60 protein-coding genes and 1 tRNA gene are annotated in these 55,914 nt (G+C 61.8%); 58 read left to right on the forward strand and 3 right to left on the reverse strand.

All coding sequences use genetic code 11. The annotated features are described in order from the left end of the window. Positions 1-1,152, forward strand: a 1,152-nt coding sequence (gene tuf, locus AC0KW6_RS04460) for an elongation factor Tu (RefSeq protein WP_474034226.1), incomplete at its 5' end; no start/stop codon positions are given. A 139-nt stretch (positions 1,153-1,291) separates the two neighbouring features. Here the strand turns inward: tuf (AC0KW6_RS04460) and AC0KW6_RS04465 are convergent. Next, positions 1,292-2,002 (reverse strand): lysophospholipid acyltransferase family protein, encoded by a 711-nt coding sequence (locus AC0KW6_RS04465; protein ID WP_474034227.1) that lies wholly within the window; start codon positions 2,000-2,002, stop codon positions 1,292-1,294. Positions 2,003-2,180: 178 nt separating this feature from the next. Here AC0KW6_RS04465 and AC0KW6_RS04470 point away from each other — a divergent pair. Further along, positions 2,181-2,256, forward strand: a tRNA-Trp gene (locus AC0KW6_RS04470). A 73-nt stretch (positions 2,257-2,329) separates the two neighbouring features. Here AC0KW6_RS04470 and AC0KW6_RS04475 read toward each other — a convergent pair. Further along, a complete protein-coding gene (locus tag AC0KW6_RS04475; RefSeq protein ID WP_474034229.1) occupies positions 2,330-4,453 on the reverse strand; it encodes an O-linked N-acetylglucosamine transferase, SPINDLY family protein in 2,124 nt (707 codons plus the stop codon). Positions 4,454-4,656: 203 nt separating this feature from the next. On the opposite strand from AC0KW6_RS04475, the gene secE reads away from it, so the two are divergent. The 10 genes from secE (at position 4,657) to AC0KW6_RS04525 (ending at position 18,971) form a co-directional block, all read left to right on the forward strand. After that, positions 4,657-4,854: a preprotein translocase subunit SecE gene (gene secE / locus AC0KW6_RS04480; protein ID WP_323783943.1), complete on the forward strand. Its 198-nt coding sequence runs from the start codon at positions 4,657-4,659 to the stop codon at positions 4,852-4,854. A 217-nt stretch (positions 4,855-5,071) separates the two neighbouring features. Continuing rightward, positions 5,072-5,605, forward strand: coding sequence for a transcription termination/antitermination protein NusG (nusG, locus tag AC0KW6_RS04485; RefSeq protein WP_474034230.1), 534 nt, complete (start codon positions 5,072-5,074; stop codon positions 5,603-5,605). A 128-nt stretch (positions 5,606-5,733) separates the two neighbouring features. Beyond that, complete coding sequence (rplK, locus tag AC0KW6_RS04490) at positions 5,734-6,159, forward strand: 50S ribosomal protein L11 (protein ID WP_323783893.1); 426 nt, start codon at positions 5,734-5,736, stop codon at positions 6,157-6,159. A gap of 1 nt (position 6,160) precedes the next feature. Further along, on the forward strand, positions 6,161-6,859 hold the full coding sequence (gene rplA, locus AC0KW6_RS04495; RefSeq protein WP_323783891.1) for a 50S ribosomal protein L1: 699 nt from the start codon (positions 6,161-6,163) through the stop codon (positions 6,857-6,859). A gap of 154 nt (positions 6,860-7,013) precedes the next feature. Further along, the gene (locus AC0KW6_RS04500; protein WP_474034232.1) at positions 7,014-8,075 is read left to right on the forward strand and encodes a Hint domain-containing protein; all 1,062 of its coding nucleotides are present in this window, start codon (positions 7,014-7,016) and stop codon (positions 8,073-8,075) included. A gap of 295 nt (positions 8,076-8,370) precedes the next feature. Next, on the forward strand, positions 8,371-8,889 hold the full coding sequence (rplJ, locus tag AC0KW6_RS04505; protein WP_024088523.1) for a 50S ribosomal protein L10: 519 nt from the start codon (positions 8,371-8,373) through the stop codon (positions 8,887-8,889). A gap of 80 nt (positions 8,890-8,969) precedes the next feature. Continuing rightward, positions 8,970-9,344 carry a 50S ribosomal protein L7/L12 gene (gene rplL, locus AC0KW6_RS04510; protein WP_259967561.1) on the forward strand — a complete coding sequence of 125 codons (375 nt, stop codon included), beginning with the start codon at positions 8,970-8,972 and terminating at the stop codon, positions 9,342-9,344. Positions 9,345-9,592: 248 nt separating this feature from the next. Next, complete coding sequence (rpoB, locus tag AC0KW6_RS04515) at positions 9,593-13,726, forward strand: DNA-directed RNA polymerase subunit beta (RefSeq protein ID WP_474034233.1); 4,134 nt, start codon at positions 9,593-9,595, stop codon at positions 13,724-13,726. A 51-nt stretch (positions 13,727-13,777) separates the two neighbouring features. Beyond that, positions 13,778-18,022 (forward strand): DNA-directed RNA polymerase subunit beta', encoded by a 4,245-nt coding sequence (gene rpoC, locus AC0KW6_RS04520; protein WP_474034234.1) that lies wholly within the window; start codon positions 13,778-13,780, stop codon positions 18,020-18,022. A gap of 133 nt (positions 18,023-18,155) precedes the next feature. Next, positions 18,156-18,971, forward strand: coding sequence for a glycosyltransferase (locus AC0KW6_RS04525; RefSeq protein WP_474034235.1), 816 nt, complete (start codon positions 18,156-18,158; stop codon positions 18,969-18,971). 23 nt (positions 18,972-18,994) lie between these two features. On the opposite strand, the gene AC0KW6_RS04530 is transcribed toward AC0KW6_RS04525, so the two are convergent. Next, positions 18,995-19,801, reverse strand: coding sequence for a putative rhamnosyl transferase (locus AC0KW6_RS04530; RefSeq protein ID WP_474034236.1), 807 nt, complete (start codon positions 19,799-19,801; stop codon positions 18,995-18,997). Positions 19,802-20,213: 412 nt separating this feature from the next. Between AC0KW6_RS04530 and rpsL the strand changes: the two genes are divergently transcribed. The 46 genes from rpsL (at position 20,214) to AC0KW6_RS04760 (ending at position 55,727) form a co-directional block, all read left to right on the forward strand. Further along, positions 20,214-20,585, forward strand: a complete 372-nt coding sequence (gene rpsL / locus AC0KW6_RS04535) for a 30S ribosomal protein S12 (RefSeq protein ID WP_005621086.1) — start codon at positions 20,214-20,216, stop codon at positions 20,583-20,585. Between the two features lie 15 nt (positions 20,586-20,600). Then, complete coding sequence (gene rpsG / locus AC0KW6_RS04540; RefSeq protein ID WP_024088529.1) at positions 20,601-21,071, forward strand: 30S ribosomal protein S7; 471 nt, start codon at positions 20,601-20,603, stop codon at positions 21,069-21,071. A gap of 18 nt (positions 21,072-21,089) precedes the next feature. Then, positions 21,090-23,207, forward strand: coding sequence for an elongation factor G (gene fusA / locus AC0KW6_RS04545; protein ID WP_474034238.1), 2,118 nt, complete (start codon positions 21,090-21,092; stop codon positions 23,205-23,207). Between the two features lie 64 nt (positions 23,208-23,271). After that, positions 23,272-24,447, forward strand: coding sequence for an elongation factor Tu (gene tuf, locus AC0KW6_RS04550; protein ID WP_323776164.1), 1,176 nt, complete (start codon positions 23,272-23,274; stop codon positions 24,445-24,447). A 387-nt stretch (positions 24,448-24,834) separates the two neighbouring features. Further along, positions 24,835-25,308, forward strand: a complete 474-nt coding sequence (locus tag AC0KW6_RS04555; RefSeq protein WP_474034239.1) for a GNAT family N-acetyltransferase — start codon at positions 24,835-24,837, stop codon at positions 25,306-25,308. A gap of 389 nt (positions 25,309-25,697) precedes the next feature. Then, entirely contained in the window at positions 25,698-26,012 is a 315-nt protein-coding gene (gene rpsJ, locus AC0KW6_RS04560) for a 30S ribosomal protein S10 (protein WP_019298501.1), read from the forward strand. Positions 26,013-26,030: 18 nt separating this feature from the next. After that, positions 26,031-26,735 carry a 50S ribosomal protein L3 gene (gene rplC, locus AC0KW6_RS04565; protein ID WP_024088531.1) on the forward strand — a complete coding sequence of 235 codons (705 nt, stop codon included), beginning with the start codon at positions 26,031-26,033 and terminating at the stop codon, positions 26,733-26,735. Beyond that, on the forward strand, positions 26,732-27,349 hold the full coding sequence (gene rplD, locus AC0KW6_RS04570) for a 50S ribosomal protein L4 (protein WP_323783584.1): 618 nt from the start codon (positions 26,732-26,734) through the stop codon (positions 27,347-27,349). Before rplC ends, rplD begins: the two co-directional genes overlap by 4 nt. Continuing rightward, positions 27,346-27,642 (forward strand): 50S ribosomal protein L23, encoded by a 297-nt coding sequence (locus AC0KW6_RS04575; RefSeq protein WP_024088533.1) that lies wholly within the window; start codon positions 27,346-27,348, stop codon positions 27,640-27,642. The genes rplD and AC0KW6_RS04575 overlap by 4 nt, the downstream gene beginning before the upstream one ends. Before the next feature lie 435 nt (positions 27,643-28,077). After that, positions 28,078-28,923 (forward strand): macro domain-containing protein, encoded by an 846-nt coding sequence (locus AC0KW6_RS04580; protein WP_474034241.1) that lies wholly within the window; start codon positions 28,078-28,080, stop codon positions 28,921-28,923. After that, complete coding sequence (locus tag AC0KW6_RS04585) at positions 28,916-29,473, forward strand: TIR domain-containing protein (RefSeq protein WP_474034242.1); 558 nt, start codon at positions 28,916-28,918, stop codon at positions 29,471-29,473. Before AC0KW6_RS04580 ends, AC0KW6_RS04585 begins: the two co-directional genes overlap by 8 nt. A gap of 276 nt (positions 29,474-29,749) precedes the next feature. Next, positions 29,750-30,592 carry a 50S ribosomal protein L2 gene (gene rplB / locus AC0KW6_RS04590; RefSeq protein WP_323783580.1) on the forward strand — a complete coding sequence of 281 codons (843 nt, stop codon included), beginning with the start codon at positions 29,750-29,752 and terminating at the stop codon, positions 30,590-30,592. Positions 30,593-30,595: 3 nt separating this feature from the next. Further along, complete coding sequence (gene rpsS / locus AC0KW6_RS04595; protein ID WP_024088539.1) at positions 30,596-30,874, forward strand: 30S ribosomal protein S19; 279 nt, start codon at positions 30,596-30,598, stop codon at positions 30,872-30,874. Between the two features lie 3 nt (positions 30,875-30,877). After that, positions 30,878-31,258: a 50S ribosomal protein L22 gene (gene rplV, locus AC0KW6_RS04600; protein WP_024088540.1), complete on the forward strand. Its 381-nt coding sequence runs from the start codon at positions 30,878-30,880 to the stop codon at positions 31,256-31,258. After that, entirely contained in the window at positions 31,258-31,968 is a 711-nt protein-coding gene (gene rpsC / locus AC0KW6_RS04605; protein WP_323775808.1) for a 30S ribosomal protein S3, read from the forward strand. Before rplV ends, rpsC begins: the two co-directional genes overlap by 1 nt. A gap of 12 nt (positions 31,969-31,980) precedes the next feature. Next, positions 31,981-32,394 carry a 50S ribosomal protein L16 gene (gene rplP / locus AC0KW6_RS04610; protein WP_024088541.1) on the forward strand — a complete coding sequence of 138 codons (414 nt, stop codon included), beginning with the start codon at positions 31,981-31,983 and terminating at the stop codon, positions 32,392-32,394. A gap of 190 nt (positions 32,395-32,584) precedes the next feature. Continuing rightward, positions 32,585-33,205, forward strand: a complete 621-nt coding sequence (locus AC0KW6_RS04615) for a TIGR02466 family protein (RefSeq protein ID WP_474034363.1) — start codon at positions 32,585-32,587, stop codon at positions 33,203-33,205. 130 nt (positions 33,206-33,335) lie between these two features. After that, a complete protein-coding gene (locus AC0KW6_RS04620) occupies positions 33,336-34,376 on the forward strand; it encodes a succinylglutamate desuccinylase/aspartoacylase family protein (RefSeq protein WP_474034243.1) in 1,041 nt (346 codons plus the stop codon). Positions 34,377-34,596: 220 nt separating this feature from the next. Further along, the gene (gene rpmC, locus AC0KW6_RS04625) at positions 34,597-34,797 is read left to right on the forward strand and encodes a 50S ribosomal protein L29 (RefSeq protein WP_024088545.1); all 201 of its coding nucleotides are present in this window, start codon (positions 34,597-34,599) and stop codon (positions 34,795-34,797) included. An 11-nt stretch (positions 34,798-34,808) separates the two neighbouring features. After that, entirely contained in the window at positions 34,809-35,039 is a 231-nt protein-coding gene (gene rpsQ / locus AC0KW6_RS04630) for a 30S ribosomal protein S17 (protein WP_024088546.1), read from the forward strand. A 101-nt stretch (positions 35,040-35,140) separates the two neighbouring features. Next, a complete protein-coding gene (rplN, locus tag AC0KW6_RS04635) occupies positions 35,141-35,509 on the forward strand; it encodes a 50S ribosomal protein L14 (RefSeq protein ID WP_005621870.1) in 369 nt (122 codons plus the stop codon). Positions 35,510-35,511: 2 nt separating this feature from the next. Continuing rightward, positions 35,512-35,817, forward strand: a complete 306-nt coding sequence (gene rplX / locus AC0KW6_RS04640; protein ID WP_024088547.1) for a 50S ribosomal protein L24 — start codon at positions 35,512-35,514, stop codon at positions 35,815-35,817. Next, entirely contained in the window at positions 35,817-36,380 is a 564-nt protein-coding gene (gene rplE, locus AC0KW6_RS04645; RefSeq protein WP_323775806.1) for a 50S ribosomal protein L5, read from the forward strand. Before rplX ends, rplE begins: the two co-directional genes overlap by 1 nt. A 20-nt stretch (positions 36,381-36,400) precedes the next feature. Beyond that, positions 36,401-36,706 carry a 30S ribosomal protein S14 gene (gene rpsN / locus AC0KW6_RS04650; protein WP_024088549.1) on the forward strand — a complete coding sequence of 102 codons (306 nt, stop codon included), beginning with the start codon at positions 36,401-36,403 and terminating at the stop codon, positions 36,704-36,706. A gap of 13 nt (positions 36,707-36,719) precedes the next feature. Continuing rightward, the gene (gene rpsH, locus AC0KW6_RS04655) at positions 36,720-37,112 is read left to right on the forward strand and encodes a 30S ribosomal protein S8 (RefSeq protein ID WP_024088550.1); all 393 of its coding nucleotides are present in this window, start codon (positions 36,720-36,722) and stop codon (positions 37,110-37,112) included. Positions 37,113-37,125: 13 nt separating this feature from the next. After that, on the forward strand, positions 37,126-37,659 hold the full coding sequence (rplF, locus tag AC0KW6_RS04660; RefSeq protein WP_323775805.1) for a 50S ribosomal protein L6: 534 nt from the start codon (positions 37,126-37,128) through the stop codon (positions 37,657-37,659). Positions 37,660-37,670: 11 nt separating this feature from the next. Beyond that, positions 37,671-38,030, forward strand: coding sequence for a 50S ribosomal protein L18 (gene rplR / locus AC0KW6_RS04665; RefSeq protein ID WP_027257354.1), 360 nt, complete (start codon positions 37,671-37,673; stop codon positions 38,028-38,030). Between the two features lie 131 nt (positions 38,031-38,161). After that, on the forward strand, positions 38,162-38,731 hold the full coding sequence (gene rpsE / locus AC0KW6_RS04670; protein ID WP_024088553.1) for a 30S ribosomal protein S5: 570 nt from the start codon (positions 38,162-38,164) through the stop codon (positions 38,729-38,731). A 13-nt stretch (positions 38,732-38,744) separates the two neighbouring features. After that, the gene (gene rpmD, locus AC0KW6_RS04675) at positions 38,745-38,933 is read left to right on the forward strand and encodes a 50S ribosomal protein L30 (protein ID WP_024088554.1); all 189 of its coding nucleotides are present in this window, start codon (positions 38,745-38,747) and stop codon (positions 38,931-38,933) included. Positions 38,934-39,177: 244 nt separating this feature from the next. After that, positions 39,178-39,390 carry a DUF1127 domain-containing protein gene (locus AC0KW6_RS04680; protein WP_323775803.1) on the forward strand — a complete coding sequence of 71 codons (213 nt, stop codon included), beginning with the start codon at positions 39,178-39,180 and terminating at the stop codon, positions 39,388-39,390. 271 nt (positions 39,391-39,661) lie between these two features. Then, positions 39,662-39,874: a DUF1127 domain-containing protein gene (locus AC0KW6_RS04685; RefSeq protein WP_323775802.1), complete on the forward strand. Its 213-nt coding sequence runs from the start codon at positions 39,662-39,664 to the stop codon at positions 39,872-39,874. A gap of 542 nt (positions 39,875-40,416) precedes the next feature. Then, a complete protein-coding gene (gene rplO, locus AC0KW6_RS04690; protein ID WP_024088557.1) occupies positions 40,417-40,887 on the forward strand; it encodes a 50S ribosomal protein L15 in 471 nt (156 codons plus the stop codon). 111 nt (positions 40,888-40,998) lie between these two features. After that, the gene (gene secY / locus AC0KW6_RS04695; RefSeq protein WP_024088558.1) at positions 40,999-42,363 is read left to right on the forward strand and encodes a preprotein translocase subunit SecY; all 1,365 of its coding nucleotides are present in this window, start codon (positions 40,999-41,001) and stop codon (positions 42,361-42,363) included. Then, positions 42,360-43,007: an adenylate kinase gene (locus tag AC0KW6_RS04700; protein WP_323775801.1), complete on the forward strand. Its 648-nt coding sequence runs from the start codon at positions 42,360-42,362 to the stop codon at positions 43,005-43,007. The genes secY and AC0KW6_RS04700 overlap by 4 nt, the downstream gene beginning before the upstream one ends. A 270-nt stretch (positions 43,008-43,277) precedes the next feature. Continuing rightward, complete coding sequence (rpsM, locus tag AC0KW6_RS04705) at positions 43,278-43,646, forward strand: 30S ribosomal protein S13 (RefSeq protein WP_323775800.1); 369 nt, start codon at positions 43,278-43,280, stop codon at positions 43,644-43,646. Between the two features lie 15 nt (positions 43,647-43,661). After that, positions 43,662-44,051 carry a 30S ribosomal protein S11 gene (rpsK, locus tag AC0KW6_RS04710; RefSeq protein ID WP_024088561.1) on the forward strand — a complete coding sequence of 130 codons (390 nt, stop codon included), beginning with the start codon at positions 43,662-43,664 and terminating at the stop codon, positions 44,049-44,051. 113 nt (positions 44,052-44,164) lie between these two features. Continuing rightward, on the forward strand, positions 44,165-45,181 hold the full coding sequence (locus AC0KW6_RS04715; protein ID WP_323775799.1) for a DNA-directed RNA polymerase subunit alpha: 1,017 nt from the start codon (positions 44,165-44,167) through the stop codon (positions 45,179-45,181). 175 nt (positions 45,182-45,356) lie between these two features. Beyond that, entirely contained in the window at positions 45,357-45,785 is a 429-nt protein-coding gene (rplQ, locus tag AC0KW6_RS04720) for a 50S ribosomal protein L17 (protein ID WP_024088563.1), read from the forward strand. Positions 45,786-45,958: 173 nt separating this feature from the next. Then, positions 45,959-48,370 (forward strand): CHASE3 domain-containing protein, encoded by a 2,412-nt coding sequence (locus tag AC0KW6_RS04725; RefSeq protein WP_474034245.1) that lies wholly within the window; start codon positions 45,959-45,961, stop codon positions 48,368-48,370. Positions 48,371-48,673: 303 nt separating this feature from the next. Then, on the forward strand, positions 48,674-49,753 hold the full coding sequence (locus AC0KW6_RS04730; RefSeq protein WP_323775797.1) for a 3-deoxy-7-phosphoheptulonate synthase: 1,080 nt from the start codon (positions 48,674-48,676) through the stop codon (positions 49,751-49,753). A 277-nt stretch (positions 49,754-50,030) separates the two neighbouring features. Next, positions 50,031-51,422, forward strand: coding sequence for a trypsin-like peptidase domain-containing protein (locus AC0KW6_RS04735; RefSeq protein WP_474034246.1), 1,392 nt, complete (start codon positions 50,031-50,033; stop codon positions 51,420-51,422). Then, positions 51,422-52,744, forward strand: coding sequence for a replication-associated recombination protein A (locus AC0KW6_RS04740; protein WP_474034247.1), 1,323 nt, complete (start codon positions 51,422-51,424; stop codon positions 52,742-52,744). Before AC0KW6_RS04735 ends, AC0KW6_RS04740 begins: the two co-directional genes overlap by 1 nt. A 186-nt stretch (positions 52,745-52,930) precedes the next feature. Further along, complete coding sequence (gene crcB / locus AC0KW6_RS04745; RefSeq protein WP_323775794.1) at positions 52,931-53,311, forward strand: fluoride efflux transporter CrcB; 381 nt, start codon at positions 52,931-52,933, stop codon at positions 53,309-53,311. Then, positions 53,308-54,354 carry an RluA family pseudouridine synthase gene (locus AC0KW6_RS04750; RefSeq protein ID WP_323775793.1) on the forward strand — a complete coding sequence of 349 codons (1,047 nt, stop codon included), beginning with the start codon at positions 53,308-53,310 and terminating at the stop codon, positions 54,352-54,354. The genes crcB and AC0KW6_RS04750 overlap by 4 nt, the downstream gene beginning before the upstream one ends. Next, a complete protein-coding gene (locus AC0KW6_RS04755) occupies positions 54,351-55,019 on the forward strand; it encodes an HAD-IA family hydrolase (RefSeq protein ID WP_474034248.1) in 669 nt (222 codons plus the stop codon). Before AC0KW6_RS04750 ends, AC0KW6_RS04755 begins: the two co-directional genes overlap by 4 nt. 3 nt (positions 55,020-55,022) lie before the next feature. Beyond that, positions 55,023-55,727, forward strand: coding sequence for an ATP12 family chaperone protein (locus AC0KW6_RS04760; RefSeq protein ID WP_323775791.1), 705 nt, complete (start codon positions 55,023-55,025; stop codon positions 55,725-55,727). Positions 55,728-55,914 lie beyond the last annotated feature (187 nt).

Genomic DNA, 55,914 nt, shown 5'->3' on the forward strand with positions numbered 1-55,914 from the left:
ACAAAACCGCACGTCAACATCGGCACCATCGGCCACGTTGACCACGGCAAAACCACGCTGACCGCAGCAATCACCAAATACTTCGGTGACTTCAAAGCCTACGACCAGATCGACGGCGCACCGGAAGAAAAAGCCCGCGGCATCACCATCTCGACCGCCCACGTCGAGTATGAGACCGACACCCGCCACTATGCCCACGTCGACTGCCCCGGCCACGCTGACTATGTGAAGAACATGATCACCGGCGCGGCGCAGATGGACGGCGCGATCCTGGTTGTGAACGCTGCTGACGGCCCGATGCCGCAGACCCGCGAGCACATCCTGCTGGGCCGCCAGGTCGGCATCCCGCACATGGTTGTCTTCATGAACAAAGTCGACCAGGTCGACGATGAAGAGCTGCTGGAGCTGGTGGAAATGGAAATCCGCGAGCTGCTGTCGTCCTATGACTACCCGGGCGACGATATCCCGATCATCGCCGGTTCGGCTCTGGCCGCAATGGAAGGCACCAAGCCTGAAATCGGCGAAGAGAAGATCAAGGCGCTGATGGCGGCTGTCGACGAATACATCCCGACCCCGGCGCGTGCTGTTGACCAGCCGTTCCTGATGCCGGTTGAAGACGTGTTCTCGATCTCCGGCCGCGGCACCGTTGTGACCGGCCGTGTCGAGCGCGGCGTGATCAACGTTGGCGATTCGATCGAAATCGTCGGCATCCGCGACACCCAGACCACCACCTGCACCGGTGTGGAAATGTTCCGCAAGCTGCTGGACCGCGGTGAAGCCGGCGACAACATCGGCGCCCTGCTGCGCGGCATCGACCGCGACGGTGTTGAGCGCGGCCAGGTTCTGTGCGCACCGAAGTCGGTGAACCCGCACACCAAGTTCGAAGCCGAAGCCTATATCCTGACCAAGGAAGAAGGCGGCCGTCACACGCCGTTCTTTGCGAACTACCGTCCGCAGTTCTACTTCCGCACCACCGACGTGACCGGCACCGTGACCCTGCCGGAAGGCACCGAGATGGTGATGCCGGGCGACAACCTGAAGTTCGACGTTGAACTGATCGCCCCGATCGCGATGGAAAACGGCCTGCGTTTCGCGATCCGCGAAGGCGGCCGCACCGTCGGCGCCGGCGTCGTGTCGAAAATCACCGAGTAAGACGGCTTTGCCGTCTGGTGGCGGCAGGCGGTTTTCCGCAGGAAAATCGCCGGGAGCCACTCAGGTGAGATAATAGAAAGGGCCGCTCGAAAGAGTGGCCCTTTTTCATTGCTGTGGCGCCCTCGCAGGGAAGCGGTGCTCAGGTGGTCTGGGACTGCGGGTATTCGCTGTCCCGCCCCGCCGCGCTGTCGGCCGCATCGGTGATGGAATCCAGCGCGGCTTCCAGACTCGACCGCAAACTTTCTGCCTCGGCGTCAGACGGTTTTTTCGGAACTTCGTCCATCCACTCCTGGCACATCAGCACGCCGCGGGAAAACGGCAGCGGCAGCATCTGCTGGTCCCAGGTCGGCAGTTTGACCACTTTTTTCTCAGCGAATGCCACCGTGAACACCCGGCAGCCGGTCATCCGGGCCCAGACCACAGGAACGGTCGAGGATATGCGCGCCGGGCCGCGCGGCCCGTCGGCGGCGATACCGATCGAGCAGCCATCCCGGGTGCGGCGCAGCACTTCGCGCGACAACGCCACGTGGCGCTTGTGGCTCGACATCGGAATGGTCTCAAACCCCAGCCGCACCAGGATCTGCCCGGCGAGCCGCCCCGCGCGTGCGGCGGAGGTCAGGGCGCAGATGCGGCCCAGCGAGGTGTCAAACAGGTAGGGGGCCATGATCAGCCGCTGATGCCACAGCACGAAGATCACCGGTTCGCCGCGGCGCACGCAGGCGTCCATTTCCTCAAAGCCGCTGCGGGTCCAGCGCGAGGTGCGGAAGGCGAATCGCACATAGGCGGCAAGCAGCCCCTCAATGGCGCGGTTGACCCGGGGGCTATCAGCGATTTTTTTTCTCAGGCTCACGGTTGGCGGCTCGCATTTTCGGGTGTCCCGGGGCAAAAAGCCCCGGTATCCGCCCTGTCTTACTGCATGGCTGAGCCGCGGCAAAGCCTGCAACCGCCAAACCGCAGCCCGGCACTTGGAAAACCCGTTTTTTCCTCTTGCCAGCGCAGCACGTCTGCCTTAGGAAATGCCGCACCGTAGGGGTATAGCTCAGTTGGTAGAGCGACGGTCTCCAAAACCGTAGGTCGCGGGTTCGAACCCTGCTGCCCCTGCCACTTCACCGGATCATCAGCCCCTCTGTGAAACGCCTTCGGGAAAGCCTGCCCGCATGCGCTGCGGGCGTTTTTGCTATGGTTGGCTCAGCGTCAGGTGGTCCGGCGCCGAACCTTGCAAATAGCGGCCGTAGGCGGCGTCATAGGCCTGTTCGATTTGCCGTGCCAGGCCTGCCGGCTCCGGCAGGGCTGCGTCCTGGAGCCGGCTTTTCAATGTTCTGGCGGCCTCCGGATCCTGCGCCAGTTCCGCAGCCTTCGCCTCGTAATCTTCCGCACTGGCGGCGACCAGCTCCGGCAGCCCGGCGGCCTGCAGAAGGCTTGCGACTGTGCGGGCGGCGAATTGCTGCCCCGGCAAGGTGAGAACCGGCAGCCTGGCAGTCAAAGCTGACTGGGCAGCGCTGCGGGCATTCACAGTGAACGTGTCGAGGAACAAATCTGCCAGCGGCAGGCGGGCCAGGTGTTCCGCGGCAGGGGCGGGCGGGGCAAAGATGAGCCGGTCCGGATCAACACCGCGGGCGGCCGCCGCCCGGCGCAGGTTGGAGACAGCATGCGCGCCGTTGTCCTGCAGCCACAGAACGCTGTCCTTGGCCCCGGTCAGCAGCCGCATCCAGATGCCGAACTCAAACGGCGTGATCCGGCTGCCTGCGGCGAAGCTGCAAAAGACAAATCCGGTCTCCGGCAGGCCGCAACCGGCACGCTCCGGTGTTCCCGCTGCTGGGGCCGGCGTCACAGCCAGATGGCTTTCCGGCAGGCGCAGCAGGTGCTCGTTGTGATACCGTTCACTGCCGGCCGGGCAAACGGTGTGATCGCTGATCAGATAATCGAAGGCGGCAGTGCCCATGGTGCCGGGATAGCCCGGCCATGCGATATGCAGCGGTGCCAGACGGGCGGCAAGCAGCGGGCTCAGGCTGCCGTTTTTATAGCCCGAGACATCGACGGCGATATCCAGCCGGTCTGCTTTGATTGCGGCGGCCGCGTGTTGTCCGGCCAGCCCCTCCAGCTGCCTGAAGCAGGAGGCGGATTGGCTCAGTTTGGCTGCGGCTTCGGACGCAAGACCTGAGCCGGTGGCATAGGCATAAATTTCAAACCGGCTGCTGTCGTGGGCTGCCAGCATTGCCGCGTGCTGGCTTGCAATTGCATCTCCATCCTGGCCGGCAAAGACGTATCCGATCCGCAGCCGGGCGGGCCGCTGCCGGACGGGTGGTGCCGGTTGCAGCTCAAATACCGAAAACGCGTCGCTGGCATATGCCTGCGCCCGTGCCCGCAGGAGATCCGGATTGTCTTCCATCAGCATCAGTGCGCTTGGGTCGCAGCCGCTGCAGCGCAATCCCAGCAGGCGCCGGAAGTCCGCGTATTCCTGCAGCCACCGCCAGTCATTGAGCTCGGCCAGAACATGCAGACGCTGGGTGCGGCTGCGGTCATCGGATGGCGATATCTGCAGGATCTTGTCAAAGCAGGGCAGAGCCTCTGCAAACCTGCCCTCGGCCTTCAGCAGGAGGCCAAGCTGGAAATGCGCTTCGGTCAGTTGCGGATCCAGACCGGCGGCACGGGTGTAGTGCTCCTTGGCCTCAGCGGCCGCGCCCAGTTTCTGGAGCAGTCCGGCCAACGTGAAGTGCAGCGAGGCATCTCCCGGCGCCAGCGAAACCGCTTTGCGCAAAAGGCCGGCGGCCTCAAGGCTGCGGCCCTCGCGCGGCAGGGCTTCGGCCATGCTGCGCAGGGCGGGCAGGCATTCGGCATCCAGCTTCAAGGCTTTCTGGTACAGGGCCATGGCGTTGTCCTGCTGCCCGCGCGCCATATAAACGCGCCCCATCGCGGCATAGGTGCCCGCTTCCTGGGGGTTCAGCCCGCAGGCTTTGTTCAGGCAGGTTGCGGCGTTGTCCAGATGGCCTGCCGACAGGTGGCAGCGGCCCAGGAAATCCCACAGGAAATGCGAGTCGCGGAACGTCTTGAGCAAGGCGCCGCAGCTGTCAGCCGCATCAAAGTGGCGGCCGGCGGCAAGCGCCGCCTCAAGTTCTTCTTTGGTGTCCTGCGATGGCTCCCGTTGTTCGCGCAAGCGGCCGCGCAGGGAAGCCAGCGCCTGCAGAGCGCGGGTGTTCTTCGGATTGCGTGCCAGGATGCCGGAATAGGCAAGCACAGCATCCTCAAGTTTGGAATCACGTTCAAGCTGCTCGGCCTGCGATAGGGAATAGGCGGGGGTCATGGCATCCAATCTTATCAGTAAACGCGGGATATGCCTGCGCGGCGCATGTATGCCGCCGGGGCTGTCGGGGACAGTTTTGCAGGAAGTGGATTAAAATTGGATTGACCGGGGAGCCCAAGCTGCCCGGCCGCTGGAGCAGGGCTTGAATTTACCCGCAGCAGGCGTTAAATCGCCACCACTGCTAGCAGAGAGACACCCCCAGTATGGCGACTATCAATCCAGTTCAGTTTCTTCAGCAAGTCCGTGCCGAAGTGTCCAAGGTCGTATGGCCGACCCGGCGCGAGGTGCTGCTGACCACGGTCATGGTGTTTATCATGGCAGCGCTTACGGCGGTGTTCTTTGCGCTGGTCGACCTGCTGATCCGCTACGGCCTGCAGGGGCTTCTGGGGATGTTCGGCTAAGCCTGCGGCAGTTTGATGGCTTCAGGGTTCATGTTGCTGCGCCGCCCTTGATCTTGGCGGCAATGGGCGGTAGGTGAGCCGTAACTATTGAGGCGGGCGTGCGGCGATTCGGTTTGCACGCCGCTTTTTGTTGGAGAGCGCAGCTTTAACGGCTGCATCGGGATGATAAAGCGGCGGCGCGGCAATGGCCCGCCTGGCAAAACAAGGACGACGGTTCATGGCGAAACGGTGGTATTCGGTCAGCGTTCTTTCGAATTTCGAAAAGAAAATCGCAGAGCAAATCCGCACCTCGGTCGCTGAACAGGGCCTTGAGGACGAGATAGACGAAGTGCTGGTCCCCACCGAAGAGGTGATCGAGGTCCGCCGCGGCAAGAAAGTCTCGACCGAGCGCCGCTTCATGCCGGGCTACGTGCTGGTCCATATGGAAATGTCCGACCGCGGATATCACCTGATCTCCTCGATCAACCGCGTCACCGGCTTCCTGGGTCCGCAGGGCCGCCCGATGCCGATGCGCGACGCCGAGGTGCAGGGCATCCTGGGCCGCGTCGAGGAAGGCGTCGAGGCGCCGCGCACCCTGATCCACTTCGAGGTGGGCGAGAAGGTCAAGGTCAACGACGGCCCGTTCGAGGATTTCGACGGCATGGTCGAAGAGGTCGACGAGGACAGCCAGAAGCTCAAGGTCACCGTTTCGATCTTTGGCCGGGAAACCCCGGTCGAACTGGATTTCACTCAGGTCACCAAACAGATCTGATGTGACGCCGGCCGGTAAGGCCGGCACACCGAGCGTGGGAGGCAGCGGCACCGCGGTGCCAAAACCGGACCACACAGCAAAGCAGCCCGAAGGACGCGTCCTGAGGGTGTTGGAAAAGGAGAAGGCCAATGGCCAAGAAGCTCGTCGGCACGATGAAGCTGCAAGTTAAAGCCGGTCAGGCAAACCCAAGCCCGCCGGTTGGTCCGGCGCTGGGTCAGCGCGGCATCAATATCATGGAATTCTGCAAGGCGTTCAACGCCAAGACCGCAGACATGGAGCCCGGCGCGCCGTGCCCGACCGTGATCACCTACTATCAGGACAAGTCCTTCACCATGGACATCAAGACGCCGCCCGCGTCTTACTACCTGAAGAAGGCTGCCAAGGTGAAGTCGGGTGCAAAAACCCCGTCGCGTGAAACCGTCGGCACCGTGACCGCGGCCCAGTTGCGGGAAATCGCCGAGGCCAAGATGAAAGATCTGAACGCCAACGACATCGAGTCGGCAATGCAGATCATCCTGGGCTCTGCCCGCTCCATGGGCATCGAGGTGAAGTAAGATGGCAAAGCTCGGTAAACGTACCCGCGCCGCGCGCGAAGCTCTCGCTGGCAAAGATAACCTGTCGGTCGAAGAGGCTGTTTCCCTGATCAAGGCGAACGCCACCGCGAAATTCGACGAAACCGTCGAAATCGCCATGAGCCTGGGTGTTGACACCCGCCACGCAGACCAGATGGTCCGCGGTGTTGTCGGCCTGCCGAACGGCACCGGCAAAGCCATGCGCGTTGCGGTTTTCGCCCGCGGCCCCAAGGCAGAAGAAGCTCAGGCGGCCGGTGCGGACATCGTCGGCGCCGAAGACCTGATGGAAGCCATCCAGGGCGGCAACATCGATTTCGACCGTTGCATCGCCACCCCGGACATGATGCCGGTTGTCGGCCGTCTGGGTAAGATCCTCGGCCCGCGCAACCTGATGCCGAACCCCAAGGTCGGCACCGTGACCATGGACGTCAAGGCAGCTGTTGAAGCGGCCAAGGGCGGCGAAGTCCAGTTCAAGGCGGAAAAAGGCGGCGTTGTGCACGCAGGCGTCGGCAAAGCCTCCTTTGACGAAGCCAAGCTGGTCGAAAACGTCCGTGCCTTTGTTTCGGCTGTGGCCAAGGCCAAGCCGGCGGGCGCAAAGGGCGCGTACATGAAGAAAATCAACCTGACCTCGACCATGGGTCCGGGCGTTACGGTTGACGTGGACAACGCTGTCACCGAGTAATCGGGACGGAATTGCCAGAACAGGGGCCCTGGGTGACGCACCCGGGGCCTTTTCTTTTGCCGGTCGGCGGTGTCATTCGCAAATGGCCGCTACGGTTTGATTTTGTTAACTATTTACCCTTGCGCTTGCCTGGCTGCATCCGTAATTGCAACCTATGGCACACCGCAGTTTCTTCGCTCAGGACAGTTCGAGTCTGATCGCCACGTCGAGTTCTAACGGCTCGATTGTGGGTGGTGCGGTCATCAACAATTCCGACACGCCCAACGGGACAGTTTTCGCCTATTCCGGCGGTACCGGGACCCAGGTCACGCTGAATGATACCGGCGGCGGACGGAGCAAATTCAATGACGACCAGAAATCGGATCACATCATAACCGATGGCGGCGGCATCGTTGCGGATGGCGCGCGGGTGGAATCCGAATCGCATATTCTGCTGCGCCAGCTTGACGAAAACGGAAACCCTTCCGGCCCGGAGATCACGGTCTATGTCTTTTCGCAGGGCGGTCAGACATCCAATGTCTGGGGCTATGCGACGGACCTGCCGCTTGAGGCCGGAAAATCCTATGTAAAGACCGGTGGGCAGAACACCGGAACGTCGCGCTACAAAGATTATGTCACCTGCTTTGGGGCCGGGACACTGATTGATACCGCCGATGGCCAGGTGGCCGTCGAGGACATCACCAGGGGGCAGCGCGTCTGGACCAAAGAGGCCGGTCTGCAGCCGGTGCGCTGGGTGGCGGCTGCATCGGTCCGCGGCAGCGGGAGTTTCGCACCTGTCGTCTTTGCGCCCGGGGCGATTGGCAATGCCGGAGAGCTGGTCCTTTCGCAGCAGCACCGGGTTCATGTGAGTCTGCCGGTTGCAGAGATGCTGTTCGGTCAGGCGGATGTTCTGGTGGCGGCAAAACATCTTTGCGGGCTTCCGGGAGTCAGGATCCGGGAGCAGGCGGTGATCCGCTATTTCCATGTCATGTTCGACCGGCACTGCATCGTCAGATCCAACGGCGTCCTGACAGAAAGCTTCTTTCTGGCGCCGGGATCGGTGGCCGCGTTGGATTGGGCGCAGCGCCGTGAGCTGATGTCCCTGTTTCCATCCCTTGCCCGGGAGGGTGCCCGGTTCGGCCAGACCGCGGCGATGACGCTGACCTCAGGGGAGGCGCGTGTCCTTAGGGGCTGTTTGGAATCCCGTGGCGGGCGCGCCGGTTTTGACGCGCGCTGAATTTTCTTGCGGCCGCCAGTTTCCCCTTGGAAACCCCTTCAAATGCGACTAACTACGGCTACGAGATAAAGCGTGCGATTCGTCGTGCGCTTTATTTCATTTCGTCCAAGATGGTGGGTGGCCTTTCGATCGGGCCTTAATCTCCCTCCTGAGACGGGTACAGACCAAGAAGATCGAGGGTTTTCAATCCCTCGGGCGGATTTGGCTCATCCCGTAAAACGGACCTGAACGCCGGACCCTCGGGACCGGCAAATATGAGCCGGGGTGCACAAGCATCCCTAACTTGGAGAGAACTGTGGATAGAGCCCAGAAAGAGAAAGTGGTCGAGGAACTCGGCCAGATCTTCGAAAGCTCTGGCGTCGTGGTGGTAGCTCACTACGCCGGTCTGACAGTTGCCGAGATGCAGGATCTGCGCGCGCGTGCAAGCGACGCGAACAGCTCCGTGCGTGTTGCCAAAAACAGGCTCGCCAAAATCGCCCTTGAGGGAAAGCCGTGTGAAAACATGTCTGACCTGCTGACAGGGATGACTGTTCTGACCTATTCCGAAGACCCCGTGTCCGCTGCGAAAGTGGCCGAGGGTTTCGCCAAGGAAAACAAAAAGTTTGAGATCCTTGGCGGCGCAATGGGTGAGAATGCTCTGGACCGCGCAGGCGTCGAAGCCGTGTCGAAAATGCCGTCCCGCGACGAGCTTATTGCTCAGATCGCAAGCTGCATTGGCGCACCCGCTTCCAACATCGCCGGCGCAATTGGCGCACCTGCAAGCAACATCGCAAGCATTCTTTCGACCATCGAAGAGAAGGCGGAAGCTGCGTAAGCGGTTGGCACTGAATGACTGGCGTGGGGCAAGGCCCGCACGTTGGAACACACATACTGTAAACGGAAAGAGCTGATACAATGGCTGATCTGAAAGCACTCGCAGAAAGCATCGTGGGTCTGACCCTGCTGGAAGCACAAGAACTGAAAACCATCCTGAAGGATGAGTATGGCATCGAGCCCGCAGCTGGCGGCGCGGTTGTCATGGCAGCTGGCGGCGACGCCGGCGGTGCAGCCGAAGAAGAAAAGACCGAATTCGACGTCGTTCTGAAGAACGCCGGCGCGTCCAAGATCAACGTGATCAAGGAAGTTCGCGGCATCACCGGTCTGGGCCTGAAAGAAGCCAAAGAACTGGTCGAAGCCGGCGGCAAGATCAAAGAAGGCGTGTCCAAGGACGAAGCCGAAGACGTCAAAGCCAAGCTGGAAGCAGCTGGCGCCGAAGTCGAGCTGGCCTAAGCCCTGCGCCTGGTGCATTTCGATGCATCGGAAATTTGGCTGGGTCCGGAGTTTTTCCGGGCCCAGCCGAACCTGTCTTAGAAAGGGCCTCCGGCAAGAGGCGTTTTTTCAGGCGAGGTTCAAGGGATCGGGAGGCTGCCTTCGGGACGGTGGCCATGAATTGATCCGAACACGCTGTCTCGTATGGGCAAGGTGCCGGGGCCCGGCGGCATCCTTGACCGGTGAGAACTCGAAAGGTGACATCTGACATGGCTCAATCGTTCCTTGGCCAGAAACGTCTACGCAAATATTACGGCAAAATCCGCGAAGTGCTGGAAATGCCGAACCTCATTGAGGTGCAGAAATCTTCCTACGACCTTTTCCTGCGCTCTGGCGATGAAGCCGAGCCGCTGGACGGCGAAGGAATCAAAGGTGTTTTCCAGTCGGTTTTCCCGATCAAGGATTTCAACGAAACCTCCGTTCTGGAGTTCGTGAAGTACGCGTTTGAAAAGCCGAAGTACGACGTCGAAGAGTGCATGCAGCGCGACATGACCTACAGCGCGCCGCTGAAGGTCACCCTGCGCCTGATCGTCTTTGATGTCGACGAAGACACCGGCGCCAAGTCGGTCAAGGATATCAAGGAACAGGATGTCTTCATGGGCGACATGCCCCTGATGACCCCGAACGGCACCTTTGTCGTCAACGGCACCGAGCGCGTGATCGTGTCCCAGATGCACCGCTCGCCGGGCGTCTTCTTCGACCACGACAAAGGCAAGACCCACTCCTCGGGCAAGCTGCTGTTTGCCTGCCGCATCATCCCGTACCGCGGCTCCTGGCTCGACTTCGAATTCGACGCCAAGGACATCGTCTTTGCCCGCATCGACCGCCGCCGCAAACTGCCGGTGACCACCTTGCTGTACGCCCTGGGCTTGGACCAGGACGCCATCATGGGCGCCTATTACAACACCGTTCAGTTCAAGCTTGAAAAGTCCCGCGGCTGGGTCACCCCGTTCTTCCCGGAACGTGTGCGCGGCACCCGCCCCACCTATGACCTGGTTGACGCGGCCACCGGCGAGATCATCTGCGAGGCCGGCAAGAAAGTCACCCCGCGCGCCGTCAAGAAGATGATCGAAGAAGGCACCATCACCGAGCTTCTGGTGCCCTTCGAGCATATCGTCGGCAAATATGTCTCCCAGGACATCATCAACGAAGAAAACGGCGCAATCTACGTCGAAGCCGGTGATGAGCTGACCCTGGAATACGACAAGGACGGCGAATTGATCGGCGGCTCCCTGAAAGAGCTGATGGATGCCGGCATCACCGATATTCCGGTGCTGGACATCGACAACGTCAACGTCGGCCCCTACATGCGCAACACCATGGCGCAGGATAAGAACCGGACCCGCGAAAGCGCGCTCATGGATATCTACCGTGTGATGCGCCCGGGCGAGCCGCCCACCGTCGAGGCCGCGTCGGCCCTGTTCGACACCCTGTTCTTCGATGGCGAGCGTTACGACCTGTCCGCGGTTGGCCGTGTGAAGATGAACATGCGCCTGGCGCTGGACGCCGAGGACACCCAGCGGACCCTGCGCAAGGAAGACATCGTCGCCTGTATCAAGGCGCTGGTCGACCTGCGGGACGGCCGCGGCGACATCGACGACATCGACCACCTCGGCAACCGCCGGGTGCGCTCGGTCGGCGAGCTGATGGAAAACCAGTACCGTGTCGGCCTGTTGCGCATGGAGCGCGCGATCAAGGAACGTATGTCCTCGGTCGAGATCGACACCGTGATGCCGCAGGATCTGATCAACGCGAAACCGGCGGCCGCTGCAGTGCGTGAATTCTTCGGCTCCTCGCAGCTGTCGCAGTTCATGGACCAGACCAACCCGCTGTCGGAAGTCACCCACAAACGCCGCCTCTCGGCGCTTGGCCCCGGCGGTCTGACCCGCGAGCGCGCAGGCTTTGAAGTCCGTGACGTTCACCCGACCCACTATGGCCGGATGTGCCCGATTGAAACGCCCGAAGGCCCGAACATCGGTCTGATCAACTCGCTGGCCACTTTTGCGCGCGTCAACAAATACGGCTTCATCGAAACGCCTTACCGCGTTGTCAACGAAGGTCAGGTGACCGACGAAGTGCACTACATGTCGGCGACCGAAGAAATGCGCCACACCGTGGCGCAGGCCAACGCGACCCTGGACGAAGGCGGCAAGTTCATCAACGACCTGGTGTCGACCCGTCAGTCCGGCGACTACACCCTGGCGCCGCGTGAAAGCGTGGACCTGATCGACGTCAGCCCGAAACAGCTGGTCTCGGTTGCGGCCTCGCTGATCCCGTTCCTGGAAAACGACGACGCCAACCGCGCTCTGATGGGCTCGAACATGCAGCGTCAGGCGGTTCCGCTGCTGCGGGCCGAGGCGCCGCTGGTCGGCACCGGCATCGAGGAGAAGGTTGCGATCGACTCCGGCGCCGCGATCCAGGCCAAACGGGCCGGCATCATCGACCAGGTCGATGCGCAGCGTATCGTGATCCGGGCCACCTCCGATCTGGAGCTGGGCGACGCCGGCGTTGACATCTACCGGATGCGCAAGTTCCAGCGTTCCAACCAGAACACCTGCATCAACCAGCGTCCGCTGGTCAAGGTGGGCGACACCGTGACCAAGGGCGAGGTCATCGCCGACGGTCCGTCGACCGATATGGGCGAATTGGCTCTGGGTAAAAACGTGGTTGTCGCGTTTATGCCGTGGAACGGCTACAACTACGAAGACTCGATCCTGATCTCCGAGCGCATTGCGCGTGACGACGTCTTCACCTCGGTCCACATCGAGGAATTCGAAGTCGCCGCCCGCGACACCAAGCTTGGTCCGGAAGAAATCACCCGCGACATCCCCAACGTCGGCGAGGAAGCCCTGCGCAACCTCGATGAAGCGGGCATCGTCTACATCGGTGCCGATGTGGAGCCGGGCGACATTCTGGTCGGTAAGATCACCCCCAAGGGCGAAAGCCCGATGACCCCGGAAGAGAAGCTCTTGCGCGCCATCTTCGGCGAGAAGGCTTCGGACGTGCGCGACACCTCGCTGCGCGTGAAGCCGGGCGATTACGGTACTGTCGTCGAGGTGCGCGTCTTTAACCGCCACGGTGTGGAAAAAGACGAGCGTGCGCTGCAGATCGAGCGTGAGGAAGTCGAACGTCTGGCCCGTGACCGGGACGACGAGCTGGCGATCCTGGACCGCAACATCTATGCGCGTCTGCGCGGCATGATCCTCGGCAAAGTGGCTGTCAAAGGCCCGAAAGGCGTCCGCGCCGGCACCGAGATCACCGAGGAACTGCTGGACACCCTGTCCCGCGGCCAGTGGTGGATGCTGGCGCTGGAAGACGAGCAGGACGCCCAGGTGGTCGAGGCCCTGAACGAGCAGTACGAGGCGCAGAAGCGCGCCCTGGACGCCCGTTTCGAGGACAAGGTCGAAAAAGTCCGCCGCGGCGACGACCTGCCGCCGGGTGTGATGAAGATGGTCAAAGTCTTCATCGCCGTGAAGCGCAAGCTGCAGCCGGGCGACAAGATGGCCGGCCGTCACGGCAACAAAGGTGTGATCTCGAAAGTGGTGCCGATGGAGGACATGCCGTTCCTCGCCGATGGCACCCCGGTCGACTTCTGCCTTAACCCGCTGGGTGTTCCGTCGCGGATGAACGTTGGTCAGATCCTGGAGACCCACATGGGCTGGGCCGCGCGCGGTCTTGGCATCAAGGTGGACGAGGCGCTGCAGGAATACCGCCGCTCGGGCGATCTGACCCCGGTGCGTGAAGCGATGCACGGTGCCTATGGCGATGATGTCTACGACGAAGGCATCGCCGGCATGACCGAAGAGCAGCTGGTAGAGGCCGCAGGCAACGTGTCCCGCGGTGTGCCGATTGCGACCCCGGTCTTTGACGGCGCCAAGGAAGACGACGTGAACGACGCGCTGGTGCGTGCGGGCTTTGACAAGTCCGGCCAGTCTATCCTGTTCGACGGCCGCACCGGCGAGCAGTTCGCGCGCCCGGTGACCGTCGGCATCAAGTACCTGCTGAAACTGCACCACCTGGTCGACGACAAGATCCACGCGCGTTCGACCGGCCCGTACTCGCTTGTTACTCAGCAGCCGCTGGGTGGTAAGGCGCAGTTCGGTGGTCAGCGCTTTGGTGAGATGGAGGTCTGGGCTCTGGAAGCTTACGGCGCCGCTTACACCCTGCAGGAGATGCTCACCGTCAAATCGGATGACGTCGCCGGCCGGACTAAGGTCTATGAGTCGATCGTCAAGGGCGAGGACAACTTTGAAGCGGGCGTTCCGGAATCGTTCAACGTTCTGGTTAAAGAAGTCCGCGGCCTCGGCCTGAACATGGAACTCCTGGATGCGGAAGAAGAGTAAGGGCTGCGGCCCTTACCATCTCTCCCTTCCGCACGAATTTGAGGTATCAAAATGAACCAGGAAATCACCAACAACCCGTTCAACCCGCTGACGCCGCCCAAGGTCTTTGATGAAATCAAAGTCTCGCTGGCGTCGCCGGAACGGATCCTGTCGTGGTCCTATGGCGAAATCAAAAAGCCTGAGACCATCAACTACCGGACCTTCAAGCCCGAGCGCGACGGCTTGTTCTGCGCCCGGATCTTCGGCCCGATCAAAGACTACGAATGCCTCTGCGGCAAATACAAGCGGATGAAGTACCGCGGCGTCGTCTGTGAAAAATGCGGCGTCGAGGTCACCCTGCAGAAAGTCCGCCGCGAGCGGATGGGCCACATCGAACTGGCAGCGCCGGTTGCGCATATCTGGTTCCTGAAGTCGCTGCCGTCCCGCATCGGCCTGATGCTGGACATGACCCTGCGCGATCTGGAACGGGTTCTGTACTTCGAAAACTATGTTGTGATCGAGCCGGGCCTGACCGACCTCTCCTATGGTCAGATGATGACCGAAGAAGAGTATATGGACGCCCAGGATGCCTATGGCATGGACGCCTTCACCGCCAACATCGGCGCCGAAGCAATCCGTGATATGCTGGCCCAGATCGACCTGGAATCAGAAGCCGAAACGCTGCGCGCCGAACTGGCCGAAGCGACCGGCGAACTGAAGCCCAAGAAGATCATCAAGCGTCTGAAGGTCGTGGAATCCTTCCTGGAATCGGGCAACCGCCCGGAATGGATGATCATGACCGTGATCCCGGTCATCCCGCCGGAACTGCGTCCGCTGGTGCCGCTGGACGGCGGCCGCTTTGCGACCTCCGACCTCAACGACCTGTACCGCCGCGTGATCAACCGGAACAACCGTCTGAAGCGTCTGATCGAACTGCGCGCGCCCGACATCATCGTCCGCAACGAAAAGCGGATGCTGCAGGAGTCCGTTGACGCTCTGTTCGACAACGGCCGCCGCGGCCGCGTCATCACCGGCGCCAACAAGCGCCCGCTGAAGTCGCTGTCCGACATGCTGAAAGGCAAGCAGGGCCGCTTCCGTCAGAACCTTCTGGGCAAGCGCGTCGACTTCTCCGGCCGTTCGGTGATTGTGACCGGGCCTGAGCTCAAGCTGCATCAGTGCGGTCTGCCCAAGAAGATGGCGCTCGAACTGTTCAAGCCCTTCATCTATTCGCGCCTGGAGGCCAAGGGCCTGTCCAGCACCGTGAAGCAGGCAAAGAAGCTGGTCGAGAAAGAACGTCCCGAAGTCTGGGACATCCTTGACGAGGTGATCCGCGAACACCCGGTGATGCTGAACCGCGCACCGACGCTGCACCGTCTTGGCATCCAGGCGTTCGAACCCACGCTGATCGAAGGCAAGGCGATCCAGCTGCACCCGCTGGTCTGCTCGGCGTTCAACGCGGACTTTGACGGCGACCAGATGGCTGTGCACGTGCCGCTGAGCCTTGAGGCCCAGCTGGAAGCGCGCGTCCTGATGATGTCGACCAACAACGTTCTGTCGCCGGCCAACGGCGCACCGATCATTGTTCCTTCGCAGGATATGATTCTGGGTCTCTACTATGTGACCCTGGAACGCGAAGGCATGCCGGGCGAAGGCATGGTGTTCGGTTCGATCGAGGAAGTTCAGCACGCGCTGGACGCAGGTGTTGTGCACCTGCATACCAAGATCACTGCCCGGATCACCCAGTTCGATGATGAAGGCAACGAGATACAGTCGCGGTTTGAAACCACGCCTGGCCGCGTCCGTCTGGGTGCGCTGCTGCCGAAAAACGTCAAAGCACCGTTTGAGCTGGTCAACCGCCTGCTGCGGAAGAAAGAAGTGCAGCAGGTCATCGACACCGTCTACCGCTACTGCGGTCAGAAAGAGTCGGTTATCTTCTGTGATCAGATCATGACCATGGGCTTCCGCGAAGCGTTCAAGGCGGGCATTTCGTTCGGCAAGGACGACATGGTGATCCCCGACACCAAATGGACGCTGGTCGACGAGACCCGCGATCAGGTGAAAGACTTTGAACAGCAGTACATGGACGGCCTGATCACTCAGGGCGAAAAGTACAACAAAGTTGTCGATGCCTGGTCCAAGTGTAACGACAAGGTCACCGACGCGATGATGGGAACCATCTCCGCAGACAAGCGCGACGCGAATGGCGCCGTGATGGAACCGAACTCGGTTTACATGATGGCCCACTCCGGTGCGCGTGGCTCGGTTACTCAGATGAAACAGCTGGGCGGCATGCGCGGCCTGATGGCCAAGCCGAACGGCGACATCATCGAAACCCCGATCATCTCGAACTTTAAAGAAGGCCTGACCGTTCTCGAGTACTTCAACTCGACCCACGGCGCCCGTAAGGGTCTGTCCGATACCGCGCTTAAGACGGCGAACTCGGGTTACCTGACCCGCCGTCTGGTGGACGTGGCGCAGGACTGCATCGTGCGCGAAAACGATTGCGGCACCGAACGTGCGATCACCGCCGAAGCAGCAGTCAACGACGGTGAAGTTGTCGCCACCCTGGGCGAACGTCTTCTGGGCCGTGTGGCCGCAGACGACATCCTGCGTCCGGGCACCGAGGAAGTCATCATTGCAGCAGGCCAGCTGATCGACGAACGTATGGCGGATGCCGTGGAAGAGGCCGGCGTTCAGTCGACCCGTATCCGCTCGCCGCTGACCTGTGAGTCGGAAGAGGGCGTCTGCGCCATGTGCTACGGCCGTGACCTGGCGCGCGGCACCAAGGTGAACGAAGGCGAAGCGGTGGGTATCATCGCGGCGCAGTCGATCGGTGAACCGGGCACCCAGCTGACCATGCGGACCTTCCACATCGGCGGCGTTGCACAGGGCGGCCAGCAGTCGTTCCTGGAAGCGTCCCAGGAAGGCAAGATCGTCTTCGAAATGCCGCAGACCCTGGAGAACGCCAACGGCGAAACCCTGGTTGTGGGCCGTAACATGAAGCTGATCATCCAGGACGAGCACGGTGAAGAGCGGGCCAGCCACAAGCTGGGCTACGGCTCCAAGCTGTTCGTCAAGGAAGGCCAGAATGTTGCCCGCGGCGACAAGCTGTTCGAATGGGACCCCTATACCCTGCCGATTATCGCCGAGAAGCCGGGTACCGCCAAATACGTTGACCTGGTCTCGGGCCTGGCGGTCCGTGACGAGACCGACGAAGCCACCGGCATGACCCAGAAGATCGTGATCGACTGGCGCACGGCTCCGAAAGGCTCGGATCTGAAACCGGAGATCATCCTGGTCGACAGCAACGGCGAGCCGATGCGCAACGACCTGGGCAACCCGCTGACCTACCCGATGTCGGTGGATGCGATCCTCTCGGTCGAAGACGGCCAGCAGGTTGTGGCCGGCGACGTTGTCGCGCGGATCCCGCGGGAAGGCGCCAAGACCAAGGACATCACCGGTGGTCTGCCTCGGGTTGCGGAACTGTTCGAAGCCCGCCGTCCGAAAGATCACGCGATCATCGCCGAAATCGATGGTTACGTGCGCTTCGGCCGCGACTACAAGAACAAGCGCCGCATCGCGATCGAACCGTCGGACGAGACACGGGAGGCCGTCGAATACATGGTGCCCAAGGGCAAGCACATTCCGGTTCAGGAAGGTGATTTTGTCCAGAAGGGCGACTATATCATGGACGGCAACCCGGCGCCGCATGACATCCTCTCCATCATGGGTGTCGAGGCTCTGGCCAACTACATGATCGACGAGGTTCAGGACGTCTACCGCCTGCAGGGTGTGAAGATCAACGACAAGCACATCGAGGTGATCGTCCGCCAGATGCTGCAGAAGTGGGAGATCTCGGACTCCGGCGACACCACGCTGCTCAAAGGCGAACACGTGGACAAGCAGGAGTTTGACGCCGCCAACGAGAAATCGCTGGCCCGCGGCAAGCGTCCGGCACAGGGCGAACCAATCCTGCTCGGCATCACCAAGGCGTCGCTGCAGACCCGCTCGTTCATCTCGGCGGCCTCCTTCCAGGAGACCACCCGCGTCCTCACCGAGGCTTCGGTGCAGGGCAAGAAGGACAAGCTGGTCGGTCTCAAGGAGAACGTCATCGTGGGCCGCCTGATCCCGGCCGGCACCGGCGGCGCGACCCAGGCGGTGCGCGCCATTGCCCAGGGCCGCGACAACGTGGTTCTGGAAGCCCGCCGCGAAGAAGCCGAAGCCGCTGCAGCCCTGGCCGCACCGGTGATGGACGACGACGCGATGGGCGGCGACGATCTGGATATCCTGGTCGAAACCCCGGAAAGCCGCGACTAAGCCACGGCATATACCTTTGGGAAAAGCCCCCGCATGATTTCATGCGGGGGCTTTTTCATATCCGCAACCGCGGGTATCGTTTGCCGGGTGAGGGATCAGGCCGGATCACACGGCCTGCAGGCAGGGGACGGGGATGGATATCAGGCTGCGGATGATCGGATTGGTGCGGTTTTCCGTGCTCAGCACCAATTACTACTCGGACCGGTTCAACAGCCTGGAGGAAAAGGCAGAGCATCTGTTCTCGCCGGCGCGGATGGAACTGCGCTTCCGGCTGTTTGAGCATTTGTGCCTGCGCTCGCTGACCCAGCAAAGCGACCCGAGTTTCCGGCTGATCGTGCTGACCTCCGAAGACCTGCCGGATCCCTATCTGGCGCGGCTCTTGGAACTGACGGAACCCTGCAGCAACATCTTCTGCCACGGCGCGGCCCCGGACGTGCACTATCAGCAGCTGAAGGACGCCTTCGGCCTGGTGAATCTACGGCGCGCCACCCATCATGTGCTGTTCCGGCTCGACGATGATGATGCATTGGACCGGAATTTCGTCAAACGCACCAAGGCTTTTGCCCGCGGCATGATTCCGTTGCAGGGGGACGGGCAGACCCCGTTTATCATCGCCCACAACCGCGGCCTGTATCTGGAAAAGACCGCCAATGGCGCTGAGCTCTATGATACCTGCGAGCGCGCGCCGCTCTCCACCGGCCTGTCGCTGGTTGCCCCGGCGGGTCACACTTCCAACCCCTATGCGTTCAACCACCGTAAAATCGCGCAGCACTATAATACGTTTTCCGACATTTCGGTGCCCGCGTTCCTGCGGACCATTCACGGCGACAATAAATCGGATCCGGCACAGATCGGGCTGACCCGGAAATGGCGCGAAGATCAGATCGAAAACGCGCTGAGGGAGCACTTCGGCGATACTGCCGCGCGGCTCAAGGCATTGCTGCCGTAACTTCCGGCCGGGCCGCGGGCGGCTTACCGCGGCTTGAACGCCGCGCGCACCTTGGCTGCCCGCAAACCAAAGACCGTGGCGAACTCCAGCTCCTGCCCGGCGGTCAGCGGCGCGACGTCAACCGCTGCCGCGCCGCCTTGCCGGGAATCGTTGAACCGGTTGTGGCTGCGGACCCACATGGGGGCGTCGGTTATGGTGACAGAGGGCATGTGATGGTGAATACGGTGATGGGCAAAGTTCATGATCGTTTTTCGGCTGCCCGCCGCCACATACATGCCGAGGGCCGCCGTGAAATAGGGCCGGACAACCGGCGCAGCTGAAATTCCGTCCGGGCCGAATTCCGCTATGTAGCCGCGGTTGAAATCAATCGCGCCTGCGGCGGACTTGGCAAACAGCTTGGCGCAGTCCTTTGCGGTGTCCCGCAGACGCTCGACAAAGTCGGTTGCCACCGCGTCATCATCGTCGAACCTGAACTGCAGGCAGGGCTCGCCCGGTTTTCGCCGCGCGCCGTTCAGAAGCTCCTTCATCACCTCGCGGTGCTTGCGCGGCGGTTCGGCGCAAAGCCGGACTTGCGGCAGGTCTGCGATCAGATCCTGCAGCCGGTCGCGGTGACACCGGGGCAGGCTGTCGCCGATCACCATGATCAGGTCGAAATCCGGATCGGTCTGTTCGCGAAGGCAGGGCAGGGCGACGGTTTCCAGCAGCCGGAACCGCTCCTCCATCCGGGCGTCGGCATAAAGATAGGCCATGCGCTCTTCGATTGTTTCGTGCTCCACCTGGAACCCGCCGATCGCCGGGTAGGAAAACCGGCACAATCCAATGACTTGCATTCTGAAATCCGTCTTATATTAACAGGTTGCCGCAGCGACTATGGCGGCCTGCCGTGCCGCGGGCAAGGGGGCTGCAAGGGGCCGGCGATGGAAGGGCAGGGCGCCCGGAACGCAGTCTGCCGCCGCAGGGCGCCCAAGGCCGGCGCCGGCCGCTGTTGACAACCTGCGCGACTCCCCATATACGCGCGCTTATCCGGCACCCGGAGTGTATTCTTCGAAAGCCGAATTCAAAATTGCAGTGGCTCAAGGCTTGGGCACTTTTACCACCCGGGCCCTCTGTAACCTCACCGCGTCGTCTCACCTCGGAATGGGAGCGATTGCGGTTTTTGCGCTTGTGGACGCACAAGTGCAGCGAAATCACCCGCACGCGCCGGCGTGCATGACAGTGTTGCAAAACGGGGAATAAACCGGAATGCCAACGATCCAGCAGCTGATCCGCAAGCCGCGTCAGCCGAAAGTTAAACGCTCGAAGTCCATGCACCTGGAACAGTGCCCGCAGAAACGCGGCGTCTGCACCCGTGTGTACACAACCACTCCGAAAAAACCGAACTCCGCGATGCGGAAAGTTGCGAAGGTCCGCCTGACCAACGGTTTCGAAGTGATCTCCTACATCCCCGGTGAAAGCCACAACCTTCAGGAGCACTCTGTGGTTCTGATCCGCGGCGGCCGTGTCAAAGACCTTCCGGGTGTCCGTTACCACATCCTGCGCGGTGTTCTGGATACCCAGGGCGTTAAAGACCGTAAGCAGCGTCGTTCGAAGTACGGCGCGAAGCGTCCTAAGTAAGAAGGAGAGGCTGATATGTCACGTCGTCACGCCGCTGAAAAACGCGAAGTCCTGCCCGACGCCAAGTTCGGCGACCGCGTTCTGACCAAATTCATGAACAACCTGATGATCGACGGCAAGAAGTCGGTCGCAGAGCGTATCGTCTACAATGCCTTTGACCGCGTTGAGACCAAGATCAAGCGCGCTCCGGTTGAAGTGTTCCACGAAGCTCTCGACAACATCAAACCCTCGGTCGAAGTCCGTTCGCGCCGTGTGGGCGGTGCCACCTACCAGGTGCCGGTTGAAGTCCGTCCCGAGCGCCGTGAAGCGCTGGCAATCCGCTGGCTGATCACTGCTGCGCGCAAGCGCAACGAAAACACCATGGAAGAGCGCCTCGCAGGCGAGCTGATGGACGCCGTCCAGTCCCGTGGCACCGCAGTGAAGAAGCGCGAAGATACTCACAAGATGGCCGAGGCAAACAAAGCCTTCAGCCATTACCGCTGGTAAGCCGGAGGACCTAGACCTATGGCACGCGAATATCCGCTCGAACTGTACCGTAACTTCGGTATCATGGCGCACATCGACGCAGGTAAAACCACCTGCTCCGAGCGCATCCTGTTCTACACCGGCAAATCCCACAACCTTGGCGAGGTGCACGACGGTGCAGCCACCATGGACTGGATGGAGCAGGAGCAGGAACGCGGCATCACCATCACCTCGGCTGCGACCACCACCTTCTGGGAACGCACCGAAGACGGCGAAACCGCTGACTCGCCCAAGCACCGCCTGAACATCATCGACACCCCCGGCCACGTCGACTTCACCATCGAAGTTGAACGCTCGCTGGCGGTTCTCGACGGTGCTGTCTGTGTTCTGGATGCCAACGCCGGTGTTGAACCGCAGACCGAAACCGTGTGGCGTCAGGCTGACCGCTACAAGGTTCCGCGCATGGTGTTCGTCAACAAGATGGACAAAATCGGCGCCGACTTCTTCAACTGCGTCAACATGATCGAAGACCGCACCGGCGCCCGCGCGGTTCCGGTTGGTGTGCCGATCGGCGCCGAGACCGAGCTGGAAGGCCTGGTCGACCTGGTCAACATGGAAGAATGGCTGTGGCAGGGCGAAGACCTTGGCGCATCGTGGATCAAAGCACCGATCCGCGACAGCCTGAAGGACATGGCTGACGAATGGCGCGGCAAGATGATCGAGGCGGCCGTCGAAATGGACGACGACGCTATGGAAGCCTACCTGGAAGGCGAAGAGCCCGACGTGCCGACCCTGCGCAAACTGCTGCGCAAAGGCACCCTCGAGCTGGCATTTGTGCCGGTTCTGGGCGGCTCCGCGTTCAAGAACAAAGGCGTTCAGCCGCTGCTCAACGCCGTGATCGACTACCTGCCCAGCCCGCTGGACGTTGTCGATTACATGGGCTTCAAACCCGGTGACGAGACCGAGACCCGTGACATCCCCCGCCGTGCGGATGACAGCATGGCGTTCTCCGGCCTGGCGTTCAAAATCATGAACGACCCCTTCGTCGGTTCGCTGACCTTCACCCGCATCTACTCGGGCGTCCTGAGCAAGGGCGACACGCTCCTGAACTCGACCAAGGGTAAAAAAGAGCGGGTCGGCCGGATGATGATGATGCACTCGAACAACCGTGAGGAAATCACGGAAGCGTTCGCGGGCGACATCATCGCGCTGGCAGGTCTGAAAGACACCACCACCGGCGACACCCTCTGTGCCGTCAACGATCCGGTGGTTCTGGAAACCATGACCTTCCCGGATCCGGTGATCGAGATCGCGGTTGAGCCCAAGACCAAGGCCGACCAGGAGAAAATGTCCCAGGGTCTGCAGCGTCTTGCTGCCGAAGATCCGTCCTTCCGTGTGGAGACCGACATCGAGTCCGGTCAGACCATCATGAAGGGCATGGGCGAACTTCACCTGGACATCCTGGTCGACCGTCTGAAGCGCGAATTCAAGGTCGAAGCCAACATCGGCGCGCCGCAGGTGGCCTACCGCGAGACCATTTCCAAAGAGGTCGAGCATTCCTACACCCACAAGAAACAGTCGGGTGGTTCGGGCCAGTTCGCCGAGGTGAAGCTGATCATCTCGCCGACAGAGCCGGGCGAAGGCTACTCCTTCGAATCCCGTATCGTCGGCGGTGCGGTTCCGAAGGAATACATCCCCGGCGTCGAAAAAGGCATCAAGTCCGTCATGGACAGCGGCCCGCTGGCCGGCTTCCCCGTGATCGACTTCAAGGTTGCCCTGATCGACGGTAAGTTCCACGATGTGGACTCCTCGGTTCTGGCCTTTGAAATCGCCGCCCGCATGGGCATGCGTGAAGGCATGCGCAAAGCTGGTGCGAAACTGCTCGAGCCGGTGATGAAAGTCGAAGTGATCACCCCGGAAGACTACACCGGCGGTATCATCGGCGATCTGACCTCGCGCCGCGGCCAGGTGTCCGGCCAGGAGAACCGCGGCAACGCAATCGCGATCGACGCGTTTGTGCCGCTGGCGAACATGTTCGGCTACATCAACACGCTGCGTTCGATGAGCTCGGGCCGCGCCCAGTTCACCATGCAGTTCGACCACTACGAACCGGTTCCGCAGAACATCTCGGAAGAGATCCAGGCGAAATTCGCGTAAGCGTCTTGAAAATTGAGGGGTTCGCGTCCGCTGCGGGCTCCTCTCGAAACTATAGGAGGCCACCATGGCTAAGGAAAAGTTTGAACGCACAAAACCGCACGTCAACATCGGCACCATCGGCCACGTTGACCACGGCAAAACCACGCTGACCGCAGCAATCACCAAATACTTCGGTGACTTCAAAGCCTACGACCAGATCGACGGCGCACCGGAAGAAAAAGCCCGCGGCATCACCATCTCGACCGCCCACGTCGAGTATGAGACCGACACCCGCCACTATGCCCACGTCGACTGCCCCGGCCACGCTGACTATGTGAAGAACATGATCACCGGCGCGGCGCAGATGGACGGCGCGATCCTGGTTGTGAACGCTGCTGACGGCCCGATGCCGCAGACCCGCGAGCACATCCTGCTGGGCCGCCAGGTCGGCATCCCGCACATGGTTGTCTTCATGAACAAAGTCGACCAGGTCGACGATGAAGAGCTGCTGGAGCTGGTGGAAATGGAAATCCGCGAGCTGCTGTCGTCCTATGACTACCCGGGCGACGATATCCCGATCATCGCCGGTTCGGCTCTGGCCGCAATGGAAGGCACCAAGCCTGAAATCGGCGAAGAGAAGATCAAGGCGCTGATGGCGGCTGTCGACGAATACATCCCGACCCCGGCGCGTGCTGTTGACCAGCCGTTCCTGATGCCGGTTGAAGACGTGTTCTCGATCTCCGGCCGCGGCACCGTTGTGACCGGCCGTGTCGAGCGCGGCGTGATCAACGTTGGCGATTCGATCGAAATCGTCGGCATCCGCGACACCCAGACCACCACCTGCACCGGTGTGGAAATGTTCCGCAAGCTGCTGGACCGCGGTGAAGCCGGCGACAACATCGGCGCCCTGCTGCGCGGCATCGACCGCGACGGTGTTGAGCGCGGCCAGGTTCTGTGCGCACCGAAGTCGGTGAACCCGCACACCAAGTTCGAAGCCGAAGCCTATATCCTGACCAAGGAAGAAGGCGGCCGTCACACGCCGTTCTTTGCGAACTACCGTCCGCAGTTCTACTTCCGCACCACCGACGTGACCGGCACCGTGACCCTGCCGGAAGGCACCGAGATGGTGATGCCGGGCGACAACCTGAAGTTCGACGTTGAACTGATCGCCCCGATCGCGATGGAAAACGGCCTGCGTTTCGCGATCCGCGAAGGCGGCCGCACCGTCGGCGCCGGCGTTGTGTCGAAAATCACCGAGTAAGACGGCTTTGCCGTCTGGTGGCGGCAGGCGGTTTTCCGCAGGAAAATCGCCGGGAGCCACTCAGGTGAGATGATGGAAAGGGCCGCTCGAAAGAGTGGCCCTTTTTCTGCTATTGGAAAACCTGGGCCAGCCGGAACAAAGCCGCAGGCCCCGGTCAGGCGCGCTCTCTTCGCATTATTGATCAGACTAACGGAATGACAGTTCGCTGGTTTGGCTCATTTCACGAAAGCAGGCGTTTGTTCTGAATGCAGCGTATGTGTAAAAGGAGTCCACAGTTCGCGATGCTGCATGATGCACGGATGTCTGCTACCGTGGCCTGTGCTTCCCTGCATACAAGACTTGGAACCAACACAGCGTGGCTACGGCATAAAGGCATTGAGGACCGGAATGGACTACCAAATAGCTTTACTCTTCGATCAAGCGGACGCAATGCAACGATTGGCCGAGTTGTTCATCGCCGAGTGGACGCCGTGGTACGGGCCGGATGGCAAAGGAAGTGCAGAAGCCGACCTTATCGGATGCATGAACCGCGACCAATTACCGATTGCCGTTGTGGCGGTGAGCAAGGATGGGCAGATTCTCGGTACTGCCGCGCTCAAACTAGAATCGCTCGGATCGGAGCATTTTGACGGTCCTTGGTTGGCCGCTGTGGTAGTTGATCCAGATTTTCGTGGTCACGGCATCGGAACATCATTGATACAAGCAGTGGAAGAACAAGCTCGAAGGCTTGGTTTCGCCAAAATTTACACATCGACTGATGCTGCTAGCTCAATTGTCGAAAAACGCGGGTGGAAGTGCTTGAACCACACCGTGCAATCCTTGCGCGGACCCATTTCAATTTATAAGTTGGCGTTCGTTTAAGCAGCAATCTTAACGCGATCCACGTCATAAACATGATCGAACCGCCCTAGGCGATCAATATTCTTCGTGGGTGATAAGCCGCCATTCATACTTGCAACAGGAACGGCAGCAATGTCCGCGTTGCCGCCGATGAGTGCAGTGCTCAGTCTCCGCTCTGTCCGCGTAACCTGCCTTTAACTCTCCCTAACAAACCCCAAACCCGCCGTACGCCCCAAACGCAACCGTTTCGGTGCGAAACCCCTTGCCAGACTGCCGCAGCAGGCGTATAGCGCGCAGGTTCGCTCTGTGCGGATAGAGGCGGGGTGATTCCCGCCTTTTGGGTTCGATGAGGGTTCGCGGTGGTCGCTGGCCCTCCTCTCAACCTCAACGCCTCAATAAAGGCAGATGTAATGCAAAGCCAAAACATTCGCATTCGGCTGAAGGCATTCGATTACCGCGTGCTGGATGCCAGCACCCAGGAAATCGTCAACACAGCCAAGCGCACCGGCGCTCAGGTCCGTGGCCCGATCCCGATGCCGAACAAAATCGAGAAATTCACTGTTCTGCGTGGCCCCCACGTTGACAAGAAATCGCGCGACCAGTTCGAAATCCGGACCCACAAGCGCCTGCTCGACATCGTTGATCCGACCCCCCAGACCGTGGACGCGCTGATGAAGCTCGACCTCGCCGCTGGTGTGGACGTCGAAATCAAGCTGCAGTCGTAAGATCGGAGGGTAATGAATATGCGCTCTGGTATTATCGCAAAGAAAGTCGGCATGACCCGGCTGTTCCTGGAAGACGGCAAGCAGATCCCTGTGACCGTTCTGTCGCTGGACGGCCTGCAGGTTGTTGCACAGCGCACCGATGACAAAGACGGCTACACCGCCGTTCAGCTCGGTGCTGGGTCCGCCAAGGCAAAGCGCACGTCGCAAGCCATGCGCGGCCACTTCGCCGCTGCCAAGGTTGCCCCGAAGCGGAAGCTCGTGGAATTCCGCGTGCCCGCAGACGCCCTGATCGAAGTCGGCGCCGAAATTTCGGCCGAACACTTCCTGGCAGGCCAGAAAGTGGACGTCACCGGCACCTCGATCGGTAAAGGTTTCGCCGGTGCCATGAAGCGGCACAACTTCGGCGGCCTGCGTGCGACACACGGTGTGTCGATCTCGCACCGTTCGCACGGCTCCACCGGTCAGTGTCAGGATCCGGGCAAAGTCTTCAAAGGCAAGAAGATGGCCGGCCACATGGGCGCAGCCCGCGTGACCACCCAGAACCTGGAAGTGGTGAAAACCGACGCCGACCGCGGCCTGGTCTTCATCAAAGGCGCCGTTCCCGGCCCGAAATCCGGCTGGGTTACCGTCAAGGACGCCGTGAAGAAGAAAGCCCCCGAGGGTCTGCCTTTCCCGGCCGCTCTGAAAACTGCGGAAGCTCCCGCGGAAGGTGGTGAAGCATGAAACTTGACGTGATCAAACTCGACGGCGGCAAGTCCGGCGACATCGAACTGTCGGAAGACCTGTTCGGCCTGGAGCCGCGTGCGGACATCCTGCACCGTGTGGTCCGCTGGCAGCGCAACAACGCGCAGCAGGGCACCCACAAGGTGAAGACCCGCTCGGAGACCTCCTACTCTACCAAGAAGATCTATCGCCAGAAGGGCACCGGCGGCGCACGCCACGGTGACCGCAACGCGCCGATCTTCCGCAAGGGTGGTATCTACAAGGGCCCGACCCCGCGGTCGCACGGCCACGATCTGACCAAGAAGTTCCGCAAGCTGGGCCTGCGCCATGCGCTGTCCGCCAAAGCCAAAGCGGGCGAACTGGTCATCATCGAGGATGCAGCCTCCGAAGGCAAAACCGCCGCTCTGGCCAAACAGGTGAAAAACCTGGGCTGGAAACGCGCGCTGGTCATCGACGGCTCTTCGGTCAACGAAGACTTCCTGAAAGCGTCGCGCAACATCGAAGGCCTGGATATCCTGCCGACGATGGGTGCAAACGTCTATGACATCCTGAAGCGTGACACCCTGGTGATCACCAAAGCAGGTGTCGAAGCACTGGAGGCTCGCCTGAAATGAGCGCTAAAGCAGAACACTACGATGTGGTCCGCAAGCCGATCATCACCGAGAAAACCACCATGGCGTCCGAAAACGGCGCAGTGGTCTTTGAGGTGGCAATCGACTCGAACAAGCCGATGATCAAAGAAGCCGTCGAGGCGCTCTTTGGCGTCAAGGTGAAAGCGGTCAACACCACCATCACCAAGGGCAAGGTGAAGCGCTTCCGCGGCCAGATGGGCCGCCGGAAAGACGTGAAGAAAGCCTATGTGACCCTGGAAGAAGGCAACACCATCGACGTGTCCACCGGACTCTGAGATCTGCCTCTCTGACAAGATTGGAAGGCCCTCGCGCAAGCGGGGGCCTTTTTCGTTAGGGAAGGGGGGGGGCTGGGGCTTGCGGGCATGGCGGGGTCCTCGTGAAGGGTCTGCCTTTATCAGTAGCCGCTGCCGGTTAAGATTTGCGCAGCCTAGCGTGCGCTGCTCGTGCAACGGGCTGCCAAAGCGCTGCCCTGTGATCTTGCCCATAGCGCGGCAGCAAGGCCGCAGGCCGCCGCGCCAGCACCATGCTGAAAGCATGACGCTGGCATGACCCGCCCCCATGGGGCGGCGCTTTGGCTGGCGGTGTGCGTGCCGGCGAGGTCGTACGGATTTGGCCGGGATAAACTGCCAAACGCCACGTTGAATTCACCCCTTGCGGGTTATTGAGTGCGCTTATACACCCTTTTGAGCAAGGTTTGAGTTGGGCGGAAAATGAAGAAAATCGTGGATCACTGGCGCGATTTGTTGGGGTCAGTGCTATGGGCTTTTGGGGCCATCTTTCTGAGCTTGGAGGCTTTTGAGGTCCTCACGGATGCCAACATCTCTATGAATTTCTGCGCTTTCTTGGCGCTAGGGGTCTTGCCTGGAGTTTGCGTGTTCCTCGTGGATGGCTATCTACTGAATGGCTTTCTTAAAGGTGAAGTTACAATTCCTAACCCTGGGAACGACACGTTGATACAAGTGAAGTTTTCGGACTTGTTCGAGGAAACGGGTTGGAAGGTTGTCGGTGTCAATGATTTCTTCGATAGCCACGTTGACGAGGATCTAGTTTCTTCGCGATCTCTACATGGGATTGCTCTCAACAAATTCTGGAGCGAGAACCGGCAAAATTGGGTGGAACAGATTAACTCTTCCCTTCGACACATTGATGGGCGGCAAGAAACGCGACGGAAAGGTAACAAGACTAGATACCCCATTGGCACGACGGCACGTGCGTCGGCTGATAGTCAGAAGTTCTTGTTTGTTGCACTTGGCGAAACCGATGCCGATACCAACGTAACCTCAGCAAATGCGGAAATGTTGATTGCCGCAGTGAGGGGGGTGTTGGTTGAGGCAAGGGCGGCCTGCTCACTGGAGCCATTAGCAATTCCCTTAATGGGGTCTGGGCTGGCGCGCGTCGGCATAAAAAACTCTGTCCTACTCGACCTCATTATTACGGCTATTCTCGAGGAAAGTCGGCGTGGCCGGATAACTAAGGAAATCAAGATCATACTTCCGCACGAAAAAAGCGGTGAATTTAACCTCAAAGATCATGTGAGGAATTGGACGCATGGCTAGTAGAACCGGAACATATTTTGCATTTGATGGACTAGGTCAAACCGACCCTACCAAGTCTGATTTTCGATACTATGCGACCGTGCAGGGATGGAATGCCTTAAAAGGTATCGATTTTAAGTTCGTAAACAGTCATGACAAAGCCAGCTCCGTAGGGGACACGAGCAAACTTGCTACTTTGCAAGCCAGTATCCGCCAAAGGCTGGCGGCTTCCAAAAATATGGTTGTTATTGTTTCTGCGGATACACGCCGTGTCGGAAGCTTGCTGTCTTGGGAAGTTGAAAAGGCTGTGGACACTTACGAGCTTCCACTCATTGTTGCCTACACGGGCTTTCCCTCCATCTTGAATCCTTCAGCGCTTCGAGGGCTTTGGCCCAAAACTCTTGCTGACCGGCTCGACAGTGGTGATGCGGCGGCTATTCATATCCCTTTCAAAAAGGACGCCCTTTTTGATGCGATCCGGCGCTTTACAATTAATGGTGAGGAGATTGGGGGGGCTTTGGTCCACTACACTCGCGAAGCTCAGGTCAATTGGGGTTATACCAGACGTTAGAGTGTGGCATTGGATAGTTGGAGCTAGGTGGTTAAAGGGTGCTACGCGGCATCAGTAGCTTCCTCTCGACATACCCCTAGACACCCCCCCGCATCTCTGTTACCTCGCACCAATCCTGCAGACCCCGGATTCGTTCCGGGGTTGTTACGTTTGTCAGGATGCATCAACTCTGGGACCTTCGGGGCCCTATATCTTTGGCACCTACGGGGGCCTTAAACATAGCCGGGCCAAAGACAATAACCTAAGGCCGGGCACGCTAAACGGAAGACAGAAAGCATGGCACTCAAGTCGTATAAGCCGACGACGCCGGGCCAGCGTGGGCTGGTTCTGATCGACCGTTCGGAGCTTTGGAAAGGGCGTCCGGTCAAATCTCTCACTGAGGGTCTGACCAAATCGGGCGGCCGGAACAACACCGGACGGATCACTGCACGCCGCCGTGGCGGCGGCGCAAAGCGCCTCTACCGGATCGTTGACTTCAAACGGAACAAATTTGATGTAGCGGCCACCGTTGAGCGGATCGAATACGACCCGAACCGGACCGCATTCATCGCGCTGATCAAATACGAAGACGGCGAACAAGCCTACATCCTGGCGCCGCAGCGCCTGGCCGTCGGCGACAAGGTCATCGCTTCGGCGAAGGCTGACATCAAGCCGGGCAACGCAATGCCGTTCTCGGGCATGCCGATCGGCACCATCATCCACAACATCGAAATGAAGCCCGGCAAAGGCGGCCAGATCGCCCGTGCAGCCGGTACCTACGCTCAGTTCGTTGGCCGGGATGGCGGTTACGCCCAGATCCGCCTGTCCTCGGGCGAGCTGCGCCTGGTGCGTCAGGAATGCATGGCCACCGTCGGTGCCGTGTCGAACCCCGACAACTCGAACCAGAACTTCGGTAAAGCCGGCCGTATGCGCCACAAGGGCAAGCGTCCTTCGGTGCGTGGTGTCGTGATGAACCCGATCGACCACCCCCACGGCGGTGGTGAAGGCCGGACCTCCGGTGGCCGCCACCCGGTGACCCCCTGGGGCAAACCGACCAAGGGCAAACGGACCCGCAACAAAAACAAGGCGTCGCAGAAGCTTATCGTCCGCTCGCGCCACGCCAAGAAGAAAGGCCGCTAATCCATGGCACGTTCCGTATGGAAAGGCCCCTTCGTTGATGCTTATGTCCTGAAAAAGGCCGAAGCAGCGCGTGAGTCGGGCCGCAATGAAGTGATCAAGATCTGGTCGCGCCGTTCCACCATCCTGCCGCAGTTCGTCGGCCTGACCTTTGGTGTCTACAACGGCAAAAAGCACATCCCAGTCAACGTCTCGGAAGACATGATCGGTCAGAAGTTCGGTGAATATTCGCCGACCCGCACCTATTATGGCCATGCCGCTGACAAAAAAGCGAAGCGGAAGTAAGTCATGGGTAAGGAAAAGAATCCCCGCCGCGTGGCCGACAACGAAGCAATGGCAAAACTGCGCATGCTTCGCACCAGCCCGCAGAAACTGAACCTGGTGGCTCAGATGATCCGTGGCAAGAAAGTCGAGAAGGCGCTGACCGACCTGACATTCTCCAACAAGCGGATTGCTCAGGACGTGAAGAAATGCCTTCAGTCCGCCATCGCAAACGCGGAAAACAACCACAACCTGGACGTCGATGAACTGGTCGTCGCCGAGGCGTGGGTCGGCAAGAACCTGACCATGAAGCGCGGCCGCCCGCGTGCCCGTGGCCGGTTCGGCAAAATCCTGAAGCCGTTTGCGGAGATCACCATCAAGGTGCGTCAAGTTGAGGAGCAAGCCTAATGGGTCATAAAGTCAATCCGATCGGCATGCGCCTGCAGGTGAACCGCACCTGGGACAGCCGCTGGTACGCTGACACCAAAGACTACGGTGATCTGCTGCTCGAGGACCTGAAAATCCGCGAGTTCATCAAGACCGAGTGCAAGCAGGCAGGTATTGCACGGGTGATCATCGAACGCCCGCACAAGAAATGCCGCGTCACCATTCACACCGCCCGTCCGGGCGTCATCATCGGCAAGAAAGGCGCGGACATCGAAGTCCTGCGTAAAAAGCTGGCCGCGATGACCGACAGCGAGCTGCACCTCAACATCGTTGAAGTGCGCAAGCCGGAACTGGACGCAGCTCTGGTCGGCGAGTCCATCGCCCAGCAGCTGGAACGCCGTGTGTCCTTCCGCCGCGCGATGAAACGTGCCGTGCAGAATGCCATGCGCATGGGCGCCCTGGGTATCCGGGTGAACGTCGCGGGCCGTTTGGGCGGTGCTGAAATCGCCCGTACCGAATGGTACCGCGAAGGCCGCGTGCCGCTGCACACCCTGCGTGCCGACATCGATTACGCACCCACCGAAGCGATGACCCCCTATGGGATCATCGGGATCAAGGTCTGGATCTTCAAAGGCGAGATCATGGAGCACGATCCGGCGGCGCGTGACCGTAAAGCACAAGAAATCCAGGACGGCCCAGCACCTCGCGGTGCCGGTGGCGGCCGTCGCTAAGGAGGATTTGAGATGCTTCAGCCAAAGCGCACTAAATTCCGCAAGATGCACAAGGGCCGGATCCACGGCCTGGCAAAAGGCGGTTCCGACCTGAACTTCGGCACCTATGGCCTGAAGGCAACCACTCCTGAGCGTGTGACTGCACGCCAGATCGAGGCTGCCCGCCGCGCCATGACCCGGCACATGAAACGCCAGGGCCGTGTCTGGATCCGTATCTTCCCGGACACTCCGGTGACCTCGAAGCCGACCGAAGTCCGTATGGGTAAAGGTAAAGGCTCCGTGGACTACTGGGCAGCCAAGGTTAAGCCTGGCCGCGTGATGTTCGAGATCGACGGCGTCACCGATGAAGTCGCCCGCGAGGCCCTGCGCCTGGCAGCGATGAAACTGCCGGTCAAGACCCGCGTCGTGGTTCGCGAAGACTGGTAAAACCTGCCAGTTTTGAAAATATTAAGACCCCCGTTGAGCAATCAGCGGGGGTTTTTCGTTGCGCCCGCCAGCCGGGGCGCTGCCGCCGCCGCCCCTGGCGGCTGCCCCGAGTATTGCGAACCGGAAAGAAGCGGCGATGCTGTGCAGGATGCATCTCGCCAAGGCAGGGGCGCTGGGGTATCAGAGCGCCATGGCCCAGATTGAATCGCTCTTTGTGACCCGCCTCTACCGCGCGCAGCTGTCCGAACACGGACCATCGATTGACGCGCAGGAACTGGAGAACTCCTGTCTTGTCATCGCCGGCGACGACGATGCCGGGCAGGACTGGTGCGAGGAGAATGGCTATCCCGGCTATACCTCCTATGCGTCGCTGAGCGATCTGCCCTGGCGGTTTCCGATCTTTGCCGATCTGGTGAAATCGCTGGATCTGCATGTCGCGGCTTTTGCCGGGGATCTGGAGCTGGACCTGGACGGGCGCAAGCTGGTGCTGGAGGATCTGTGGATCAACATCCTGCCCGAGGGCGGCACCCACGCCAGCCACATCCACCCGCATTCGGTGATTTCCGGCACCACCTATGTGTCGATGCCCGAGGGCGCCTCGGCGCTGAAGCTGGAGGACCCGCGCCATGCGATGATGATGGCGCACCCGCCGCGCACCAAGGATTGCCGCCAGGAACTGCGGACCTTTGTCTATCAGTCGCCCAGCGTGGGCGACGTGCTGCTGTGGGAAAGCTTCATCCGCCACGAGGTGCCCTTGAACATGGCCGAGGACGAGCGGGTGTCGGTCAGTTTCAACTACCGCTGGGAGTGAGCGCCGTCTTGGGAAGGCTCCGGGGGAGCGTTTCAGGCGGGACCGGCAGAGCGCCGGCGCGGCCCGTCGCGATTGCGTAATGCGGAAAACTAGTTAAGGCTGTCGGGGCATCTGTTCGAAAGGCCATGCCATGGCGCCCCGTCCTGACTTTGAAATCGGCGGCTTCCGCATCCCGCCCGGCACCCGCTGTACGGTGGACCTGCCAGTGAGCGTGCTGTCGGACCACACGCCGGTCACCATGTCGGCGCATGTGGTCCACGGGACCGCGGACGGGCCTGCGCTGTTTGTCTCCGCCGCGATTCACGGCGACGAGGTGATCGGCGTGGAAATCGCCCGCCGCCTGCTGCGCAGCCGCAAATTCTCCCGTCTCAAGGGCACCTTGATCGTGGTGCCGATCGTCAACACCTTCGGGTTTCTGAACCATTCCCGCTACCTGCCGGACCGGCGCGACCTCAACCGCTGTTTTCCGGGCAGCGGCAGCGGGTCGCTGGCCAGCCGCCTGGCGTATCTGTTCATGACCGAAGTGGTGGACCGCTGCGATCTTGGCATCGACCTGCATTCCGCCGCCATCCACCGCAGCAACATGCCGCAGATCCGGGTGTCGCCGAAGGCGCAGGAGACCCTGGAGTATGCCGATGCCTTTGGCGCGCCGGTGGTGATCCGCTCCGGGCTGCGCGACGGCTCCCTGCGCAAGGAGGCGCAGGTGCGCGGGGTCGACGTGCTGCTGTATGAGGCCGGCGAGGGGCTCAGGTTCGATGAGCAATCCGCCCGGGTCGGGGTGGCCGGCATCCTGCGGGTGATGCACGCGCTGGACATGATCCCCGAGGACGGGGTGCCGCTGGCCGAGGTGGTTCCGGTCCGTGCGGGCAGCAGCAGCTGGGAGCGCGCGCCCGCCGGCGGGTTGCTGCGGACCTACAAGACCACCGGCGAAATGGTCGAGGAGGGCGACGTGCTGGGGGTTGTTTCCGATCCCTTCGGCGAAAACGAGGAAGAGCTGCAGGCAAGCCAGGCCGGTCTTATCATCGGCCGTGCCAACATGCCGATCGTGAATGAGGGCGACGCCCTGTTCCACATCGCCAGAGTGAACACGGCGGAGGCCGAAAGCCGCATCGAGAGCCTGCACGCGCAGCTGGAGGACGCGGCGATGTTCGACGAGGATGAGATCATCTGAGCCGCCGCAGGGCAGGCGGGGGCGCGGAGCATCCCTATCTTTCCCTTGCCCCTGCACCCTGTCTCCTCTATAGGGACCCATCGCCTGTCCCCTTTCCGCTTTGGATTCGGGCCGGGTGATTCTTTTTTGCCGCGCTTTCCGGCGCGGTTGACATAACCCACCAGGTCAAAGGTTACCCGCCTCAGGGGCCTTCTGGTGCTTTGGACAAGGAACAAAGGCGATGAACGCCAATGATCTGCGCGACAAAACCGTGGATGAACTCCGCGATGCCCTCGCATCCCTGAAAAAAGAGAGCTTCAACCTGCGTTTTCAGCAGGCGACCGGTCAGCTGGAAAACACTGCAGGCATCAAAGCGGCCCGCCGCAACGCTGCCAAAGTGAAGACCATCCTGAACGAAAAAGCTGCTGCAGCAGCTGAATAAGGAGCGACACGATGCCCAAACGTATTCTCACTGGCACCGTGACCAGCGATGCCAACGCCCAGACCGTGACTGTTTCGGTTGAACGCCGCTTCACGCATCCGGTTCTGAAGAAAACCATCCGTAAGTCCAAGAAATACCGGGCTCACGATGAAAAGAACGCTTTCAAGGTCGGCGACTCTGTACGCATCATCGAATGCGCGCCGAAATCGAAAACGAAACGCTGGGAAGTTCTGGAAGCCTAAGAGTCTCATCTCGAGACTCCTGGCGACTGGGCTGAAAAGCAAAGTCGAAACCCTGGGGGATCACGCCACGCATCGGCGCCCCATAGGTCGGGAGAAACCACATGATCCAGATGCAAACAAATCTGGATGTTGCTGACAACTCCGGCGCCCGCCGAGTTCAGTGCATCAAGGTTCTGGGTGGCTCCAAGCGTAAATACGCATCCGTAGGCGACATCATTGTCGTTTCGGTCAAGGAAGCCATCCCGCGCGGCCGCGTGAAAAAAGGCGACGTCCGTAAGGCCGTTGTCGTGCGCACCGCCAAAGAAGTCCGCCGCGAAGACGGCACTGCAATCCGGTTCGACCGGAACGCAGCCGTTATCCTGAACAACAACAACGAGCCGGTTGGTACCCGTATCTTTGGCCCGGTTGTTCGTGAACTGCGCGCGAAGAATTTCATGAAGATCATCTCGCTTGCTCCGGAGGTGCTGTAATCATGGCTGCTAAACTCCGCAAAGGCGACAAGGTCGTCGTGCTGTCCGGCAAAGACAAAGGCAAAGAAGGCGCTATCGCCTCTGTTGACCCGAAAGCCGGCAAAGCCATCGTCGAGGGCGTGAACATGGCGATCCGCCATACCCGCCAGTCGCAAAACGAACAGGGCGGCCGTCTGCCCAAAGCACTGCCGATCGACCTGTCGAACCTGGCGCTGCTGGACAGCAACGGCAAAGCAACCCGCGTCGGCTTCCGCGAGGAAGACGGCAAGAAGGTGCGCTTCGCCAAGACCACCGGGGAGACTGTCTGATGCTTGACGCTGCAACCTACACCCCGCGTCTGAAGACTCTTTACAAGGACGCCATCCGCGGCGCCCTGAAAGAAGAGTTCGGCTACAAGAACGAGATGATGCTCCCCAAGCTGGAGAAGATCGTTCTGAACATCGGCTGCGGCCGCGCTGCTGTCAAAGACAGCAAGAAAGCCAAATCCGCCCAGGCGGATCTGACTCTCATCGCGGGCCAGAAAGCTCTGACCACCGTGGCAAAGAACTCCATCGCCGGCTTCCGCGTTCGCGAAGGCATGCCGATGGGCGCCAAGGTGACCCTGCGCGGTGACCGGATGTACGAATTCCTCGACCGTCTGATCACCATTGCGATGCCCCGTATCCGCGACTTCCGCGGCGTTTCGGGCACCTCTTTCGACGGCCGCGGCAACTATGCCATGGGCCTGAAAGAGCACATCGTGTTCCCGGAAATCGATTTTGATAAAATCGATGAGCCCTGGGGCATGGACATCGTGATCGCCACCACCGCGAAAACCGACGCGGAAGCAAAGGCGCTGTTGAAAGCTTTCAACATGCCCTTCAACAGCTAAGCGCGGGAAGGATAGAGACCATGGCTAAGAAAAGCATGATCGAACGCGAGAAGAAGCGCGAACGCCTGGTGGCAAAATATGCCGCAAAGCGTGCCGAGCTGAAAGAGATCGCGACTGACGAAAGCCGCCCGATGGAAGAGCGTTTCAAAGCGCGTCTGAAACTGGCGAAACTGCCGCGCAACTCGTCGGCAACCCGTCTTCACAACCGCTGCCAGCTCACCGGCCGTCCGCACGCTTACTACCGTAAGCTGAAGGTCAGCCGTATTGCGCTGCGCGAGCTGGGGTCTGCTGGTCAGATCCCCGGCATGGTGAAATCGAGCTGGTAAGGGAGAGACAGATATGAACGATCCTATCGGCGATATGCTCACCCGTATCCGTAACTCTCAGATGCGCGGCAAATCCACTGTCCTGACCCCGGCTTCCAAGCTGCGGGCCTGGGTGCTGGACGTGCTGGCGGACGAGGGCTACATCCGCGGTTATGAGAAGATGACTGGTGCCAATGGCCACCCGGCCATCGAAATCAGTCTGAAATACTTCGACGGCGAACCTGTCATTCGCGAGCTTAAGCGGGTCTCCAAGCCCGGCCGCCGCGTTTACATGGGCGTCAATGACATCCCGTCGGTCCGTCAGGGCCTGGGCGTGTCGATTGTCTCCACCCCCCAGGGTGTGATGTCGGACGCAAGCGCACGCGCAGCCAACGTTGGCGGCGAAGTGCTCTGCACCGTCTTCTAAGGAGGCCTCGCAGATGTCCCGTATTGGTAAAAAACCGGTCGAACTGCCCAGCGGCGTGTCCGCTGCCGTGTCCGGCCAGACCATCGAAGTGAAAGGCCCGAAAGGCGCCCGCACCTTCACTGCCACCGACGACGTGACCCTGGTGGTCAACGACAACGTGGTCACCATCGAGCCGCGCGGCAAGTCCAAGCGTGCCCGTCAGCAGTGGGGGATGTCCCGCACTCAGGTGGCCAACCTCGTCACCGGCGTGACCCAGGGCTTCAAGAAAGAACTGGAAATCCAGGGTGTGGGTTACCGGGCTCAGATGCAGGGCAACACCCTGAAGCTGAACCTGGGCTACAGCCACGATGTCGACTTCACTGCACCTGATGGCGTCACCATCACCGCACCGAAGCAGACCGAAATCGTTGTGGAAGGTATCGACCAGCAGCAGGTGGGCGAAGTCGCGGCGAAAATCCGCGAATGGCGCCGTCCCGAGCCGTACAAAGGCAAGGGCATCCGCTATAAGGGCGAGTTCATCTTCCGCAAGGAAGGCAAGAAGAAGTAAGGACCAGCAAAATGGCAAACAGCAAACGTACCCTGTTTCTGAAGCGCCGGCTGCGCGTCCGGAACAAGCTTCGCAAAGTGAACGCAGGCCGTCCGCGTCTGTCCGTGCACCGTTCGAACAAGAACATCTCTGTTCAGTTGATCGACGATCTGCGCGGCGTGACCGTGGCCTCCGCTTCGACCCTGGAAAAAGATCTCGGCGTAGTTGGCAAGAACAACGTCGAAGCAGCGACCAAAGTGGGTGCTCTGATCGCCGAACGCGCAAAAGCGGCCGGTGTGAGCGAAGCCTACTTCGACCGCGGCGGCTTCCTGTTCCACGGCAAGGTGAAGGCTCTGGCCGACGCTGCGCGTGAAGGCGGTCTGAAGATCTAAATCCCATGCGGGCGGCCTTCAGGGGCCGCCCCGATGATCCGGGAGGCCGGCCATGCGCCGGACCTCACCAGGATTGGAACAACAGGCGCTCCGTGCTTTGTGCAGTGCGCCTCTCTTAAAAGGAATGCCTGATGGCAGAACGTGATAACCGCCGCGGCAACCGCCGCGACCGTGACGAGACACCGGAATTCGCAGATCGCCTGGTCGCGATCAACCGCGTGTCCAAAACCGTAAAAGGCGGTAAGCGCTTTGGCTTTGCCGCCCTGGTTGTCGTTGGCGACCAGAAGGGCCGCGTCGGCTTTGGCAAGGGCAAGGCGAAAGAAGTGCCCGAGGCGATCCGCAAGGCGACCGAGCAGGCCAAGCGCCAGATGGTCCGTGTGCCGCTGAAAGAGGGCCGCACCCTGCACCACGACATGGCCGGCCGTCACGGCGCAGGCAAAGTTGTGATGCGTACCGCACCGGAAGGTACCGGTATCATCGCAGGTGGCCCGATGCGTGCCGTCTTCGAAATGCTCGGCATCAAGGACGTTGTGTCCAAGTCGATCGGCTCGCAGAACCCCTACAACATGATCCGCGCCACCCTGAACGGCCTGCAGAAAGAGCAGAGCCCGCGTGCGGTGGCTCAGCGCCGCGGCAAAAAGGTCGCTGACATCCTGCCCAAGCGGGACGAAGCACCGGCAGCCGCCGAAGCTGAAGCGTAAGGAGTAGAGAGACATGGCAAAAACCATCGTCGTCAAGCAGATCGGCTCGCCGATCCGCCGCCCCGCCAAACAGCGCGCAACCCTGGTTGGCCTGGGCCTGAACAAGATGCACAAGACCCGTGAGCTGGAGGACACTCCTTCGGTGCGCGGCATGGTCGACTCGATCCCGCATCTGGTTCAGATCATCGAAGAGCGCGGCTAAGCCCTTTTCGATCCCTGACTAATGAAAACGCCTCCGGGAAACCGGGGGCGTTTTTCGTTGGCGCAGAGGTCCGGGCAAGGGCAGGGCGGTCACCGGCCATTCAGCCCCTTGCGCCGCTTGCATAGCGGCTTGCCGGTTCCGTCAGTTGTTGGAATCGCAGCGCCCCCCTATCTCGGGGTCACAGCAAATGACCACACACAGACCACCGGGAATAGGCCCGGCCGCAGAGATAAGGATCGTTTCGATGGCACATGTTATCAGCACCGCATACAGCCCCCAAAGCCTGACCGCACGCATCCGTGCAGCGGTGGCAAGCCTGGCCGATTCCTGGGACAAAGCCCGCGAATACCAGCGCACCTACAACGAGCTTGACGCGTTGAGCGATCACGCGCTTTCCGACATCGGCGTGCGCCGGGACGATATCGCCGATCTGGCGCGCCGGCACGTCTACAACTAAGAATTCCCCCCTTCCCGGACGCTTCTCTCCTCCTCCTCTTCTTTCGTGTCCGGGCCAAAACGCCCCTGCCCTCTCCCGGCAGGGGCGTTTTCTTTTGCGCCCCGCTCAGGATACCTCAGGCGATCGTGCCATGCGGGAACTGCATAGCGGCCAGACCAAAACATCCATTGTGGCTGTCCCGCGGCGTCCTTATGTCCCGTTCACTTGAAACGAACAGATCATGCACCGCGCCGGGAGCACGTCCCGGCACCGATGTGAAGGACCAAGAACAATGGCATATTCAACTCTCTCCGCGCCCTCCGCCGGGATCTCCGCCCGTTTCGCAGGCTTTGCCGCCGGGCTGATCCGGACCTGGAAACTGCGCCGCGACTACAAGGCGACCGTGACCGCCCTGCAAGCGATGTCCGCCCGTGACCTGGCCGATATCGGCCTTAGCCGCGGCGCCATCCCCGGCGTTGCCCGCGAGCACGTCTACGGCAGGTAATCTCCCTGGCCGGCCCCGGATCCTCCTCCCTCTCCGAAAGACCGGCCCGAAAACGCCCCCGCCCTCCCGGCGGGGGCGTTTTTGTTTGCCGGGGAGGTGTTGCCCCGGCACCGTACGCCCCGCCCACACGGCTTTAACGCTGCTGTGGCAGGATCGTCCCCGGTCATGATCACCCGCCGGGCCTGACACCCCCGGCACCTGGAACAGGGCTCCGGTCTGGCACCCGGAGCGCGCAAGACGCGTTTTCGCATGGGGGCAGCCCCATCCCATCTCCACCCCGGCGGCGCCGCCCCCCTTTAACGGCCAGCCAGCGACGGAACGGACACAGAGAGACAAGCGGCAGAACACGCAACCGGCAGGGCAGGGGCCTTGGCGGGCGGATTCGCCTGCGCCGCCCGTTTGCCGAGGCCGCGGGGCTTGATCCCTTCCCGCATCCCGTCTATAGGCACCCGGTGGCGTTCTGCGCCACGGAATCACCAATCAAGAAACGCCGCGGTTGGCCCATCACGCTTCGGGGGCCACATCCGGCAAGGAGAAGCGACATGAAACTTCACGAACTCAGCGACAATCCTGGCGCAACCAAAAAACGCATGCGTGTGGCCCGCGGCCCCGGCTCTGGCAAGGGCAAGATGGGCGGCCGTGGTATCAAAGGTCAGAAATCCCGTTCGGGTGTTTCGATCAACGGTTACGAAGGCGGTCAGATGCCCTTGTACCAGCGTCTGCCCAAGCGCGGCTTCAACAAGCCGAACCGCAAGGCATACGCCGTTGTGAACCTGGGTCTGATCCAGAAATTCATCGACGCAGGCAAGCTGGACGCCGCCTCGATCACCGAAGATTCGCTGATCGCATCGGGCCTGGTGCGCCGCAAGCTGGACGGTGTCCGCATCCTCGCGAAGGGCGAAATCACCGCCAAGGCCACCATCACCGTGACCGGTGCATCGGCTGCTGCCGTTGACGCCGTTGCAAAAGCTGGCGGCGCTCTGACTGTGGCAACTGCAGCCGCCGCAGAGTAACGGCTTGTGAGCGGCGCCAATGCCGCTTACATAGTCTTCGAGTTTTCCTAGAACGCCGCCCGAGCCGGAAAACGGTTCCGGGCGGCGTTTCGCTAAAGAAGAGACCTTTTCATGGTATCAGCAGCAGAACAAATGGCGGCGAACACCAGCTGGGCTGCCCTGGGCAAGGCCACGGATCTGCGCAACCGGATCCTGTTCACCATCGGCCTATTGATTGTCTACCGCCTGGGCACGTTCATTCCGGTTCCGGGAATCGATGCGGCAGCCCTGCGCCAGTTCATGGAGCAGGCGGGCCAGGGCATCGGCGGCATGGTGTCGATGTTCACCGGCGGCGCGCTCGGCCGGATGGGCATTTTCGCCCTTGGCATCATGCCCTATATTTCCGCCTCCATTATCGTTCAGCTTCTGACCTCGATGGTGCCCGCGCTTGAGCAGCTCAAGAAAGAGGGCGAGCAGGGCCGCAAGAAGATCAACCAGTACACCCGCTACGGCACCGTGGCGCTGGCGACCGCGCAGGCCTACGGCCTCGCCGTGTCGCTGGAGCAGGGCGACCTGGCGACCGATCCGGGCATGTATTTCCGCATGGCCTGCATGATCACGCTTGTGGGCGGCACCATGTTCCTGATGTGGCTGGGCGAGCAGATCACCCAGCGCGGCATCGGCAACGGCATTTCGCTGATCATCTTTGTCGGCATCATCGCCGAAGTTCCCGCGGCAATCGCCCAGTTCTTCGCCTCCGGCCGCTCCGGCGCGATCAGCCCCGCGGTGATCATCGGTGTGATCCTGATGGTGATCGCGGTGATCATGTTCGTGGTGTTCATGGAACGCGCCCTGCGCAAGATCCACATCCAGTACCCGCGCCGCCAGGTCGGCATGAAGGTCTATGACGGCGGCTCGTCGCATCTGCCGGTCAAGGTCAACCCGGCGGGCGTGATCCCGGCGATCTTCGCCTCCTCGCTGCTGCTGCTGCCGACCACCATTTCGGCGTTCTCTTCGGGCGCTGCGACCGGTCCGGTGATGTCCTGGCTCTTGGCGAACTTCGGTCCCGGCCAGCCGCTGTATCTGCTGTTCTTCGTCGCGATGATCGTGTTCTTTGCCTATTTCTACACCTTCAACGTCTCCTTCAAACCGGACGACGTGGCGAACAACCTGAAGAACCAGAACGGCTTTGTCCCTGGCATTCGTCCCGGCAAAAAGACCGCGGAATACATCGAATATGTTGTCAACCGCATCCTGGTTCTGGGCTCCGGTTATCTGGCGCTGGTCTGCCTGCTGCCTGAGGTGCTCCGCGGCCAATTCGCCATCCCGGTCTATTTCGGCGGCACGTCTGTTCTGATTGTGGTATCCGTTACCATGGACACCATTCAGCAGGTGCAAAGCCACCTCCTCGCGCATCAGTATGAGGGGCTTATCGAGAAAAGCCAGCTGCGCGGGCGCAACAAGAAACGGACAAAACGGGGACCCTCTCGCCGATGACCAACATTATTCTTCTTGGCCCGCCGGGGGCGGGTAAAGGTACGCAGGCGCGCTACCTGGTTGAAACCCGCGGCATGGTGCAGCTCAGCACCGGCGACATGCTGCGCGATGCCCAGACCTCCGGAACCGAAATGGGCAAGAAGGTCGCTGCCATCATGGCCGAGGGCAAGCTGGTCACCGACCAGATCGTCATTGGCCTGATCCGCGAGAAGCTGCGCGAGGGCGCCGAGGGCGGGTTTATCTTTGACGGGTTCCCGCGCACCCTGGCGCAGGCGGATGCGCTTAGCAAACTGCTGGAAGAGATGGATCTCAAGCTGGATGCAGTGATCGAGATGCAGGTCGATGACGCGGCGCTGGTCGCCCGCATCACCGGCCGCTCGACCTGCGGCGGCTGCGGCGAGGTTTATCATGACCAGACCAAGCCCTGGCCTGCCGACGGCAAATGCGCCAACTGCGGCAGCGACGATGTGCAGCGCCGGGCGGACGACAATGAGGACAGCCTCAAGACCCGTCTGATGGAGTATTACAAGAAGACCTCGCCGCTGATCGGCTACTACTACGCCAAGGGCAACCTGCAGCGTATCGACGGCCTCGCCTCGATTGAGGAAGTCCGCAAGAACATGGCCTGGATCATGGGCGAATAATGCCTGCCGCAGGCTGCGGGGCGGCAGCGCGTCCCTGTGCCGGAATACCCAATCCCTGCCAGACCGGCGGGGCTTCTCCTTTAGGGCTTGACGGCCCATTTCCCAGCCCCTAGTTACCGGCATCCCTTCTGGGGACGATTCCCGGCGGGCAGATTCGTTTGCCTGCTTAACTACCTCGAAATGCTGGACCCTCTGGCCACACTGCCACGGTCAAGTGTTGTGAAAAAAGGTTCCGGCGTTACGGAACCGCAACCAAAAGGAAAGTGACACGTGGCACGTATTGCCGGCGTTAACATCCCGACTGCAAAGCGGGTTCCCATCGCCCTCACCTATATCACCGGTATCGGTAACACTTCGGCCAAAGCGATCTGCGAAGCCGTTGGCATCGATCCGACCCGCCGTGTGAACGAACTCAGCGACGCCGAAGTTCTGGCCGTGCGCGAGCACATCGACGCCAACTTCACCGTTGAAGGCGACCTGCGCCGCGAAGTTCAGATGAACATCAAGCGCCTGATGGATCTCGGTTGCTACCGCGGCCTGCGTCACCGCCGTAACCTGCCCGTTCGCGGTCAGCGTACCCACACCAACGCTCGCACCCGCAAAGGCCCCGCAAAGGCCATTGCCGGCAAGAAGAAGTAAGGGAGGGTTCGATCAATGGCACGTGATAAGACACGCGTTAAGCGTAAAGAACGCAAGAACATCGCAACCGGCGTTGCGCATGTGAACTCGTCGTTCAACAACACCAAAATCCTGATCTCCGACGTGCAGGGCAACGCGATCGCTTGGTCGTCCGCCGGCACCATGGGTTTCAAGGGTTCGCGGAAATCCACCCCCTATGCCGCACAGATGGCTGCAGAAGATGCAGGCAAGAAGGCACAGGACCACGGTGTGAAGACGCTGGAAGTCGAAGTTCAGGGCCCCGGTTCGGGCCGTGAATCGGCACTGCGCGCACTGGCTGCCGTCGGTTTCAACATCACTTCGATCCGTGATGTGACCCCGATCGCGCACAACGGCTGCCGCCCGCCGAAGCGCCGCCGCGTCTGATTTTGAATTTTTGCTGGGGCCCCGCTTGATTCGCAGGGCCCCAGTGCGTCATTTAAACCTCGGGCGTCCTTGGCCTTTCGGACATGGGGCAAGGACAGGAATGGAGGGAACGCATGATCCATAAGAACTGGGCAGAGCTGATCAAGCCGGCACAGCTGGAAGTGAAGCCGGGCAATGATCCCGCACGCCAGGCAACTGTTGTTGCAGAACCGCTGGAACGCGGTTTCGGCCTGACCCTGGGCAACGCGCTGCGCCGCGTGCTGATGAGCTCGCTGCAGGGTGCTGCCATCACCAGCGTGCAGATCGACAACGTGCTGCACGAGTTTTCGTCTGTTGCCGGTGTGCGTGAAGACGTCACCGACATCATCCTGAACCTCAAGGGCGTGTCCCTGCGCATGGAAGTCGAAGGCCCCAAGCGGCTTTCGGTCAATGCCAAGGGTCCGGCTGTCGTCACCGCCGGCGACATCGCCGAAACCGCCGGCATCGAGGTTCTGAACCGCGATCACGTCATCTGCCACCTGGACGACGGCGCCGACCTGTTCATGGAACTGACCGTGAACACCGGCAAAGGCTATGTCTCGGCAGACAAGAACAAGCCGGAAGACGCTCCGATCGGGCTGATTCCGATCGACGCGATCTATTCGCCGGTCAAGAAGGTCTCCTATGACGTTCAGCCGACCCGTGAGGGCCAGGTGCTGGACTATGACAAGCTGACCATGAAGGTGGAAACCGATGGCTCCATCAGCCCTGACGATGCCGTGGCTTATGCCGCGCGCATCCTGCAGGACCAGCTGTCGATCTTCGTCAACTTCGACGAGCCGGAATCGGCTGGCCGCCAGGACGAGGACGACGGTCTCGAGTTCAACCCGCTTCTGCTGAAGAAGGTGGACGAGCTGGAACTGTCGGTGCGCTCGGCGAACTGCCTGAAGAACGACAACATCGTCTATATCGGCGACCTGATCCAGAAGACCGAAGCGGAGATGCTGCGCACCCCCAACTTCGGCCGCAAGTCGCTGAACGAGATCAAAGAGGTTCTGTCGGGCATGGGCCTGCACCTTGGCATGGATGTCGAGGACTGGCCGCCGGACAACATCGAAGATCTGGCGAAGAAGTTCGAAGACAGCTTCTAAGACTTCAGAGGGGGGCTCCGGCCCTCCTCTTCAATGCCCGGGCCTGCCGGGGAATAAGAGTGAGAAAGGCTCCAGTGGAGCGTTTCGAGCTTGAATGGGCATCCGCCCCAAGGTGAGTGGCTGACACGCATCAGCTGCCTGACAAAGCAAAAACGCAGATCAAAGGACTATCAATATGCGTCACGCACGTGGTTACCGCCGCCTGAACCGTACTCATGAGCACCGCAAAGCGCTGTTCTCCAACATGTGCGGCTCGCTGATCGAGCACGAGCAGATCAAGACGACCCTGCCGAAAGCAAAAGAACTGCGCCCGATCATCGAAAAGATGATCACCCTGGCAAAGCGCGGCGACCTGCACGCCCGCCGTCAGGCAGCTTCCAAGCTGAAACAGGACAAGGACGTCGCGAAACTGTTCGAGGTTCTGGGCCCGCGTTACAAGGACCGTCAGGGCGGCTATGTCCGTATCCTGAAGGCCGGCTTCCGTTACGGCGACATGGCTCCGATGGCGATCATCGAGTTTGTCGACCGCGACACCGCCGCCAAGGGTGCCGCCGACAAGGCCCGCCTGGAAGCAGCAGAAGCCGCAGCTGAAGCTGAAGAATAAGACGCGCTGAACCCCAGGGTTCACCTGTCTGGCCCCCGCTCCGCCCGGAGCGGGGGTTTTTCGTTTTCCGGCGTCACCCCAAGGGTGTTTAAAATTCACATTCTGCGCGAAAGGGAATCGTAATTTTCTTCTGATTTTACTGCGGCATTCAAGGCAGCTCCGGGGCGAATGCAATGGCAGTAAAAAAGACACCCGCGGCCAGGCGGTTCTCACTGGCAAATCTCAGCACCAAGGTAAAAATCGTTTCGGTGGCGGTATTTCCGCTGCTGCTGGTGCTCGGGGTCGGCGTGCTGGCGGTGGTCAACCTGGGCCGTATGGCGCAGACCGCGCAGGCTGTTGACCACACTCAGAAGATTTTGACCGAAGCGCAGGCGCTGGCGCAGGCCGCCTCTGGAATGGAGGCCGGGCTGCGGGGGTATTTGCTGGCCGGGCAGGAGGCCTATCTGGTGCCGTTTGAGGACGGCCGCGCCAAAGTTGCCGGCTCCCTGGACAGTTTGCGCAGCCTGGCAGCGGGCGATGCGGATTTGCTGGCCGACCTCGATACGGCCGAACAGACATTGGCCGGCTGGCAGGAGAATGTCGCAGCAGGCGCCATTGCCTTGCGCCGCGATATCGGCGACGCCCTGACCATGAACGACATGGCGGCAGAGGTGAAAAAATCCAAGGGCCGGGTCTATTTCGAGGACTTCCGCGCCGAGATTGCCAAGGTGATCGAGGAAGAGGAAGTCGAGCTGAACAACCGGCGCAACACCTTTTCTTCACTGGTGAATGCCGGGATTGCCGATCCGGATTACCTGAACACCTCGCTGCAGGCGGTGGAGCAGACCCATAAGGTCATCAGCAGCGCCAAGGATCTGCTGGCGGCGGCGGTCGATATGGAAACCGGGATGCGCGGCTTCCTTCTGGCGGGCGACCGGGAATTTCTCGAACCCTATATGGAGGGCACCGGGCGCTTCAATGAGGTGCTGGCGGACCTTCGCCTGGCGCTGGTTGACAATCTGATGCAGGCGAACCGCCTGAATAACGTGGCCAGGATCGTTGACGAATGGCGCAGCAGCGTGGTCGTTCCGATGCTGCAGCTGCGCCGGGTGATCGGCAGCGCGGCCACTATGGATGACATGGCCGATCTTGTCGCCCAGGGCCAGGGCAAGGCTTATTTCGACAGCTTCCGTGCCACCATGGCCTCGATCGAGGCCAAAGGCGCCGAGACCATGGCCGCGCGCCGCGCCGTCAATGAGGCGCTTGCCGCCCAGACCCGGATCATGATCCCGGGCGCGATTGCTGCGGCGATCCTGATCGGCGCGGTGATGGCGCTGATCACCGGTTCCGGCATCGCCTCGGGCCTGCGGCGCATCGTGGTGTCGATGCGCGGGTTGGCCGAGGGCAACAATGCCGTCGAGATCAAGGGCCAGAATCGCGGCGACGAGGTCGGCGACATGGCCCGCGCACTGGATAAATTCCGCGAGGAGCTGGTTCGGATGCAGGCGGCCGAACAGCAGAAAGCGGAAAGCAAGGACGCCGAGCTGGGCAATGTGGTGCAGCAGCTGAGCCAGCGTCTGGCGCGCCTGGCGCAGGGCGATCTGACAATCCGCATCGCCGAGGAATTCCCCGAGGAATACGAACAGCTGCGCGCCGATTTCAACGGCTCCATCGACAATCTCAACGCCACCGTGCAGCAGGTGGTCGATGCCGCCTCCAGCATCCGCAGCGGCGCGGCCGAGATCAGCCAGGCCTCCGACGATCTGTCCCACCGCACCGAAAGCCAGGCCGCCACGCTGGAGGAAACCGCTGCCGCCATTGATGAGCTGACAGCCTCGGTGAAATCCGCAGCCGAAGGCGCCCGCAACGTCGAGGCAACCGTGCGCGGCGCCCGCCAGGAGGCCGAAAACAGCGGCGAGGTGGTGCAAAGCGCCGTCGCCGCGATGAGCGGCATCGAGGAAAGCTCGAACAAGATTTCCCAGATCATCTCGGTGATCGACGACATCGCCTTTCAGACCAACCTTCTGGCGCTGAACGCCGGGGTGGAGGCCGCCCGCGCAGGCGAGGCCGGCCGCGGCTTTGCGGTGGTCGCATCCGAGGTGCGGGCGCTGGCGCAACGCTCCTCGGATGCGGCGATGGAGATCAAGACCCTGATCAGCGACAGCTCGCGCCAGGTCGGCGAGGGCGTGGATCTGGTCGGCCGCGCCGGCGGCGCGCTGCAATCGATCGTCGGCCAGGTCAGCCGCATCTCGGAACTGGTGTCTGAGATCGCCGAAGGCGCCGAGCAGCAATCCACCGGCCTGCTGGAAATCAACACCGGCGTGACCCAGCTGGACCAGGTGACCCAGCAGAACGCGGCCATGGTCGAGGAAGCCACAGCGGCGGGCCACATGCTGAACGCCGATGCGGGCAAGCTGTCGGATCTGGTTGCCCGGTTCCAGGTGGCTGGCGGCGGCAGCGCCGGCCTTGCAGCCCCCTCCGCCCCGGCGATGGCGGCCATGGCGCCCTCAGCCCATGGCAGCGAGGACTGGGACCTTGAGGCCAGCCCGGCCCCGGCCGCTGCGGCAGGCGGCAATGCGGCCCGCGATCTTTGGCAGGATTTCTGAACCGCTTCACAAACCCCGCACAGGCTCTCCCCGGCGGAGGGCCTGCTGCCATTTTCCGGAGATGTTCTCCGGGCCCACTTTCGGGGTGACAGCTGCCCGAATCTCCGCTAGCGTCCGGTCCATGACCCGTAGCTATGCCGCATTCTGGTATTTCTTTTATCCGCGCCACATGGCGGACGGAGGGGTCAGCGCGTTCTGAATACAGACAGGAAACGCACCAGGATACCACCAACCGCCCGCAGCTGCCGGCGGTTTTTTTGTATCCGCCGCTGCGCCAAGGGCCGCCGCCAAGGAAGCAGACCCATGACACCCCAGACCGAAAACCTCCGCATCACCGGCATGCAGGAACTGATCTCGCCCGAAGACCTTGCCTCGCAGCTGCCCTCATCGGCGGCGGCCACCGGCACCGTGCTGGCCGGCCGCACCGCCATTCAGGACGTGCTGCACGGCCGTGACGACCGCGTGATCGCCGTCGTCGGCCCCTGTTCGATCCACGACCCCAAGGCGGCAATGGACTACGCCGAACGGCTGGCGCCGCTGCGCGCGCGTCTTGCCGGGCAGCTGGAGATCGTGATGCGGGTCTACTTCGAGAAACCCCGCACCATCAGCGGCTGGAAAGGGCTGATCAACGACCCGGGCCTCGACGGCTCCTTCCGCATCAACGAGGGCCTGGGTCTGGCCCGCCGCCTGTGCCTGGACATCAACAGCCTGGGCCTGCCGGTCGGGACAGAGTTCCTGGATACGGCGGTGCCGCAGTACATCTCCGACCTGGTGGCCTGGGCCGCGATCGGCGCCCGCACCACCGAAAGCCAGATCCACCGCGAAATGGCCTCCGGCCTCAGCTGCCCGGTCGGCTTCAAGAACGGCACCCGCGGCAATGTGCAGATCGCGGCGGACGCGGTGCGCTCGGCCGCCCATCCGCATCATTTCATGGCGCTGGCCAAATCGGGCCGGGCGGCGATTGCGGCCACCAGCGGCAACCCGGACTGCCACCTGATCCTGCGCGGCGGCGGCGGCACCAATTATGACGCGGCCTCGGTCGATGCCGCCTGCAAGCTGGCGGAAAAGGACGGTATCCGCGGCCATGTGATGATCGACGCCAGCCACGCCAACAGCGGCAAGGACCCGATGCGGCAGCCTGCGGTGCTGCGCGATGTGGCGGCGCAGATTGCGGGCGGCGACAGCCGCATCACCGGGGTGATGATCGAAAGCCATCTGGTGGCAGGCCGCCAGGACCTGGGCAAGGGGGAGCTGACCTACGGCCAGTCGGTCACCGACGGCTGCCTGGGCTGGGAAGACACCGTCGCAGAGCTGGAGGCCCTGGCCGAAGCGGTCGCTGCCCGGCGCGCTGTTGCGGCGCAGAGGGAACTGGCGCAGGCCTGAGGCCTGCCGAGACCTGCCAAAAGGGGACGCGCCTAGCGGCGCGTGCCTCCGGCGGGGAGTATTTCGGGCAAGATGAGGGACCGGGGCTTTGTCCGGCCGCCTGCTTCTTCTGGCTCCAAATATCCCGGGGTGAATTGGCCGTCAGGCCAAGAGGGGCAGCGCCCCTCTTCCCTTTAGCCCTGCAAGGCAGCGCTCCATTGCCGTCCTTGACCGCTCCCGTCTTGCAATCCCGGCGTTCTCTCCGCATATCCTTCGCACAGCAACTGTTGGAGCCCGCATGATCCGCCCAGCCTTGACCGCCCTTGCCATTGTTCTTGCCCTGCCGGCCGCGGCCGAAACCCGGGTGCCGCAGACCCAGGCCGAGATCAGCCTGGGCTTTGCGCCGCTGGTCAAAGAGGCCGCGCCGGCGGTGGTCAACATCTACGCCAAGGTGGTGCGCCAGGTGCAGCAGCGCCGCCGTTCGCCGTTCATGAACGATCCGTTTTTCGACGACCTGTTCCGCGGCTTTTCCACGCCGCAGCCGCGGGTGGAAAACTCGCTTGGCTCGGGGGTGATCCTGTCGGGCGACGGCATCGTGGTGTCCAATTACCACGTCGTCGGCAGCGCCACCGAAATCCGCGTGGTGACCTCTGACCGGCGCGAATACAATGCGCGGGTGATCCTGGGCGACAAGGCCAGCGACCTGGCGATCCTGCAGCTGGAAGACGCCGAGGGCCTGCCGCATCTGGAGCTGCGCAACAGCGACGAGGTCGAGGTCGGCGAGCTGGCGCTGGCGATCGGCAACCCGTTCGGGGTCGGCCAGACCGTCAGCAGCGGCATCATTTCCGGCCTGGCGCGCACCGGCATGGGGGCGGGCGACGGCTTTGGCTATTACATCCAGACCGACGCGCCGATCAATCCGGGCAACTCGGGCGGTGCGCTGATCGACGTGAACGGCGGCCTGATCGGCATCAACACCCGGATCCTGTCCCGCTCCGGCGGCTCCAACGGCATCGGCTTTGCGATCCCCGCCAATCTGGTGCGGGAGTTCGTCAATCAGGCCCGCGAGGGCAGCGAAGAGTTCCAGCGCCCCTGGGCCGGCATGGCCGGGCAGCCGGTGGATGCGGACCTGGCGGCCTCCTTGGCGATGGAGCTGCCGGAGGGCATGGTGATCTCCGACCTGCATCGTGAAAGCCCCTTTGCCAAGGCGGGATTCCGGGTCGGCGACGTGATCACCCATGTCGACGGCGAGGTGGTGAACTCGCCCTCCGAGATGGTGTTCCGCATGTCGGTCTCCGGTCTCGGCGGCTCCGCTGAAATCACCCGCCTGCGCGGGGCAGAGCGCGAAGTGGTCGCGGTGCCGATGATCACCGCGCCGGACCAGCCGCCCGCCAACCCGGTGCAGCTGGATGAAAACACCGCGCTGCCGGGGCTGACCGTGGCCCGGATCAACCCGCAAGTGATCAGCCGGCTCGGGCTGCCATTGTCGGCCGAGGGGGTGGTGGTCACCGATCCCGGCCCCTATGCCGGGCGGGGCGGGGTTCAGGCCGGCGACCAGCTGCTGGCAGTCAACGGCCAGGCAGTGGCCAGCACCGGTGATGTTTATGCCATTCTGGCCGGCAGCACCCGCTGGGTCCAGATGGATCTGCAGCGCCGCGGCCGCCACGTCTCCTTGCGGTTCCGGCTCTGATGGCGGATCTGTTCGGCAGCCCCGCATCCGCGGACGGCGATCCGCAGCAGCCCAGTGTGAACCGGCCGCTGGCCGACCGGCTGCGGCCGCAGTCGCTGGCGGAGGTGATCGGCCAGCAACAGGTGCTGGGGCCGGAGGCGCCGCTGGGGGTGATGCTGGCCTCCGGCTCACTTTCCTCGTTGATCTTCTGGGGGCCGCCGGGGGTGGGCAAGACCACCATCGCGCGGCTGCTGGCGCAGGAGACCGACCTGCATTTTGTGCAGATCTCGGCGATCTTCACCGGGGTGCCGGAACTGCGCAAGGTGTTCGAGGCCGCAAAGATCCGCCGCCAGAACGGCCAGGGGACGCTGCTGTTCGTCGACGAGATCCACCGTTTCAACAAGGCCCAGCAGGACGGCTTCCTGCCGCATATGGAGGATGGCACCATCCTCTTGGTCGGGGCGACGACCGAGAATCCCTCGTTCGAGCTGAATGCCGCGGTGCTGTCGCGCAGCCAGGTGCTGGTGCTGGAGCGGTTGTCGCTGGCCGATCTGGAGCGCCTCACGCAGCGTGCTGAGAAGGAACTGGGCCGCGCGCTGCCGCTGAGTGGCGATGCCCGCGATGCGCTGCACGAGATGGCGGATGGCGACGGCCGGGCGCTGCTCAATCTGATCGAACAGGTTGCGGCCTGGAAAGTGGCGGCGCCCTTGGGGCGCGAGGCGCTGGCCAGCCGGCTGATGCGGCGCGCCGCCAAGTTCGACAAATCCGGGGATGAGCATTACAACCTGATCTCGGCGCTGCACAAGTCGATCCGCGGCTCCGACCCGGATGCGGCACTTTACTGGCTGGCACGGATGCTGGAGGGCGGCGAAGACCCGCGGTTTCTGGCGCGGCGGCTGACGATGATGTCGACCGAAGACATCGGCATGGCCGACCCGCAGGCCAATACCGTCTGCCTCAATGCCTGGCAGACCTATGAGCGCCTCGGCAGCCCGGAGGGCGAGCTGGCGCTGGCCAATGCCGCAGTTTATCTGGCGCTGGCGCCGAAATCCAACGCGGTCTATGTGGGCATCAAGGCGGCGCGGCGGCTGGCCAAGACCACCGGCAGCGCGCCGCCGCCCAAGCATATCCTGAATGCGCCGACCAAGCTGATGTCCGAGCAGGGCTACGGCGACGGCTATGCCTATGACCACGACGCCGAAGACGGGTTTTCCGGCCAGAACTACTTTCCCGACGGGGTCAAGCGCCCGGTGCTGTATCAGCCGGTGGAGCGCGGGTTCGAGCGCGAGCTGAAGCGGCGCACGGATTATTTCGCCAATCTGCGGCTGAAGCGGAACAAGTGAAGCGGCTTTCCCTGGGAAAGCCGCGGCCTTGGGCGGGGGGGAGTGACGTCCCGGAAACCGTCCGGGGGACGGGTTCAGTCACGAACGGGCGGAGCCCTGGGGAAAGATGAAAGGGCGGGCGGCCCTGCGCGCAGTGCAATGCGGGCAAAACTTGACATCCTTGCCTGTGCCGGCGACAGGACGGGGATGATGTCTTCGGTTTCCATGGTGGCCCTTGGCGGTGCAATCGGGGCGGTGTGCCGCTATCTGGCCGGGCTGGGAGTGATCCGGCTTTTCGGCCATCACGATTTCCCGGTGGCGGTGATAACGGTGAATGTGATCGGCTCCTTCCTGATGGGGGTGTTTGTGGTGGCGGCGGCGATGCGCGGTCTGACCCACCTGAGCCCCTTGGTGATGACCGGGCTTTTGGGCGGGTTCACCACCTTTTCGGCGTTCTCGCTGGAGACCGCCAACCTGATCGAGCGCGGCGCCTTCGGGCAGGCGGCGCTGTATGTTGTTCTGTCCGTCGGATTGTCCGTGGGCGGTTTGTTTCTGGGCCTGATGGCCGCAAGAGGAGTGTTCGCATGAGCGGCGTTCAGATGATTACCGTCAGCGAAGACGATGGCGGCCAGCGCATCGACCGCTGGCTGCGGCGGCTGTTTCCGCATGTGAACCAGGGGCGGATCGAAAAGATGTGCCGCAAGGGCGAGCTGCGGCTGGACGGCGGCCGGGTGAAGGCCAATACCCGCGTCGAAACAGGCCAGGTGGTGCGGGTGCCGCCGCTGGCGGACAGCGACCTGAAACCTGCCGCCCCGCGGGAGATGCGGATCTCGGAGGCGGATGCCAGGATGATCCAGGCGTGTGTGATCTACCGCGACGACGATGTCATCGTGCTGAACAAGCCCGCCGGGCTGGCGGTGCAGGGCGGCTCCGGCACCACCAAACATGTGGATGGTCTGGCCGAGGCGCTGAAGTTCGGGCTGGAGGACAAGCCCAAGCTGGTGCATCGGATCGACAAGGATACCTCCGGTGTGCTGGTGCTGGCGCGCAACCGCAAGGCGGCGCAGGGGCTGACAGCCGCTTTCCGCCACAAGAACACCCGCAAGATCTACTGGGCGTTGGTGGCCGGCGTGCCGACGCCCTATCTTGGCGAGATCAAGAACGGGCTGGTGAAGGCACCGGGCCACGGCAAGAGCGGTGAAGGCGAGAAGATGATCAACGTGCATCCGCAGGACATCGATGACACGCCGGGCGCCAAGCGGGCGCATACGCTTTATGCCACGCTGTACCGGGTGGCCTCCCGCGCCGCCTGGGTGGCGATGGAGCCGGTCACCGGCCGCACCCACCAGCTGCGGGCGCATATGTCGGGCATGGGCCATCCGATTGCCGGCGATGGCAAATACGGCGGTTCCGGCCAGGAGAACCTGGGCGACGGCTGGGGCGCGCAGTTTGGCGGGGTGATCTCGAAGAAGCTGCATCTGCACGCCCGCCGGATGGTGTTTGAACACCCGGTGACCCACAGGAATGTCTCGGTTGTGGCGCCTTTGCCGGACCATATGAAAGAGAGCTGGGACACCTTCGGCTGGACCGAGGATCTGGCGGCGGATGACCCGTTTGAGGACCTGAAGTGAGTTCACCGCTGCGGCTGATCCTGTTTGACGTGGATGGCACCCTGGCCGACAGCCAGGGCGCGATCACCGGCGCCATGGCGGACGCCTTTGACGGTGCCGCCCTGCCGGTGCCGCCGCGCGAGGCGATCCTGTCGATTGTCGGCCTGTCGCTGCCGCTGGCGATGAAAGAGCTGGCGCCGGATCAGGATGCCGCCACGGTTGACGCGCTGGTGGACGGATACAAATCCTCCTACAGGCTGGCCCGCGAGGCTGCAGGGGCGGGGCATTCGCCGCTTTATCCCGGTGCCCTTGAGGCTTTGGCGGAACTGAATGCGGTGCCGGAATACCTGCTGGGGGTGGCCACCGGCAAATCGCAGCGCGGCGTCGAGGCGCTGATTGCGGCGCATGGGCTGGAGTGTTTCGTGACCCGGCAGGTGGCCGATCACCATCCGTCAAAGCCGCATCCTTCGATGGTGCTGGCGGCGATGGCGGAAACCGGGGTGGAGCGCGGCAGCACCGTGATGATCGGCGACACGCGGTTTGACATTGAGATGGGCAAGGCAGCCGGGGTCACCACCATAGCGGTGCCCTGGGGATACCACCCGGCAGAGACATTGGGCGCCGATTACCTGATCCGCGATTTCGCGGAGCTGCGCCCGCTGCTGGCAGAGATTTGGAAGGCATAAGAGATGAGCGGCTGGGCACAGAAGCGGTTCTGGAAAGAGGTTTCGGTTGTGCAGACCGAAGACGGGTTTGCGGTGGAGCTGGACGGGCGCCGGGTGAAAACGCCGGCCAAGGCGCCGCTGGCGGTGCCGACCCGGGCCATGGGCGACGCCATCGCTGCAGAATGGGATGCGCAGACCGAATCAGTTGATCCCGGAACCATGCCCTGCACCCGTTCTGCCAACGCTGCGATTGACAAGGTGACACATCAGCACAGCGAAGTGGCCGCCATGCTGGCCGAATACGGCGATTCCGACCTGTTGTGCTACCGCGCCGACGCGCCGGTTGAGCTGACGTTGCGTCAAGCGCAGGAATGGGACCCGGCGCTGGACTGGGCGGCGGAGGCGCTGGGCGTGCGGCTGCAGCCGCGCACCGGTATTCTGCATCAGCCGCAGCAGGCCGCGGCGCTGGCCGCGCTGGCGGAACAGGTGCATGCGTTGACAGCGTTCCAGCTGGCGGCTTTCCATGATTTGGTAGGGATTTCCGGCTCTTTGATCCTGGGCTTTGCCACCGCGCAGGGCTGGCGCAGCGCCGATGAGCTGTGGCTGCTGTCGCGCCTGGACGAGCGCTGGCAGGAAGAGCAGTGGGGAGCCGACGAGGATGCCCAGGCTGCGGCGGAAGTGAAGCGGCAGGAATTCCTGCACGCCAAGCGGTTCTACGATTTCTCCTGAAAGAACCGAAAATTACCGAATTGACCCGTGTGACGTAAATAAATTTACTCACGGGCAATTCTGTGCGGATGCCGCAAATCGAAATTCCTGATCCCACCCTTGACGTTTGTTGATGAATGCGCCCACACTTAAGCGCGAAAAAGGGCTAAACCCTTCTTCAGTCTCAATTCCGGCGGGGGATCGCTGG

The organism is Leisingera sp. SA215 (assembly GCF_055902035.1).

Excerpts from the sequence above, each read along its gene's own strand:
- AC0KW6_RS04475 (WP_474034229.1), bottom strand. The coding sequence starts at position 4,453 with ATGACCCCCGCCTATTCCCTATCGCAGGCCGAGCAGCTTGAACGTGAT.
- rplD (WP_323783584.1), top strand. The coding sequence starts at position 26,732 with ATGAAACTTGACGTGATCAAACTCGACGGCGGCAAGTCCGGCGACATC.
- AC0KW6_RS04725 (WP_474034245.1), top strand. The coding sequence starts at position 45,959 with ATGGCAGTAAAAAAGACACCCGCGGCCAGGCGGTTCTCACTGGCAAAT.
- rplR (WP_027257354.1), top strand. The coding sequence starts at position 37,671 with ATGGCAAACAGCAAACGTACCCTGTTTCTGAAGCGCCGGCTGCGCGTC.
- rpsG (WP_024088529.1), top strand. The coding sequence starts at position 20,601 with ATGTCACGTCGTCACGCCGCTGAAAAACGCGAAGTCCTGCCCGACGCC.
- rpmD (WP_024088554.1), top strand. The coding sequence starts at position 38,745 with ATGGCAAAAACCATCGTCGTCAAGCAGATCGGCTCGCCGATCCGCCGC.
- rplE (WP_323775806.1), top strand. The coding sequence starts at position 35,817 with ATGCTTGACGCTGCAACCTACACCCCGCGTCTGAAGACTCTTTACAAG.
- AC0KW6_RS04620 (WP_474034243.1), top strand. The coding sequence starts at position 33,336 with ATGGCGCCCCGTCCTGACTTTGAAATCGGCGGCTTCCGCATCCCGCCC.
- AC0KW6_RS04500 (WP_474034232.1), top strand. The coding sequence starts at position 7,014 with ATGGCACACCGCAGTTTCTTCGCTCAGGACAGTTCGAGTCTGATCGCC.
- AC0KW6_RS04760 (WP_323775791.1), top strand. The coding sequence starts at position 55,023 with ATGAGCGGCTGGGCACAGAAGCGGTTCTGGAAAGAGGTTTCGGTTGTG.
- rpsE (WP_024088553.1), top strand. The coding sequence starts at position 38,162 with ATGGCAGAACGTGATAACCGCCGCGGCAACCGCCGCGACCGTGACGAG.
- AC0KW6_RS04715 (WP_323775799.1), top strand. The coding sequence starts at position 44,165 with ATGATCCATAAGAACTGGGCAGAGCTGATCAAGCCGGCACAGCTGGAA.
- rpsC (WP_323775808.1), top strand. The coding sequence starts at position 31,258 with ATGGGTCATAAAGTCAATCCGATCGGCATGCGCCTGCAGGTGAACCGC.
- secY (WP_024088558.1), top strand. The coding sequence starts at position 40,999 with ATGGTATCAGCAGCAGAACAAATGGCGGCGAACACCAGCTGGGCTGCC.
- rpoC (WP_474034234.1), top strand. The coding sequence starts at position 13,778 with ATGAACCAGGAAATCACCAACAACCCGTTCAACCCGCTGACGCCGCCC.
- rplL (WP_259967561.1), top strand. The coding sequence starts at position 8,970 with ATGGCTGATCTGAAAGCACTCGCAGAAAGCATCGTGGGTCTGACCCTG.
- crcB (WP_323775794.1), top strand. The coding sequence starts at position 52,931 with ATGATGTCTTCGGTTTCCATGGTGGCCCTTGGCGGTGCAATCGGGGCG.
- rplX (WP_024088547.1), top strand. The coding sequence starts at position 35,512 with ATGGCTGCTAAACTCCGCAAAGGCGACAAGGTCGTCGTGCTGTCCGGC.
- rplA (WP_323783891.1), top strand. The coding sequence starts at position 6,161 with ATGGCAAAGCTCGGTAAACGTACCCGCGCCGCGCGCGAAGCTCTCGCT.
- rplO (WP_024088557.1), top strand. The coding sequence starts at position 40,417 with ATGAAACTTCACGAACTCAGCGACAATCCTGGCGCAACCAAAAAACGC.
- rplK (WP_323783893.1), top strand. The coding sequence starts at position 5,734 with ATGGCCAAGAAGCTCGTCGGCACGATGAAGCTGCAAGTTAAAGCCGGT.
- rpmC (WP_024088545.1), top strand. The coding sequence starts at position 34,597 with ATGAACGCCAATGATCTGCGCGACAAAACCGTGGATGAACTCCGCGAT.
- nusG (WP_474034230.1), top strand. The coding sequence starts at position 5,072 with ATGGCGAAACGGTGGTATTCGGTCAGCGTTCTTTCGAATTTCGAAAAG.
- rpsJ (WP_019298501.1), top strand. The coding sequence starts at position 25,698 with ATGCAAAGCCAAAACATTCGCATTCGGCTGAAGGCATTCGATTACCGC.
- AC0KW6_RS04585 (WP_474034242.1), top strand. The coding sequence starts at position 28,916 with ATGGCTAGTAGAACCGGAACATATTTTGCATTTGATGGACTAGGTCAA.
- rplF (WP_323775805.1), top strand. The coding sequence starts at position 37,126 with ATGTCCCGTATTGGTAAAAAACCGGTCGAACTGCCCAGCGGCGTGTCC.
- rpsS (WP_024088539.1), top strand. The coding sequence starts at position 30,596 with ATGGCACGTTCCGTATGGAAAGGCCCCTTCGTTGATGCTTATGTCCTG.
- rplC (WP_024088531.1), top strand. The coding sequence starts at position 26,031 with ATGCGCTCTGGTATTATCGCAAAGAAAGTCGGCATGACCCGGCTGTTC.
- AC0KW6_RS04525 (WP_474034235.1), top strand. The coding sequence starts at position 18,156 with ATGGATATCAGGCTGCGGATGATCGGATTGGTGCGGTTTTCCGTGCTC.
- tuf (WP_323776164.1), top strand. The coding sequence starts at position 23,272 with ATGGCTAAGGAAAAGTTTGAACGCACAAAACCGCACGTCAACATCGGC.
- AC0KW6_RS04700 (WP_323775801.1), top strand. The coding sequence starts at position 42,360 with ATGACCAACATTATTCTTCTTGGCCCGCCGGGGGCGGGTAAAGGTACG.
- rpsN (WP_024088549.1), top strand. The coding sequence starts at position 36,401 with ATGGCTAAGAAAAGCATGATCGAACGCGAGAAGAAGCGCGAACGCCTG.
- AC0KW6_RS04555 (WP_474034239.1), top strand. The coding sequence starts at position 24,835 with ATGGACTACCAAATAGCTTTACTCTTCGATCAAGCGGACGCAATGCAA.
- AC0KW6_RS04575 (WP_024088533.1), top strand. The coding sequence starts at position 27,346 with ATGAGCGCTAAAGCAGAACACTACGATGTGGTCCGCAAGCCGATCATC.
- AC0KW6_RS04680 (WP_323775803.1), top strand. The coding sequence starts at position 39,178 with ATGGCACATGTTATCAGCACCGCATACAGCCCCCAAAGCCTGACCGCA.
- AC0KW6_RS04735 (WP_474034246.1), top strand. The coding sequence starts at position 50,031 with ATGATCCGCCCAGCCTTGACCGCCCTTGCCATTGTTCTTGCCCTGCCG.
- rpoB (WP_474034233.1), top strand. The coding sequence starts at position 9,593 with ATGGCTCAATCGTTCCTTGGCCAGAAACGTCTACGCAAATATTACGGC.
- rplP (WP_024088541.1), top strand. The coding sequence starts at position 31,981 with ATGCTTCAGCCAAAGCGCACTAAATTCCGCAAGATGCACAAGGGCCGG.
- AC0KW6_RS04750 (WP_323775793.1), top strand. The coding sequence starts at position 53,308 with ATGAGCGGCGTTCAGATGATTACCGTCAGCGAAGACGATGGCGGCCAG.
- AC0KW6_RS04740 (WP_474034247.1), top strand. The coding sequence starts at position 51,422 with ATGGCGGATCTGTTCGGCAGCCCCGCATCCGCGGACGGCGATCCGCAG.
- secE (WP_323783943.1), top strand. The coding sequence starts at position 4,657 with ATGGCGACTATCAATCCAGTTCAGTTTCTTCAGCAAGTCCGTGCCGAA.
- rplN (WP_005621870.1), top strand. The coding sequence starts at position 35,141 with ATGATCCAGATGCAAACAAATCTGGATGTTGCTGACAACTCCGGCGCC.
- rpsQ (WP_024088546.1), top strand. The coding sequence starts at position 34,809 with ATGCCCAAACGTATTCTCACTGGCACCGTGACCAGCGATGCCAACGCC.
- AC0KW6_RS04730 (WP_323775797.1), top strand. The coding sequence starts at position 48,674 with ATGACACCCCAGACCGAAAACCTCCGCATCACCGGCATGCAGGAACTG.
- rplV (WP_024088540.1), top strand. The coding sequence starts at position 30,878 with ATGGGTAAGGAAAAGAATCCCCGCCGCGTGGCCGACAACGAAGCAATG.
- AC0KW6_RS04685 (WP_323775802.1), top strand. The coding sequence starts at position 39,662 with ATGGCATATTCAACTCTCTCCGCGCCCTCCGCCGGGATCTCCGCCCGT.
- fusA (WP_474034238.1), top strand. The coding sequence starts at position 21,090 with ATGGCACGCGAATATCCGCTCGAACTGTACCGTAACTTCGGTATCATG.
- rplQ (WP_024088563.1), top strand. The coding sequence starts at position 45,357 with ATGCGTCACGCACGTGGTTACCGCCGCCTGAACCGTACTCATGAGCAC.
- AC0KW6_RS04580 (WP_474034241.1), top strand. The coding sequence starts at position 28,078 with ATGAAGAAAATCGTGGATCACTGGCGCGATTTGTTGGGGTCAGTGCTA.
- AC0KW6_RS04615 (WP_474034363.1), top strand. The coding sequence starts at position 32,585 with ATGGCCCAGATTGAATCGCTCTTTGTGACCCGCCTCTACCGCGCGCAG.
- rpsH (WP_024088550.1), top strand. The coding sequence starts at position 36,720 with ATGAACGATCCTATCGGCGATATGCTCACCCGTATCCGTAACTCTCAG.
- rpsK (WP_024088561.1), top strand. The coding sequence starts at position 43,662 with ATGGCACGTGATAAGACACGCGTTAAGCGTAAAGAACGCAAGAACATC.
- AC0KW6_RS04530 (WP_474034236.1), bottom strand. The coding sequence starts at position 19,801 with ATGCAAGTCATTGGATTGTGCCGGTTTTCCTACCCGGCGATCGGCGGG.
- rpsL (WP_005621086.1), top strand. The coding sequence starts at position 20,214 with ATGCCAACGATCCAGCAGCTGATCCGCAAGCCGCGTCAGCCGAAAGTT.
- rplB (WP_323783580.1), top strand. The coding sequence starts at position 29,750 with ATGGCACTCAAGTCGTATAAGCCGACGACGCCGGGCCAGCGTGGGCTG.